The sequence below is a fragment of the Azospirillum tabaci genome (genome assembly GCF_014596085.1).
In the GTDB taxonomy this organism is placed as follows: domain Bacteria; phylum Pseudomonadota; class Alphaproteobacteria; order Azospirillales; family Azospirillaceae; genus Azospirillum; species Azospirillum tabaci.
In genome coordinates, this window is sequence record NZ_JACCJY010000027.1 from 1 (window position 1) to 56,284 (window position 56,284).

Annotated in this window: 53 protein-coding genes and 1 tRNA gene (1 of these 54 cut by a window edge); 23 read left to right on the forward strand and 31 right to left on the reverse strand. The window is 69.7% G+C overall.

Features of this window, described 5'->3' with window-relative positions; genetic code table 11:
* Positions 1-189: 189 nt before the first annotated feature.
* The 7 genes from H0B54_RS21825 to fliF are packed head-to-tail and all read right to left on the reverse strand — an operon-like array spanning position 190 to position 5,783.
* The gene (locus H0B54_RS21825; protein ID WP_246472681.1) at positions 190-819 is read right to left on the reverse strand and encodes a hypothetical protein; all 630 of its coding nucleotides are present in this window, start codon (positions 817-819) and stop codon (positions 190-192) included.
* A gap of 11 nt (positions 820-830) precedes the next feature.
* Entirely contained in the window at positions 831-1,859 is a 1,029-nt protein-coding gene (locus tag H0B54_RS21830; protein ID WP_094305797.1) for a flagellar motor switch protein FliG, read from the reverse strand.
* Between the two features lie 9 nt (positions 1,860-1,868).
* Entirely contained in the window at positions 1,869-2,192 is a 324-nt protein-coding gene (locus H0B54_RS21835; RefSeq protein WP_246472682.1) for a hypothetical protein, read from the reverse strand.
* A 4-nt stretch (positions 2,193-2,196) separates the two neighbouring features.
* Positions 2,197-2,979: a flagellar type III secretion system pore protein FliP gene (fliP, locus tag H0B54_RS21840; RefSeq protein ID WP_188262083.1), complete on the reverse strand. Its 783-nt coding sequence runs from the start codon at positions 2,977-2,979 to the stop codon at positions 2,197-2,199.
* 43 nt (positions 2,980-3,022) lie between these two features.
* Positions 3,023-3,364 (reverse strand): flagellar motor switch protein FliN, encoded by a 342-nt coding sequence (fliN, locus tag H0B54_RS21845; RefSeq protein WP_094305794.1) that lies wholly within the window; start codon positions 3,362-3,364, stop codon positions 3,023-3,025.
* The gene (locus H0B54_RS21850; RefSeq protein WP_188262084.1) at positions 3,352-4,083 is read right to left on the reverse strand and encodes a FliH/SctL family protein; all 732 of its coding nucleotides are present in this window, start codon (positions 4,081-4,083) and stop codon (positions 3,352-3,354) included. The genes fliN and H0B54_RS21850 overlap by 13 nt, the downstream gene beginning before the upstream one ends.
* Entirely contained in the window at positions 4,083-5,783 is a 1,701-nt protein-coding gene (gene fliF, locus H0B54_RS21855; RefSeq protein ID WP_188262085.1) for a flagellar basal-body MS-ring/collar protein FliF, read from the reverse strand. The genes H0B54_RS21850 and fliF overlap by 1 nt, the downstream gene beginning before the upstream one ends.
* 238 nt (positions 5,784-6,021) lie before the next feature.
* Between fliF and H0B54_RS21860 the strand changes: the two genes are divergently transcribed.
* From H0B54_RS21860 to H0B54_RS21885, 6 genes are read left to right on the forward strand one after another with little or no spacing between them, the layout of a single operon-like run.
* Positions 6,022-6,471, forward strand: coding sequence for a flagellar basal body-associated FliL family protein (locus H0B54_RS21860; protein ID WP_244947804.1), 450 nt, complete (start codon positions 6,022-6,024; stop codon positions 6,469-6,471).
* 17 nt (positions 6,472-6,488) lie between these two features.
* Positions 6,489-7,607: a flagellar motor switch protein FliM gene (gene fliM / locus H0B54_RS21865; RefSeq protein ID WP_188262086.1), complete on the forward strand. Its 1,119-nt coding sequence runs from the start codon at positions 6,489-6,491 to the stop codon at positions 7,605-7,607.
* A complete protein-coding gene (locus H0B54_RS21870) occupies positions 7,588-8,232 on the forward strand; it encodes a DUF6468 domain-containing protein (RefSeq protein ID WP_188262087.1) in 645 nt (214 codons plus the stop codon). Before fliM ends, H0B54_RS21870 begins: the two co-directional genes overlap by 20 nt.
* Before the next feature lie 3 nt (positions 8,233-8,235).
* Positions 8,236-8,973, forward strand: coding sequence for a MotE family protein (locus H0B54_RS21875; protein WP_188262088.1), 738 nt, complete (start codon positions 8,236-8,238; stop codon positions 8,971-8,973).
* Between the two features lie 47 nt (positions 8,974-9,020).
* Positions 9,021-10,325 (forward strand): flagellar hook-length control protein FliK, encoded by a 1,305-nt coding sequence (locus tag H0B54_RS21880; protein ID WP_188262089.1) that lies wholly within the window; start codon positions 9,021-9,023, stop codon positions 10,323-10,325.
* 15 nt (positions 10,326-10,340) lie between these two features.
* On the forward strand, positions 10,341-10,991 hold the full coding sequence (locus H0B54_RS21885) for a flagellar hook assembly protein FlgD (protein WP_188262090.1): 651 nt from the start codon (positions 10,341-10,343) through the stop codon (positions 10,989-10,991).
* A gap of 74 nt (positions 10,992-11,065) precedes the next feature.
* Here the strand turns inward: H0B54_RS21885 and H0B54_RS21890 are convergent, their stop codons facing one another.
* The 10 genes from H0B54_RS21890 to flgF form a co-directional block, all read right to left on the reverse strand.
* A complete protein-coding gene (locus tag H0B54_RS21890) occupies positions 11,066-11,686 on the reverse strand; it encodes a NapC/NirT family cytochrome c (protein WP_014200142.1) in 621 nt (206 codons plus the stop codon).
* The gene (locus H0B54_RS21895; RefSeq protein ID WP_035682930.1) at positions 11,683-12,165 is read right to left on the reverse strand and encodes a nitrate reductase cytochrome c-type subunit; all 483 of its coding nucleotides are present in this window, start codon (positions 12,163-12,165) and stop codon (positions 11,683-11,685) included. Before H0B54_RS21895 ends, H0B54_RS21890 begins: the two co-directional genes overlap by 4 nt.
* 11 nt (positions 12,166-12,176) lie before the next feature.
* A complete protein-coding gene (napA, locus tag H0B54_RS21900; RefSeq protein WP_188262091.1) occupies positions 12,177-14,687 on the reverse strand; it encodes a nitrate reductase catalytic subunit NapA in 2,511 nt (836 codons plus the stop codon).
* 43 nt (positions 14,688-14,730) lie between these two features.
* Positions 14,731-15,024 carry a chaperone NapD gene (locus H0B54_RS21905; protein ID WP_188262092.1) on the reverse strand — a complete coding sequence of 98 codons (294 nt, stop codon included), beginning with the start codon at positions 15,022-15,024 and terminating at the stop codon, positions 14,731-14,733.
* Positions 15,025-15,031: 7 nt separating this feature from the next.
* Entirely contained in the window at positions 15,032-15,208 is a 177-nt protein-coding gene (locus tag H0B54_RS21910) for a periplasmic nitrate reductase, NapE protein (RefSeq protein ID WP_188262093.1), read from the reverse strand.
* A 213-nt stretch (positions 15,209-15,421) separates the two neighbouring features.
* Positions 15,422-15,916 (reverse strand): hypothetical protein, encoded by a 495-nt coding sequence (locus H0B54_RS21915; RefSeq protein WP_188262094.1) that lies wholly within the window; start codon positions 15,914-15,916, stop codon positions 15,422-15,424.
* Positions 15,917-15,934: 18 nt separating this feature from the next.
* Positions 15,935-16,678 (reverse strand): flagellar basal body L-ring protein FlgH, encoded by a 744-nt coding sequence (gene flgH / locus H0B54_RS21920; protein ID WP_188262095.1) that lies wholly within the window; start codon positions 16,676-16,678, stop codon positions 15,935-15,937.
* A 37-nt stretch (positions 16,679-16,715) separates the two neighbouring features.
* Positions 16,716-17,447, reverse strand: coding sequence for a flagellar basal body P-ring formation chaperone FlgA (flgA, locus tag H0B54_RS21925; protein ID WP_211109488.1), 732 nt, complete (start codon positions 17,445-17,447; stop codon positions 16,716-16,718).
* A gap of 5 nt (positions 17,448-17,452) precedes the next feature.
* Positions 17,453-18,238, reverse strand: a complete 786-nt coding sequence (gene flgG / locus H0B54_RS21930; protein WP_094305780.1) for a flagellar basal-body rod protein FlgG — start codon at positions 18,236-18,238, stop codon at positions 17,453-17,455.
* A 17-nt stretch (positions 18,239-18,255) separates the two neighbouring features.
* The gene (gene flgF, locus H0B54_RS21935; protein ID WP_188262097.1) at positions 18,256-18,984 is read right to left on the reverse strand and encodes a flagellar basal-body rod protein FlgF; all 729 of its coding nucleotides are present in this window, start codon (positions 18,982-18,984) and stop codon (positions 18,256-18,258) included.
* Positions 18,985-19,127: 143 nt separating this feature from the next.
* Between flgF and H0B54_RS21940 the strand changes: the two genes are divergently transcribed.
* From H0B54_RS21940 to H0B54_RS21950, 3 genes are all read left to right on the forward strand, one after another.
* A complete protein-coding gene (locus tag H0B54_RS21940) occupies positions 19,128-21,530 on the forward strand; it encodes a hypothetical protein (RefSeq protein ID WP_246472683.1) in 2,403 nt (800 codons plus the stop codon).
* A gap of 70 nt (positions 21,531-21,600) precedes the next feature.
* Positions 21,601-22,488 (forward strand): flagellar motor stator protein MotA, encoded by an 888-nt coding sequence (gene motA / locus H0B54_RS21945; protein ID WP_109070357.1) that lies wholly within the window; start codon positions 21,601-21,603, stop codon positions 22,486-22,488.
* Positions 22,489-22,497: 9 nt separating this feature from the next.
* A complete protein-coding gene (locus H0B54_RS21950) occupies positions 22,498-23,448 on the forward strand; it encodes a flagellar motor protein MotB (RefSeq protein WP_188262098.1) in 951 nt (316 codons plus the stop codon).
* A gap of 1 nt (position 23,449) precedes the next feature.
* On the opposite strand, the gene H0B54_RS21955 is transcribed toward H0B54_RS21950, so the two are convergent.
* Positions 23,450-24,658: an arabinose transporter gene (locus H0B54_RS21955; protein WP_188262099.1), complete on the reverse strand. Its 1,209-nt coding sequence runs from the start codon at positions 24,656-24,658 to the stop codon at positions 23,450-23,452.
* A gap of 284 nt (positions 24,659-24,942) precedes the next feature.
* Complete coding sequence (locus H0B54_RS21960; RefSeq protein WP_094305775.1) at positions 24,943-25,629, reverse strand: YitT family protein; 687 nt, start codon at positions 25,627-25,629, stop codon at positions 24,943-24,945.
* Positions 25,630-26,079: 450 nt separating this feature from the next.
* Between H0B54_RS21960 and H0B54_RS21965 the strand changes: the two genes are divergently transcribed.
* The 11 genes from H0B54_RS21965 to H0B54_RS22015 all read left to right on the forward strand — a co-directional run bounded on the left by H0B54_RS21965 (position 26,080) and on the right by H0B54_RS22015 (position 35,443).
* Positions 26,080-26,370, forward strand: coding sequence for a RebB family R body protein (locus H0B54_RS21965; protein WP_014200159.1), 291 nt, complete (start codon positions 26,080-26,082; stop codon positions 26,368-26,370).
* 99 nt (positions 26,371-26,469) lie between these two features.
* Positions 26,470-26,739, forward strand: a complete 270-nt coding sequence (locus H0B54_RS21970) for a RebB family R body protein (RefSeq protein WP_014200160.1) — start codon at positions 26,470-26,472, stop codon at positions 26,737-26,739.
* Between the two features lie 91 nt (positions 26,740-26,830).
* Positions 26,831-27,097 carry a RebB family R body protein gene (locus H0B54_RS21975; protein WP_014200161.1) on the forward strand — a complete coding sequence of 89 codons (267 nt, stop codon included), beginning with the start codon at positions 26,831-26,833 and terminating at the stop codon, positions 27,095-27,097.
* 95 nt (positions 27,098-27,192) lie between these two features.
* Positions 27,193-27,465, forward strand: a complete 273-nt coding sequence (locus tag H0B54_RS21980) for a RebB family R body protein (RefSeq protein WP_094305774.1) — start codon at positions 27,193-27,195, stop codon at positions 27,463-27,465.
* A gap of 109 nt (positions 27,466-27,574) precedes the next feature.
* Positions 27,575-27,808 carry a RebB family R body protein gene (locus H0B54_RS21985; RefSeq protein ID WP_040138293.1) on the forward strand — a complete coding sequence of 78 codons (234 nt, stop codon included), beginning with the start codon at positions 27,575-27,577 and terminating at the stop codon, positions 27,806-27,808.
* Positions 27,805-28,314, forward strand: a complete 510-nt coding sequence (locus H0B54_RS21990) for a RebB family R body protein (protein WP_188262100.1) — start codon at positions 27,805-27,807, stop codon at positions 28,312-28,314. Before H0B54_RS21985 ends, H0B54_RS21990 begins: the two co-directional genes overlap by 4 nt.
* Positions 28,315-28,375: 61 nt before the next feature.
* Positions 28,376-28,726, forward strand: a complete 351-nt coding sequence (locus H0B54_RS21995) for a hypothetical protein (RefSeq protein ID WP_014200165.1) — start codon at positions 28,376-28,378, stop codon at positions 28,724-28,726.
* Between the two features lie 22 nt (positions 28,727-28,748).
* On the forward strand, positions 28,749-29,825 hold the full coding sequence (locus H0B54_RS22000) for a hypothetical protein (protein ID WP_188262101.1): 1,077 nt from the start codon (positions 28,749-28,751) through the stop codon (positions 29,823-29,825).
* A gap of 137 nt (positions 29,826-29,962) precedes the next feature.
* Positions 29,963-30,469, forward strand: a complete 507-nt coding sequence (locus tag H0B54_RS22005) for a hypothetical protein (protein ID WP_188262102.1) — start codon at positions 29,963-29,965, stop codon at positions 30,467-30,469.
* 151 nt (positions 30,470-30,620) lie between these two features.
* Complete coding sequence (locus tag H0B54_RS22010; protein ID WP_188262103.1) at positions 30,621-34,229, forward strand: hypothetical protein; 3,609 nt, start codon at positions 30,621-30,623, stop codon at positions 34,227-34,229.
* A complete protein-coding gene (locus H0B54_RS22015; RefSeq protein WP_188262104.1) occupies positions 34,205-35,443 on the forward strand; it encodes a hypothetical protein in 1,239 nt (412 codons plus the stop codon). Before H0B54_RS22010 ends, H0B54_RS22015 begins: the two co-directional genes overlap by 25 nt.
* A 56-nt stretch (positions 35,444-35,499) precedes the next feature.
* Here the strand turns inward: H0B54_RS22015 and H0B54_RS22020 are convergent, their stop codons facing one another.
* Both H0B54_RS22020 and adhE read right to left on the reverse strand, forming a co-directional pair.
* Positions 35,500-37,125: an AraC family transcriptional regulator gene (locus H0B54_RS22020; protein ID WP_188262105.1), complete on the reverse strand. Its 1,626-nt coding sequence runs from the start codon at positions 37,123-37,125 to the stop codon at positions 35,500-35,502.
* A 294-nt stretch (positions 37,126-37,419) separates the two neighbouring features.
* Positions 37,420-40,080, reverse strand: a complete 2,661-nt coding sequence (adhE, locus tag H0B54_RS22025; protein ID WP_188262106.1) for a bifunctional acetaldehyde-CoA/alcohol dehydrogenase — start codon at positions 40,078-40,080, stop codon at positions 37,420-37,422.
* A gap of 343 nt (positions 40,081-40,423) precedes the next feature.
* Here adhE and H0B54_RS22030 point away from each other — a divergent pair.
* The 3 genes from H0B54_RS22030 to H0B54_RS22040 all read left to right on the forward strand — a co-directional run bounded on the left by H0B54_RS22030 (position 40,424) and on the right by H0B54_RS22040 (position 42,583).
* Positions 40,424-40,499: transfer RNA gene (locus H0B54_RS22030), tRNA-Phe, on the forward strand.
* A gap of 292 nt (positions 40,500-40,791) precedes the next feature.
* Entirely contained in the window at positions 40,792-42,300 is a 1,509-nt protein-coding gene (locus tag H0B54_RS22035) for an FAD-binding oxidoreductase (RefSeq protein WP_188262107.1), read from the forward strand.
* Between the two features lie 118 nt (positions 42,301-42,418).
* Positions 42,419-42,583: a hypothetical protein gene (locus H0B54_RS22040; protein WP_014199676.1), complete on the forward strand. Its 165-nt coding sequence runs from the start codon at positions 42,419-42,421 to the stop codon at positions 42,581-42,583.
* On the opposite strand, the gene H0B54_RS22045 is transcribed toward H0B54_RS22040, so the two are convergent.
* From H0B54_RS22045 to H0B54_RS22090, 10 genes are all read right to left on the reverse strand, one after another.
* Positions 42,567-43,121 (reverse strand): histidine phosphatase family protein, encoded by a 555-nt coding sequence (locus tag H0B54_RS22045; RefSeq protein WP_188262108.1) that lies wholly within the window; start codon positions 43,119-43,121, stop codon positions 42,567-42,569. The two genes, H0B54_RS22040 and H0B54_RS22045, sit on opposite strands and share 17 nt — an antisense overlap.
* Positions 43,115-43,822 (reverse strand): phosphoglycolate phosphatase, encoded by a 708-nt coding sequence (gene gph / locus H0B54_RS22050; RefSeq protein WP_188262109.1) that lies wholly within the window; start codon positions 43,820-43,822, stop codon positions 43,115-43,117. The genes H0B54_RS22045 and gph overlap by 7 nt, the downstream gene beginning before the upstream one ends.
* A gap of 13 nt (positions 43,823-43,835) precedes the next feature.
* Entirely contained in the window at positions 43,836-44,951 is a 1,116-nt protein-coding gene (locus H0B54_RS22055; RefSeq protein ID WP_246472685.1) for an ABC transporter ATP-binding protein, read from the reverse strand.
* 14 nt (positions 44,952-44,965) lie between these two features.
* A complete protein-coding gene (locus tag H0B54_RS22060; protein WP_188262111.1) occupies positions 44,966-46,678 on the reverse strand; it encodes an ABC transporter permease in 1,713 nt (570 codons plus the stop codon).
* 75 nt (positions 46,679-46,753) lie between these two features.
* Positions 46,754-48,100: an ABC transporter substrate-binding protein gene (locus H0B54_RS22065; RefSeq protein ID WP_188262112.1), complete on the reverse strand. Its 1,347-nt coding sequence runs from the start codon at positions 48,098-48,100 to the stop codon at positions 46,754-46,756.
* A 206-nt stretch (positions 48,101-48,306) separates the two neighbouring features.
* On the reverse strand, positions 48,307-49,650 hold the full coding sequence (locus H0B54_RS22070; RefSeq protein WP_188262113.1) for a sigma-54-dependent transcriptional regulator: 1,344 nt from the start codon (positions 49,648-49,650) through the stop codon (positions 48,307-48,309).
* A gap of 10 nt (positions 49,651-49,660) precedes the next feature.
* Positions 49,661-52,081: an ATP-binding protein gene (locus tag H0B54_RS22075; RefSeq protein WP_188262114.1), complete on the reverse strand. Its 2,421-nt coding sequence runs from the start codon at positions 52,079-52,081 to the stop codon at positions 49,661-49,663.
* A complete protein-coding gene (locus H0B54_RS22080) occupies positions 52,078-53,469 on the reverse strand; it encodes an ABC transporter substrate-binding protein (RefSeq protein WP_188262115.1) in 1,392 nt (463 codons plus the stop codon). Before H0B54_RS22080 ends, H0B54_RS22075 begins: the two co-directional genes overlap by 4 nt.
* A gap of 102 nt (positions 53,470-53,571) precedes the next feature.
* The gene (locus tag H0B54_RS22085; RefSeq protein WP_188262116.1) at positions 53,572-55,956 is read right to left on the reverse strand and encodes an EAL domain-containing protein; all 2,385 of its coding nucleotides are present in this window, start codon (positions 55,954-55,956) and stop codon (positions 53,572-53,574) included.
* Between the two features lie 127 nt (positions 55,957-56,083).
* Positions 56,084-56,284, reverse strand: the 3' portion of a protein-coding gene (locus tag H0B54_RS22090) for a LysR family transcriptional regulator (protein WP_094305759.1). 693 nt of this gene lie beyond the right edge of the window; 201 of the gene's 894 nt are visible here — the last part of the coding sequence; the start codon falls outside the window, past its right edge — the gene reads right to left on this strand; it ends in the stop codon at positions 56,084-56,086.

Here is a 56,284-nt window from a genome sequence, read left to right on the forward strand (position 1 = left end):
ACCGGCGGCGCCCGCTACATCGAGACCGTCTACGGACGCGGCTACAAGTTCGAAGCCCCGCCCGAGCATGAGGACCCTGCCCCGGCCCTGCCGGCGCGCCGGGTGTTGCCGGGCTACGCGGCGTTCGGGCGCGGGGTTGGCGAGACGCGGCTGGCGGGGTGAGGGGGAAGGTGGGGGCCTGGCGCGCCCCTACCCCGACCAGTCCGCGCTGAGAGCCTCCTCTTCCAGGTCCAGCCAAGCCCCGGCCAGCGGCCCCACCGTCAGGTCGCCGCCCAGGCCCGCGTCGCCCATGGCGCCGGCGAATCCGTCCTGCATGTCGGCCAGCGCGGCGGAGGACAGGCCGCCGCCGGTCTGCAGCGTCACGTCGAACCGCCGCCCCTCCCCCGCCGCGACGAGTTGCACCGCCCCCAGCGCCGGCAGCCGCATCTGCAGGACCAGAGCGCTTCCCGTCTGGAGGTCCGCCCCGTCGGAAATGGCGCAGAGCAGACCGCGGCATCCGCCCGCCGCCGTGCCGTCCATCACCGGGATGCTCATCACCCGCCACTCCCGCCCGTCGGCGGTGCGGCGGTGGCGTGGCGCCAGCGCCATGTCGAGATCGTCCAGCAATGCACCGCCATCGAGCTGCTCCAGCAACCGGCAGCGCTTCGGCCCCAGCCACGCCCGCGCGCCGTTGGCGGTCGCCGCCAGGAAGAAGGCCAGACCGAGTCCGAAGGTGGAATCGCAGCGCGGCAGCCCGCCGCGCAGCTCCTGCGCCGCCCGCGGGTCCAGCGCCTCCACCACCGCCAGCAGATGGCCGACTTCGGCAACCGCGTCCGGCATGAGCATACCCATCAGTAAACGACGGCGTCCGATTCGTCCGATTGCGGAAGGACGATCGCCCCGTCGTCGGCCATGGCCTTGGCGACCTGCACGATCTCCGCCTGCGCCTCGTTCACATCGCGCATGCGCACCGGCCCCATGTTCTCGATCTCGTCCTGGAGGATCATGCGGGCGCGTTCGGACAGGACGGACAGGAAGTGGTCGCGCTGCAGCGCCTCCGCCCCCTTCAGCGCGATGGCGAGCTGGCCGGTGTCGCAGCGCCGGATCACCGCCTGCAGCGACACGCGGTCGAGCCGCAGCAGATCCTCGAAGGTGAACATGAGCTGGCGGATGCGGTGGGTCGAATCCGGCATCACCGCGTCCAGGTCGGTGAAGATCTCCGCCATGGTGTCGCGGTCGATGCGGTTGAAGATGTCGGCCATCCGCTCGTGCGTGTCGGCGCCGTGGGTGCGGGCGTAGTTGGCCATGAACTCGTTGTGCAAAATGGATTCGATGTCCAGCAGCACCTCGCGCTGCACGGATTCGATCTGGATCATCCGCTCGATCACCTCCAGCCGCAGCGCCGGGGCCAGCAGCGGCAGCACCTTGGCGGCGTGGTCGCTGCGCATGCGGGACAGGATGACCGCCGCCGTCTGCGGGTACTCACCCGCCAGATAGGTGGCGAGCACGCCCTCGTTCACGTTGGACATCTTCTCCCACATGGTGCGGCCGGCCGGGCCGCGGATCTCGCCCATGATCTCCGACACGCGGTCGTCGGGCAGGAAGCGGGACAGCATGCGCTCCGTGCTGTCGTAGGAGCCGACGACGGAACCGGTGTTGGCGAAGCGCTCCGTGAAGCTGCGCAGCAGCGCCTCGACGAGGTTGGAGGTGACGTTGCCCAGGCTGGCCATGGCGCGGCTGACCATGCGGATCTCGTCGTCGTCGAGCTTCTCCATCAGGCGGGAGCCGCGTTCCTCGCCCAGCGCCAGGAAGATCACCGCGGTCCTCTCCGACCCGCTCAGGCTCTTGAAATTGTCTCGGATCTTGATCGGCATGCCCATGCTGGCACCTCAGAAGAAGCGGTCGGCGGTCAGGGTGGGGTGGTCGGAGTCGTCATCCCGCTCCAGGGGGCGGTCGCCCTGCAGGCGGTCGTGACGGAAGACGTTCGCCAGGACGCTGCCGGCGACCAGCACCATGCGGTGCGGCACCAGCGGGTTCGGATCGAGCGCGTTCAGGAGGGTGACGACGGCCGTCTCGTCGTCCACCGTGACGCCGCGCCGCTTGGCGAAGGCGGTCACGCTGTCGGCCATCCCCGACGCCCCGGCGGGGGGTGCGGCGGGCGGCGCCGACAGGCCGGCGGAGGGAACGGCGGGCAGCAGCCGGGGCTCGGTCATCGCGTCAGGTTCCCCCATAGGAGCGGATCAGGCTGTTGGCGATCAGGAACCAGCCGTCGGTCAGCACGAAGAAGATGATCTTGAAGGGCAGCGCGATCATCACCGGCGGCAGCATCATCATGCCCATCGCCATCAGCACCGCCGCCACCACCATGTCGATCACCAGGAAGGGCAGGAAGATCAGGAAGCCGATCTCGAAGGCGCGGCGCAGTTCCGACAGCAGGAAGGCCGGGACCAGCACGCGCAGGTCGGCGGTGGCCGCCGTCTTCGGCTGCTCCGCCTCCGGCTTGCCGGAGAAGCCGGCGAAGGCCGACAGGTCCTTGTCCCGCACCTGGGAGGCCATGAAGTTGCGGAAGGGCTCGACCATCCGCTCCAGCCCCTGCTCCTGCGTCACCTGCTCGTTCAGCATGGGGCGCAGCCCGTCCTGCCACGCCGCGTCGAAGACCGGCCCCATGATGTGGAAGGTCAGGAACATGGCGAGGCTGATCAGCACCATGTTCGGCGGCGACTGCTGGAGCCCCAGCGCCGAGCGCAGAAGCGACAGCACGACGATGATCCGGGTGAAGGAGGTCGCCATGACCAGCAGGCCGGGCGCCACGCTGAGCACCGTCAGCAGGACGATGCCCTGGATGACGCGCCCGGACAGCGACCCGCTCTCCCCCGTGGCGCTGCCGAGCGCGCTGCCGATGGAGGACAGATCCAGCCCGCTGCCCTGCGCCCAGGCCGCCGCGGGAAGCAGCACGGCGAGGGCGAGAGCCAGGGCGGACGGAAGCAGGCGTCGAATCATGGCGGGAACCCAGTGGATGCGGTGCCGAGGGGTCAACGCCGGATCAATCGATGGCCAGATCGGTGCGCACGATCTCGGTCAGCGTGACGCCCAGCCGCTGGTCCTCCACGATCACCACCTCGCCACGGGCGACCAGACGGTGGTTCACCAGGACCTCCACCGGCTCGTCCACCTTGCGCTCCAGCTCCACCACGGCGCCGCGGCCGAGCTTCAGGAGCTGCGCCACCAGCATGCTGGTGCGGCCGAGCACGACCTGCACGTCCACCGGGACGTTGTAGATGGCGTTCATCGAGCCACCGGCGACCGCTGCGGCGGGGATGCCGGCGGCGTCCTTCTCGGCGGGCTTGGCGTCGTCTTCCAGGACGTCGAGGTTCAGTGGGGCCATGATGCGGTGCTTTCCGTGTCGGTGAAGAGGTCATGTTCGGTGGACAGGGCGGCCAGCGCGCGGTCGCACAGGCCGTCGACGGCGCGCTCCACCGCGGCGGGGTCGTAGCGCAGGCCCCCGGCTTCCCAGGCGGCGTCGAGCCCGCCGGGCGGCAGGGACGGGTCGGCGACGACCTCCAGCGCGCCCTTGAAGCCAAGGGAGTCCGGGTCGGCCAGCCGGGCGCGGACGGGCTCCGCCAGATCGGGATGGACACGCAGCCGCAATCGCGGCGACCCGCCGGCCAGCCGCAGGGCGTCCGCGGCGAGCCGTTCGGTCTCCGCCGCCCCAATCCGCTCCAGCAGCGCCGGGGCGAGGCGGCGGACGAGCGCCAGCATCACCGCCGACCCCTGCGCCTCCACCCCGCGCAGGGCGTCGGCGAAGCGGTCGTCCAGGGCGGCCAGCTGCTCGTCGAGGTGGGAAAGCGCCTGCGCCAGAGCGGCGTCGGTGCGCGCTGCGGCCTCCGCCGCGCCCTCGCGCCGGCCCTGCTCCACCCCCTCGGCGAAGGCGCGGACTTCGGCGCCGTAGACGGCGGCCTGGAGATGGCGTTCGGAATGGACGATCTCGTCGAGTGGGTCGGTGGGCTCCGGCTCTGGAGCAACGCCGAACTCCGCCGCCGCCTGCGCTGCGGCCTGGGCCGTGCTGTCGAAGCGCAGGTCGAAGCGGTAGCGCGGGTAGCCCATCAGACCGCCTCCTCGTAGAGCCAGGAGCGCAGGATGTCGATTGCCTCATCGGGATACTGGTCGACGATGTCGCCCAGCCGGCGGATGGAGGAGGCGCGCACGCGGCCCTCCACCGTGCGCAGCTCGATGAGTTGGTCCATCGTCTCCTCGATGCCCGGCAGGGCCGCGGTTACCGGCTCGCCCGCGTCGGTGAGCTGGGCCGCCTGCATGGCGGGATCGCCGCCCATGGCCGGACCGGTGAGCTGCGGCATCGCCGCTCCCGCGGCCAGCGCCGGGGCGGCGGCTTCCGCCGCCACCGGCTCCGGCGCCGGAAAGACGCGGCGGATCAGCGGGCGCAGCCCCAGCACGATCAGCAGCCCGCAGAGCACCAGCAGGATCACCCACTGGATCAGCGTCATCACGTTGCGGCTGAGCGTGTCGACGATCTCCGCCATCGGCTCGCGGGCGCCCAGTTCGGGGGCGAGGTTGACGAACTCCAGGTTGTCGACGGTGACCCGGTCGCCGCGCGCCTCGCTGAAGCCCATGGCGGAGCGCACCAGCTCGGTGATCCGCTGCAGCTCCTCGGGCGAGCGGGCCTCGTAGCTGCGCGTGCCGTCCTGCGCCGTCGCCCAGGTGCCGTTGACCAGCACGGCGACGCTGACCCGGCGGATGTCGCCCGGCTCGATCACCGTTTCGCGGGCGACGTTGGAAATCTCGTAATTGACCGTCTCCTCCTGGCGCTTGGAGTCGGAGGAGGAACGGTTGTTCTGGGACTGGGCGCGGACCTCGCGCTGCGGCAGGTTCTGCTCGGCGGTGACCGGCGGCTCGCCCGTGCTGTCCAGGCTGCGGTCCTGCTCCTGCACCGTCTGGGTGGAGCGGACGACCTGGCTGTTCGGGTCGAAGCTCTGGCTGCGCACGACCTCGCGCTTGGTTTCGACGTCGACAGCAACCTGAACGCGAACATTACCCTGCCCCAGCCGCGCCACCAGCATCTGCTCGATGGCGCGGGAGATGCGCGTCTCGTGCCCGGCGCGCAGCCCGTCCACCTTCGCCGAGGAGCGGGCGTCGCCGTCCTCCTCGGTCAGCAGCACCTCGCCGGAGGCGTCGAGCACGGTGACGGCGCTCGGCTTCAGATTGGGCACGGCGGCGGAGACGAGGTGGCGGATCGACAACGCCTGCCGCCGCTCCAGCGGCGCCCGCCCCCGCATGCGCACCACGATGGAGGCGGTCGGGGTGGGGGCGGCGCGCGAGAACTCCTCGCGGTCGGGAAGCACGATGTGGACGCGCGCCGCCTCGATGCCGGACAGCGTCTCGATGGTGCGGGCCAGTTCGCCTTCCATGGCGCGCAGCCGGTTCATCCGCTGCATGAAGCTGGTGATGCCCAGCGGCTTGTCGGTGTCGAACAGCTCGTAGCCGATGCCGCCGCGCGACGGCAGGCCCTTCTCGGCCAGCAGCATGCGCAGCCGCGGCACCTCGGCCTCCGGCACCTGGACGGCGGTGCCGTCGAAGGCGGCGGACACCGGCACGCCCATGGCCTCCACCGCCTTGACGATGCGCCCGGCCTCCGCCGGCTCCAGCCCGGTGTAGAGCGGCGTCATGTGCGGCCGCGACAGCAGAACCGCCATGGTGGCGACCGCCAGGACGATGCCGACACCCGTGCCGGCCAGCACCAGAAGGCGCGTGCGCCCAAGCGTCCGCAGATTGTCGATCAGTCCCGTCACGACACCCGCACCTTTAAAGTTTCCGAAAAGCGGGGACCGTAATGTTCACCCCGTGAGCCTTCACAACCTACCGGGATGACTTTTAAGCGGAGTAAAAGCCGCGAAGATTGACCGGAAGGAAGTCGCTAAAACTTGATCGTTTAAAACAGTATCTCAAATTTTCGGTATTTTGGAGGCGCCGGCCGCGATGAATACAGATGCTGGAAAGGCAAGGACGGGAACGCCGGGCCGGCAGCGGATGTACGTCATCGTGCTGCCGCTGGCCCGGCTGGCGATCGGCGCGGCCGCCCTGTGCGGCGTCGCCGCGGCCGGGTTCGGCGGCTACTGGATGGCCGTCGGGCCGGACGGGGTGGCGCGGCTCTTCGAAGGCACGCCCATCGCCGAGCCGGCCCAGGCGACGCTCGACATGCCGGAGCTGCTGGTGAACCTGCGCCCCGATACGCCGTCGCGCTTCATGAAGATCGGGGTGACGCTGGCGCTGGCGCCCAAGGACCGCGGGCGGGTGGAGCAGGCGATGCCCCATCTCGTCAACGCCCAGCAGGAGTTCCTGCGCAACATCGACCAGCACGACCTGCGCGGCTCCGCCGGTCTGCTGCGGCTGCGCGGGGAGTTGCGCCGCCGCTTCAACCTGATCCTCGGCCCGGACACGGTGTCCGACGTCCTGCTGCGCAGCCTTCTCACCCAATAGCCGACCCAGAGGAACGGATGAGCACTCCCATCGACACGGACGACGACGGCGAGCATGGCGGCGGCCATGGCGACGGTTCCGGGGACGATCTGGACTGGGGCCTGGACGGCGATTCCGGCGGGTCCGAGACCGCCACCCTGATGGCCGACACCAAGGAGCTGAGCCAGGAGGAAATCGACCGCCTGCTGAACTTCGCGGTCGGGCCGCAGACGGAATCCGCCGGGCAGACCCGCGCCATCGAGCGGCTGATCAGCACGACGACGGTCAACAAGGACCGGCTGCCGATGCTGGACGTGGTCTTCGACCGCATGGTCCGGCTGCTGAACACGTCGCTGCGCCAGTTCTCCTCGACCAGCGTGGAGGCCAGCCTGCTGCGCATCGACTGGCTGCGCTACAACGAGTTCCTCGACACCATCGAGCTTCCGGCCCTGGTCGGCGTCGCGCGGGCGGAGCAGTGGGACAACCACATCGTCGTGTCGGTCGACAGCGCACTGATCTACTGCATGATGGACGTGCTGCTGGGCGGACGGCGCAGCCGCGCCCGGCGCATCGACGGGCGCACCTACACCTCCATTGAGCGCAAGATCACCGAGCGGCTCATCCGGGTCATCCTCCAGGACCTCAGCCAGTCCTTCGACCCGATCACGCCCATCGACTTCACCTTCGACCGGCTGGAGACGAACCCGCAATTTGCCACCATCACCCGCGCCACCAACGCGGTGATCCGCGTGCGCATCGCGGTGGAGGTGGAGCGCCGCGTCGGCCACGCCGAGGTGGTCATCCCCTACGCCACGCTGGAGCCGGTGCGCGGCAAGCTCGTGCAGACCTTCATGGGCGAGAAGTTCGGCCACGACACGGTGTGGGAAAGCCACCTGAAGGCCGAGCTGATGCGGGCCAAGCTGGACCTCGTCGCGGTGCTGCAGCAGACGCAGGTCTCGCTGGGCGAGGTGCTGAACTGGGAAAAGGGCACCTCGCTGAAGCTGCGCATCGACCCCGACGCGCCGGTGGTGCTGCAAAGCAAGACCACCCCCCTCTTCGCCGGCCACATGGGCCAGCGCAACGGCAACATCTCCGTCAAGATCGACACCGACCTGGAGACCAAGCAGGAGCTGATCGATGGTCTCATTCCTCATTGACGCCGTTCTGGCGATCATGCTCGTCACCGCCACGGTGTTCCTGGTGATCGTCAACAAGCGGCTGAAGGTGATGCGCTCCAGCCAGGCCGAGATCGGCGCGCTGATCGGCACCTTCTCCAAGACCATCGACGAGACGGAGGCCTCGGTGCAGCGGCTGGTCGCCGCCGCGACGGAGGCCTCGGCCAAGCTGTCCGACGGACTCGACCGCGCCAAGGGCGTGACCGAGGAGGCGGCCCTGGTGCTCGGCTCCTGCGAGCGGGCGTCCAAGCGCATCGAGGCGTCGGTGCAGGAGGCCCGCGCCCTGGTCCGCCGGCTGGAGGACGGCCCGGCGCCGCGCCCGCGGCCCCGCCCGGTCCCGCCGCTCGCCACCGTCACGGATCCGGTGCCCGCCCCCGCGAACGCCGCTCCCACGCCGGACATCGACGCGCCTGATGACGAGGACGGCTTCCGCCCGATGCGCGTCGCCGCGCTGGCCGGAGCCGCCGCACGCCCGGCGGAGGAGCCGCCGCACGCCCCGGAGGCCGCCACTGAGACCGCCGAGTCTGCCGTGGAAACCGGAGGCGCGCGGCAGCAGGCCGCCAACGCCTTCTACGCCCGGCTGCGGGCCATCGGACCGGAGCGCTGAGCCATGCTGCGCGTACTTCCCATCACGCTGGTGGCGATCCTGATGGTGCTGCCGCTCAAGCTCGGCTCGCTGATGGAAGGGCTTCCGGTGGTCGCCCAGCAGTTCGACCGCGAGTTCGGCAAGCATGAGCGCCCCTGGGCCAAGGATCTGAAGGGCGGCGCGGAGTCCTCCTCCGGGGAAACCCCGGCTGCCCCGACGCCCGCCCCGGCAGGCCCGGCGATGGCGGCGCTGCCGATGACGCCGGCGGCCCCGCCCGCGGACGCCGCCCTGCCCGCGGCGAGCTGCACCGACCCGGCCCTGCGCGCCGCCATCGCGGAGCAGAAGGCCGACGTGACCGCCCGCACCCGCCATCTCGGCGAGGCGGAAGCGGTGCTGGCCGCCGCCGAGACCCGTGCGACCGCCCAGATCCAGAAGCTGAGCGCCATCAAGCGCGACGTGGAAGCGCTGATGCAGCAGCGCTCCAACCTCCAGCAGGAGGATCTGAAGCGCATGGTGACGATCTACGAGACGATGAAGCCGCGCGACGCCGCGCGCATCTTCAACGACCTGGAAACCGACATCATCATCGACGTGCTGGACCGCATGGCCGAGCGCCGCTCCGCCCCCATCATCGCGGAGCTGGAGGATGCCAAGGCGCGCGAGGTCACCCGCCTCGTCCTGCAACGGCGCGCCCTGCCCGGCGACCGCCCGCCGCCGCCCGCCCCGCTGCCCGTCCGCCTGATGCAGACGCCGACGAACTGAACCCGGCCCCGGCTGCCAGACACGCGGTTCTCTCACCAAGAGACATCATGCCCAGCCTTCCCGACGTCATCGCCGCCCCGCCGCCCCGCCCCACTCGTCCCGCGGAGGGAACGGCGGCGCCGTCTCCCGGCGCGCCGGGCGAGCGCGAGGCGCCCGGCACGCCCTTCGCCGACCTGCTGGACGACGCGGCGGGGCAAGGCGACGCCAATGCGGACGGTGAGCAAGCGGACTCCTCCGCCCAGACCGGTGGCGCGCCGGCCGGCGCCGACGCCGCCCTGGCGGCGCTCCTGCCGCTGTTGACCGCTCCGCCGCCCGCCACAGCGCCGGGCATCGCGGCGGACGGGGCCTTGCCGGAGTCCGTGCCTTCGACCAGCGGCATGCCCGTGGTGCCACCCGTCACGGCTCCCCCGGCGGAAACCGCCGCAGCACCCCAGCCGCCGGTTCCAGCCCAACCCGGTCCGCCGCAACCGGCCGCGTCGCTGCCCACGGCGCCCACCGCCGCGGCGCCCCCGGACGCCAAGCCGGACGGGACGCCACCGCAGGCCGTATCCGACTCCGCGGCACCCGCCGTCCCGTCCATTCCTCTGCCGGCTTCCGGCCCCAAACCGGACTCGGCCCCGCTGTTCCAAACCAAGGATCCCGCGACGCCCGCCAAGGGCGACGCGACGCAGGCTCCCTCCCCCCAGCTTCAGCAGGCGATGGCCCAGGCGGGCGGCAACGCCGCGTCCAACGGCGGCACCGGCCAGAATCCGGGCCAGGGACAGGGGCAAGGCCGCGGCAACCCTCCCGGACCGGAAGCCTTGTCGGCGCTCTCGTCAACGACCGACCCCGTCGGCGCGGCGCCGCTGCCCTCCGCCCTCGCCCCGCCGGCGGCGCACGCGGCGGCCCATTACGCGGCGCATCCCGGCGAGAGCGCCGCGGCGCGGCTGCCCGCCGCCCAGGTGGCGGGCCAGCTGGTGCGCGTCGTCGAGGCGGGCGGCGGCGAGTTCCACATCGACCTGAAGCCGGAGGAGCTTGGCCCCGTCCGCGTCGTCGCCGAGCTGAGCGGTGCCCGCGTCGCCCTGCATGTCCAGGCCGAAAGCCCGGAGACGCTGGCCCTGCTGCGCCGGGACATCCATCATCTGGAGCGCGCCCTGTCCGACGCCGGGTTCGAGCTGGACGGCGGCACCCTGAACTTCTCGCTGCGCGGCGACGGCGAGCCGCGCGGCTTCGCCTTCTCCGGCCAGGGCGACGGGACGGGCGGACGCCAGGACGGCCCCGGACGGGCGATCCGCCTCGCCGAATCCTCCGGCGCCCTGCCACCCGAACGCGCCGCCCGCCCCATCGACGGCCTCGTCGACATCTCCGTCTAGCCGCAAGGACCCGCCATGACCACGACCGCGGCCACCAACACGGCCACCACACCTCCCTCCGCCGCCGCGAAGAAGCAGACGGTGGATTACGAAGCGTTCCTGAAGCTGCTGACCGCGCAGCTGCGCAACCAGGACCCGCTGTCGCCCATGGACGCCACCCAGTTCATGACACAGCTCGCCCAGCTCTCCACCGTGGAGCAGGGCGTGCGGACGAACGAGACGCTGGGGCAGGTGCTGGACACGCTGAAGAACAGCGGCATGCGGCTGGACATGGCTTATCTGGGCCGCAAGGTGGAGGCTGCCTCGGACCGCATCAGCCTGTCGGAGGGCAAGGCGGAAATGGCCTACGCCATCGACGGCGCCGCCGCGTCGGTGAAGATCGAGGTGGTGAACGACGCCGGGCAGGTGATCTACAGCGCCCCCGGCAGTTCGAAGACCGGCCGGCAGACCTTCACCTGGGACGGCAAGCGCAGCGACGGCGCCACCGCCGCGGACGGCACCTACCTCGTGCGCGTGACGGCGAAGGACAAGGCGGGCAAGTCCCTGACCACCGCCACTGTGACGACCGACACGGTGAAGGAGGTGCGCAGTGTCAACGGCGAGACGGAGTTCGTCCTGAAGGGCGGTGCCGTCGTGAAGGGCACGGACATCCTGTCCGCGTCGTAAAATCCGTCTTCAACAAACGAAAAGCCCCTTCTTCCGGTCTTGGAAGAAGGGGCTTTTCGTTGTGAACCGACGTTTCACTTCGCCGACACGGTTCCGGTCCAGCCGGGCTCGACGCCCTTCATGTCGGGAAGCCGGTGGGCGATGCCCTTGTGGCAGTCGATGCAGGTCCGCTCGCCGGTGAACAGGTAGGTCTCGTGCATCTTGGCCGCCCGCGGGTTCTGGCGGGTGATGTCCATGGATTCCGCGCTGTGGCAGTTGCGGCATTCCAGGGAGTTGTTGGATTTCAGCCGGTCCCATTCGTGGGTGGCCAGCTCCAACCGCTTGTCGAGGAACTTCTCGCGGGTGTCGATGGTGCCGAAGATCTTGCCCCAGACCTCCTTCGACGCCTGCATCTTGCGGCCGATCTTGTGCGTCCAGTCGTGCGGGACGTGGCAGTCCGGGCAAGTGGCGCGCACGCCGGAGCGGTTGGTGAAGTGGATGGTCTGTTTCAGCTCCTCATAGGGGTTGTTCTTCATCTCGTGGCAGGAGATGCAGAAGGCCTCCTTGTTGGTGACCTCCAGGGCGGTGTTGAAGCCGCCCCAGAACATCACGCCGGCTAGGAAGCCGCCCAGCGTCAGGAAGCCCAGGCTGAAATGCACGCTGGGCCGCGAGAAGACGCGCCAGAAGCGTCCGGCGAAGCTCAGAAGGCCCTTCATTTGGCGCCTTCCTTTCCACCGGCCAGAATGCTGTCGATATCGCGGAAGCGGTTGCCGGTGATCGGCTGGGCGTCGGTCTGCGGCACGTGGCACTGCGTGCAGAAGTAGCGCCGCGGGCTGACCGCGCCCAGCGTCTGGCCGTCGCGATCCTGGAAGTGGGTGACCGAGATCATCGGGGCCTGAGAGCCCTCGGTGTTCTTGCGGTCATGGCAGGTCATGCACTTGTTGATGTTCAGGTCGATTTGGTAGTCGCGGATCGCGTGCGGGATCAGCGGCGGCTGGTCGGCGTAGTTCCGCGCCCGCTTGTGATCGTCGGTGATCTCCTTCGCCATCGGGTCGGCGGGGATCTCCTGGGTGATCGGGTGCGGGCCGGAGGGAACCTTCGCAGGGGCGGCCCCGTCCGCGGCGAACACGCCGGACACCAGGAGCGGCATGGCCGCGGCCAGCGCGAGGGCGGCAAAGGTGATGCGGGTCTTCATGGACGGGCTCCTCACGCGACAGGAATGATCTTGACCGCGCATTTCTTGAAGTCGGTCTGCTTGCTCAGCGGGTCGGTGGCGTCCAGCGTCACCTTGTTGATGAGCACCGTGTGGTCGAAGAAGGGGACGAAGACGAGGCCCCGCGGCGGCTTGTTGCGGCCCCGCGTCTCGACCCGCACCCGCACCTCGCCACGGCGGGAGGCGATGCGCACCTCCTGCCCGCGCCGCAGGTTCAGGTCCTTGGCGTCGTCGGGATGGATGAAGACGACGGCGTTGGGGAAGGCCTTGCGCAGCTCCGGAACGCGCAGCGTCATGGAGCCGGAGTGCCAATGCTCGACCACGCGGCCGGTGCAGAGCCAGAACGGATAGTCCTTGTCGGGCGATTCCGCCGCCGGCTCATAGGGCAGCGCGAAGATGTTCGCCTTGCCGTCCTTGTTGCCGTAGAAGCGCACGCCCTCGCCCGCCGGGACGTAGGGATCGAAGCCCTCGCGGTAGCGCCACTTCGTCTCCTTGCCGTTCACCACCGGCCAGCGCAGGCCGCGCTCCTGGTGGTACAGGTCGTAGGGAGCGAGGTCGTGGCCGTGGCCGCGCCCGAAGGCGGCGTATTCCTCGAACAGGCCCTTCTGGACGTAGAAGCCGAAGGCCTGCGACTCGCGGTTCTCATAGGCCGGGTCGCAATCGGACAGCGGGAAGGCGTTGACCTGGCCGTTGCAGTACAGCACGTCGTACAGGGTCTTGCCGCGGACCTCCGGCTTCTTGGCGATCAGCTCCTCCGGCCACACCTCCTCGATCTTGAAGCGCTTGGAGAACTCGATGATCTGCCAGAGGTCGGAGCGCGCCTCGCCGGGCGCGCCGACGAGCTGGTGCCAGACCTGGGTGCGGCGTTCGGCGTTGCCGTAGCCGCCTTCCTTCTCCACCCACATGGCGGTCGGCAGGATCAGGTCGGCGGCGAGCGCCGTCACCGTCGGGTAGGCGTCCGACACGACGATGAAATTTTCCGGGTTCCGGTAGCCCTGGTAGGTCTCGTTCGCCGTGTTCGGCGCCGTCTGCATGTTGTTGTTGCACTGGACCCAGTAGGCGTTGAGCTTACCGTCCTTCAGCATGCGGTCCTGCTGGACGGCGTGGTAGCCGACCTTGTCCGGGATCGTGCCGTCCGGCAGCTTCCAGATTTCCTCGGCGTGGTGCCGGTGCTCCGGGTTGGTGACCACCATGTCGGCGGGCAGCCGGTGGGCGAAGGTGCCGACCTCGCGCGCCGTGCCGCAAGCCGACGGCTGGCCGGTCAGCGAGAAGGGGCCGCAGCCCGGCTGGCTGATCTTCCCGGTCAGCAGATGGATGTTGTAGACGAGGTTGTTGGCCCAGACGCCGCGGGTGTGCTGGTTGAAGCCCATGGTCCAGAAGGACATGACCTTCACCTTCGGGTCGGCGTACAGCTCGGCCAGCGCCTCCAGCCGATTCTTCGGCACGCCCGACAGCTCGTGCGCCTTCTCCAGCGTGTAGGGCTCGACGAACTTGGCGAACTCCTCGAAGGAGATCGGGTCGGACTCGTTGGCCTTGGCGACGTTCTTCGCCTTCTGCTCCAGCGGATGCTCGGGCCGCAGGCCGTAGCCGATGTCGTCGCGGCCGCGCTTGAAGTTGACGTGCTTGGCGATGAACTCCTGGTTCACCCGGCCCGTCTTGATGATGTGGTTGGCGATGTAGTTGAGGATCGCCAGATCGGACTGCGGCGTGAAGACCAGACCGATGTCGGCGAGGTCGAAGCTGCGGTGCTCGTAGGTGGACAGGACGGCGACCTTGCAGCCCTCATGGGTCAGCCGGCGGTCGGTGACGCGGGTCCACAGGATGGGGTGCATCTCCGCCATGTTGGAGCCCCACAGCACGAAGGCGTCGGCCTGCTCCATGTCGTCGTAGCAGCCCATCGGCTCGTCCATGCCGAAGGTGCGCATGAAGCCGACCACCGCCGACGCCATGCAGTGGCGGGCGTTGGGGTCCAGGTTGTTGGAGCGCAGGCCCGCCTTCATGAACTTGGAGGCGGCGTAGCCTTCCATGATCGTCCACTGGCCGGAGCCGAACATGCCCACCGCGGTCGGACCCTTCTTCTTCAGGGTCTCCTTCCACTTGGTGGCCATGATGTCGAAGGCCTGGTCCCAGCTGATCGGGGTGAATTCGCCTTCCTTGTGGAACTGGCCGTCCTTCATGCGCAGCAGCGGCTGGGTCAGCCGGTCCTCGCCGTACATGATCTTGGACAGGAAATAGCCCTTCACGCAGTTCAGGCCGCGGTTGACCTCGGCCTTCACATCGCCGTGGGTGGCGACGATGCGCCCCTCCTTCACGCCGACCATGACGCCGCAGCCGGTGCCGCAGAAGCGGCAGGGAGCCTTCGACCAGGTGAGCTTGGCGTCGGCGCCGGCCGTCAGGGTGCCGGCCTCGGCGGGCTGGATGACGGACGGCAGGCTCACACCGGCCGCCGCCGCCGCGGTCACGGCGGCTTGGACCTTCAGATAATCACGGCGGGTCAGGGACATAGGGGGTGCCTCCTGGGGCGGGTCGTCTTTTCTTGGACGGACGTCAATGGGCGTGGGGGACGAGGGCGGTGTCGGCGGGCATCGGCTCCGCGCAGCGCTCGGCGTCTTCGTAGTGGTGGTAGACCAGCGTGGTGGTGTGGACGCCCGCCATGGCGTTGATGTCGGCGATGCGGTCCAGGACCTCGGCCTCCGTCGCGGTTTCCAGCGTGACGATGGCCTTGCCGTTCTCCGACGCGTGCCAATCGGCGCCGGCGAGCCCGCGGACGACCTCCTTCAGGGCGGCGGTGCGGTCGGGCGCGTGCTGGATGACGAGGCTGGAAATGTGCAGTTCGGGCATGGCCGCCTCACATCCCGCCGGAGTGGGACAGGATCTGGTACATCCAGACGGAGAAGCCGTAGGCCCCGACCATGCCGATCGCCAGGAACGGCCAGATCAGGATGGAGAGAGCGAAGAAGACCAGCCCCTCGAAGCGGCGGGTCGGGGCGGCGGTGTCGGCGGTGCGGGCGGGCGGCGCGTTCATGGCGATCCCATGGATTGATCGAACGGTATCGCCGCGGAGCTTCATCCTTTCGCATCATGAGTGGCTTGACCGAGGTCAAGTGCCGGTACTGACTCAGTTCCTAAGTACCGGTACTTTCGTCGTTCTGGACGTTTTGCCGCACGTCAACGCAAAACCCCTCCCCCGCCGGGCGCGGGGGAGGGGTTTTGCGGAAACGAACCGGGATTGGGAGGGTTACAGCCGGGTGTTTTCCTGGCGCATCAGGCGGTCGATCAGCACGCCGCGCACGAGGTCGGGGCCGAGCTGTTCGGCGGCGGCCTGCTTCAGGGATTTGGCGACGGTGGCGGGATCGACCGACGGGCCGTCGAAGGCGCCCGCTCCCGCCATGCCGAACAGGGCCTGAAGCAGGGCGTTGCGGGCGTGGGGCAGATGGCGGCGCAGCAGGTTGGCCTGATCGATGCTGCCGGTCTGCAAGGTGATCTGGGTCAGGATGAAGGCGTTGGTGCGGCCTTCTACCAGCACCGGCACCATCAATTGCCCGACCTCCACGTAGAAGGGGCCGGGGCCGTCGGTGGGCAGGTCCGGCCCGGCGCCGGCCGTCTGCTCCACGGCCTTCTCCTCGACGCCGAGCGTCAGCTGCAGGCGCCCGATGCCGTAGCCCACCGCCGCCGCCAGGGCGGCGCAGAGCACGAAGACCGAGTATCGGCTGGGTCCGGGGCGGTCCGCCATGGTCGCGTCTCCCCCCGCTCAGAAGGGCATGATGATGTCGAAGACCTGCTGCCCGTAGCGCGGCTGCTGGACGTCGGTGATCTGGCCGCGCCCGCCGTAGGTGATCCGCGCCTCGGCGATCTTGTCGTAGTCGATGGTGTTCACGTTGGTGATGTCCTCGGGCCGGATGACCCCGGCGATGCGCATCTCGCGCAGTTCGTAGTTCACCCGCACCTCCTGCCGACCGGCGATCACGAAATTGCCGTTGGGCAGCACCTCGGTCACCACCGCCGCAGCGCGCATGGCGATGCGCTCGTTGCGCTGGATGGTCCCGGTGCCGGAGGAGGAGGAGGAGCTGTCCATGTCGACGAGGCTGGACGGATCCACCGCGTCGGGCAGCACGGCGGGCAGCCGCGACTCCAGCCCGAAAAAGTTCGGCAAGCCCGCCGACTCGGCGTTGGAGCGCTGGCGCTGCGTCTGGTTCTGCAGCTGCGCCTGGTCGGCGATGTTGATGATGACGGTCAGCAGATCGCCCACCTGCTTGGCCCGCGGGTCGCGGAAGAAGTCGCGGGACCCGGTGCGCCACAGCGAACTCGGCACCTGCTCGTTGGTGTTGGGGCGTGGCATCGGCATGGAGATGACGCGCGCCTCCGGCGCCATGGCGGGGTTGGAGATCTCCGACAGGCGCGGCGCCTGCCCCACGTCGGCCAGCCGCCCGCAGCCGGCGAGCGCCACCGTCAGGGCGAGGAACGGAACCAAGGTGCGGGGCGGGAGGGTGCGCATGGCGGTGGTGTCCTTGACTGGACTCGGGTGACTGGACTCAGAATTTTGCGGGAGCCGCATTGGCCGGCATGGCGTCCGGCGGCCCTGTGACGGTGACGGTCTGCGGACCGGTGATGGTGCCGGTGACGACGATGTTGCTGGCGACGTTCATCACCCGCACCAGCTCCCCCACCCCTCCGTCCTGCAGGGCGCGGCCGCGCGCCATCAATTGCAGCGGCCCGTCCTCGTAGAGGAGGCTGACCGGCTTGTTGCGCTGGACCACCAGCGGGGCGCCGACCGCCGAGGTCTGGATCAGCCGCCCGGCGGAGAGTTGGCGGCGGCTGGCCAGCCCGGCCAAGCTGTCGCGCGAGGTGACGACGGCGCCGTTCAGCCGCTCCAGCGGCATCGGGATGGTGGTCAGGTCGCTGTCGGCGATCACCTCGCCGGGCAGGATGCGGCGCGTCGGCACCGGCACCTCGACCATGATCTCGGCCTTGGCCTTGATCTCCAGAATGCGCCCGTCGCTGCTGACCAGCGCGCGGATCAGGCCGCCGCGCGGGTCGTAGGACAAGTCGCGCACCGCCTCCACCGGGCCGGAGAAGGGCACGGTCAACACCACCGACACCCGCGCGTCCGGCGGCACCGCCGGGCCGAGCGAGGCCGCCAGCTCCTGCGCCAGCAGCGCCTCCACGGCGCCCTCGCCGTCGGAGAGATAGGCCGCCTGGGCGGGCGCGCAGAGCAGGTGCAGAGCCAGCGCGAGGCCGGTGAGACGCCGAACGGAACGCCGCATGGCGGTCACCGCATGTTGGAGAGGGTGGAGGCCATCTGGTCGCCGGCCTCGACCACCTTCGCGTTCATCTCGTAGGCGCGCTGGGCGGAGATGAGTTCGGTGATCTCCTGGACGACGTTGACGTTGGAGGATTCCAGGTACTTCTGCCGGATGGTGCCGAAGCCCGCCTGCCCGCCGGTGCCGTCCTGCGGCTCGCCCGAGGCGGGGGTGGCGCGGTAGAGGTTGTCGCCCATCGCCTCCAGCCCGGATTCGTTGACGAAGACAGTCATCACGAGCTGGCCCAGCACGCGTGGGCGGGTCTGCCCGTCGACGAAGGCCTGCACCTCGCCCGACGCGTTCACGGCGATCTCCCGCGTGCCCTGCGGCACGGTGACCTCCGGCAGCACCGGGTGGCCGTCGCTGGTCACGATGGTCCCTTCCGGCGACAGCTTGAAGCCTCCGGCGCGGGTGTAGGCGGTCTCGCCCGCCGGCATGCGGATGTTGAAGTAGCCGCGCCCCTCGATGGCGAGGTCCAGTTCGTTCCCGGTGGAGGTCAGGTTGCCGGTCGTGTTGATGCGGTTGACCGCCCCCGGACGCACGCCGAGGCCGACCTCGATGCCGGTCGGGATGATGGTGCCGGCGTCGGTGGACTGGCTGCCCTGGCGCCGTTCCGACTGGTACATCAGGTCCTGGAACTCGGCGCGCCCGCGCTTGAAGGCGGTGGTGTTGATGTTGGCGATGTTGTTGGAGATGACCTCGACGTTCAACTGCTGGGCCATCATGCCGGTCGAAGCGATGCTGAGCACGCGCATGGACGCAATCTCCTGAATTAAGCGGATTTGCCGAGGCGGTTAATGGCGGAGCGCAGCAGGTCCTGCCCGTCGTCCATCATGCGGGTGACCGACTGGTAGTCGCGCGTCAGCTCCATCATCCGCGACATCTCGGCGATGGACTGGACGTTGGACTGCTCCAGCTTGCCCTGGACGATCCGGGCGTCGGGGGCCGGCAGAGGCTGGGCGTCCCCGGCGTCGAACAGCACGTCGCCGGTCTGGGCCAGCGCCTGCGGGCTCTCGAAGCGGACGACGCGCAGCCGGGCGATCATCTCGTTGTCGGCGGAGACCAGCCCGTCGGTGCCGATCTCCATCCGGCTGCGGTCGGCCGGGATGACGATGGGCTGCTGGTTGTCGTCCAGATACGGGAAGCCGCTGGCGTTCACGAGCTGCCCGTCCACGTCGCGCCGCATCCGCCCGTCGCGGGTGTAGCGCGGGCCATCCGGCGTCTGCACCTGGAGCCAGCCGTCGCCGTCCAGCGCCACGTCGTAGGGGTTGTCGGTCGGCTTCAGGCTGCCGGCAGTGAAGTCGGTGTAGGTGGCGCGGTCGATGGTGAAGGCGATCTTGTCGGACGGCTTCATGCCGCCGCGCTCCATTGCCGCTTCGAACAGCATGCGTTCGCCACGGAACCCCGCAGTGTTCATGTTGGCGATGTTGTTCGCCACGACATCGAGTTGCCGGCGCAACGCCACTTGCCTCGACAATCCGATGTAAAGGGGGTTCTCCATCGCCGGACACCTTCCGTTTGAACGCCGCCTTAACCTAGGTGATGCAGTTTAAAGCCGGGTTTCAACCTGAGGCGCCGCGACGGGAACTGATCGGTGTCTTGGGGGATTTGACTCCGATTTAGATAAAATTTGGGGCAGTCGCGATGCATCCCTGCCGGACCCTGTCCATCTCCCTGGCTCTGCTGTCGGTCACCACCGCCCTGACGGCGCCCCCCGCCGCGGCGGAGGCACCGGCACCGATCACCGTGCAGACGGGCGACCATGCTGATTTCTCGCGTCTGGCGCTGGTCAACGCGCAGGGCGCCCCGGCGGTCGATGTGGGAAGCTGCGGCGGACGCGTTGCCTTTTCGCAGGCGGTCCCCTGGCCGCTGGAAGCGCTGAACGGCACCTATTCGCGGCGGCTGACCGGCTTCCAGACCGGGGAGGAGGGGCGCAGCCTGACCATGGACTGGCCCTGCGGCGCCCGCGTCACCGTACGCCGGGAGCGGCGGATCACCTTCATCGACGTGGCCGACCCGCCGCGCCCGGCGCGCAAGCCCGGCGCCCCGGTCCCGGCATCCGAAGGCGTCCTGCTGGCCGAGGCACCCGGCGCGTCGGTGTTTCCGGTGATCGCGCCACCGCCGGCTCCCGAACCGGCGCCCGCCCAAGCTGCGCCCATCAGCCTCGCCGAACGGCTGAACCCGGTCGCCAGCGCCCAGGCGCAGCCGGTCGTACAGGCGCAGCCAGCCATACAAGCTCCGCCCGCGGCACAGGCACCGCCACCGGTTCAGCCACAACCGGTTGCCAAGGCTCCGCCACCGCCGAAGCCGGAGCCCGTCCGGACGGTGGCCGCCGTGCCGCCGTCAGCTGTACCGCCGGTCACAGCCCCCGCCGTCCAGACCGACCCGCCGATCCGCGCCTTCGACCTGGACGCCTGGGCCGGCGACGACTACCCGGCGCGCAAGCAGCATCTGGAGCAGCGCATCGCCGAGAGCCAGGGCCGCGCGCGGGTGGACGCGCTGCTCGCCATGGCCCGCTTCACGCTGGCCCGCGCCCTGCCGGAGGAGGGCCGCGCCGCGCTGGACGCCGCGGAGAGCCTGACGCCGGGGCCGGACCAGCGCTACGAGCTGCGCCTGCTGCGCGACGCCTTCCGCGCGCTGGACGGCACCGCCGATCCCGACGACAGCCAGTTCGTCCGCGCCCAGCCCACCCCCGCCGCTGCCGACCACCATGTCTGGCGCAGCGCCACCCTGGCCCCCAGCCGCTGGACCGCGGCGAAAGCGAGCCTGCCCATCGCGCTGAAGCGGTTGCTGTCCTACCCCGCCGACCTGCGCGGCCGCCTGCTCACCCTGCTGGCCGAATCGGCGGGCGAGGCGGCGGACGGCGCGGCGCTGAACCTGATTGTGCTGGAGATGATCACGCTGGACGGCATCGGCTCCACCGACGGGCGGCTCGACTTCTTCCGCGGCCGTCTGGCGGAGCTGCACAACGAGACGGCCGAGGCGCTGACCCACTACAAGCGGGCCGCCGCCCTGCCCAACCTCTACGGCCACCGCGCCCAGGTCCGCTCCATCGAGCTGCGGCTGGCCAGCGGCGCGCTGGACGATCCCGGTGCCATCGCGGAGCTGGAAAGCCTGCGCTACGCCTGGCGCGGCGGCGACGTGGAGACGGATGCGCTGGCCGCGCTGGGCGCCGCCTACACCCGCGCCGGGCGGATCGACGCGGCGCTCGACATCTTCGGCCTGCTGGGCCGCCGCTTCGGCGCAACGGCGCGCGGGCGGGCGGCGCTGACCACCGGGCGCGGGCTTCTCGACGCGGTGATCGGCCATCTGGAGACGACCCCAGGCAGCGCGCTCGACGCGTTGTCCCTCCAGGTGCGCTACGGCCGCACGGTGGCGCTGACCGACGACGATGCCGGAACGCGGCAGCGCCGGCTCGCCCGGCTGCTGGCCCGCGGCGGCTTCACGCTGGAGGCCGCGCGCCTGCTCCACACCGTCGCCGAGGCCACGCGCGGCGCCGAACGCGCGGCGGTCGGTCTGGAGCTGGCCCGCGTGCTGCTGGACGCCGGGCGCGGGTCGGAGGCGCTGGCCGTGTTGGACCATACCGCCGGCCCAGCGCCGGACGCCGCCGCCGCCGAACGCCGCGCCCTGCTGCGCGCCGAGGCCTTCGCCACCGAGGGCGAGGCGATGCGCGCCTTCGACGCGCTGCGCGGTCTGACCGGCCCCGACGCGGCGCGCATCCGGGCGGACAGCCTGTTCCGGGCCGGCGAGTGGCCGGCGGCCCGCGCCGCCTACGCCGAGCTGCTGGGCGGGCCGGGCGCGCCCCTGCCGGACGACATCGCCTTCCACGCGCTGGCCGCCTTCCGGGCGGGCGACGACGCGGCGGTCACCGCCGCCGCGGAGCGCCACGGCAAGGCGCTGGCCGGGACCCGCTGGGCCGGGCTGCTCGACGCCCTGGCCATCCCGGCCGACACGCCGGGCAAGCCGCTGTCCAGCGCCACCGTCAGCGGCCAGCTCGCCGCCGCCGAGGCGCTGGCCGGCATGGTGCGCCGGTGGAAGACGCCCTGAAAGCTCCCGCCTTACACGACGGCTCCCTGAGCCCGATCCCCCTTTTCGGCCGAGCCGGAGGACTCACATCATGCGTTTGCTGTTCGGAATCGTCGCGGTCTTCCTGAGCGTGCTGGGCGGCTTCGCCGCCATGGGCGGGCGGATGGGCGTGCTGTGGCAGCCCGTGGAGATCGTCATCATCGTCGGCGCCGGCATCGGCGGCTACGTCATCGCCAACTCCATGGCGGTGCTGCGCGCCACCGTGCGCACCATCGGGGCGGTGGCCCGCGGTCGGCACACCAGCAAGGACGAGTATCTGGACCTCATCTCGCTGCTCTACGCCCTGCTGCGGCAGGCCAAGTCCAAGGGCGTGTCGAACATCGAGAGCGACATCGACAAGCCGGACGACAGCCCGATCTTCGCCCAGTACCCCTCGGTCTTCCGCCAGCCGCGCTGCGTCACCTTCCTGTGCGACTACATGCGCCTGATCGCTCTGGGCCAGGACAACCCGCATGACCTGGAAGCCCTGATGAACGAGGAGATCGAGACCATCGGGCGCGAGCTGAACCAGGTGCCGAAGGCGCTGCAGAATCTGGCCGACGCGCTGCCGGCGCTGGGCATCGTCGCCGCCGTCCTGGGCGTCATCAACGCCATGAGCGCGATCAGCGAGCCGCCGGAGGTGCTTGGCCACATGATCGGCGGGGCGCTGACCGGCACCTTCCTCGGCGTGTTGCTGTCCTACGGCCTGGTCGGCCCGATCGCCGCCGCCGCCCGCCATCGCCGCGAGGCGGAGCTGACGCTGTTCATCTGCGTGCGCGCCGCGCTCGGCGCCTATCTGCGCGGCAGCCCCCCGCAGGTCTGCGCGGAGTTCGCCCGCAAGGTGCTGTTCGCCGACACGCAGCCGAGCCTTGCCGAGGTCGAGGTCGCCACCACCCTCTCCTCGCAGGCGAAGGCCCGCGAGGCGAGCCAGCCCGCCTGAGGCCCCGCTATGCCCCGCAAGCGCATCGAGCCGACGATCATCATCAAGCGCCGTTACGGCGAGGAGGAGGAGGAGCACAACAGCGCCTGGAAGCTGGCCTACGCCGACTTCGTGACGGCGATGATGACCTTCTTCCTCATCATGTGGCTGATGAACATCACCACGGTGGAGCAGCGCAAGGGCATCGCCGACTATTTCAACCCGGTAGCCCTGTCGCAGTCCAATTCGGGCGCCGACGGCATGCTCGCCGGGCGGGCGGTGGACAAGACGGGGGCGTTGTCCACCCCCAACGCGCCGGGGGAGCACAGCGTGCCGGTGGCCGCGCCGCCCGTCGTCGCCTCGCTGGGCGAGAGCGACCGCGAGCCCGCCGGCCGCAAGGACCCCATGCCCCACCCGCCCGGCGGCCGGAGCCAGCCGGACCGCGACGCGCGGGCGGAGCTGGAGGCCCTGCTCGACCGCCAGACCGCGGCGCTGAGCGAACAGCAGGGTTTGGAGAAGGCCGAGCGCGACCTGCGCACGGCGCTGGAGACGATGCCGGAGCTGGGGGCGCTCGCCGGCAGCGTGGTCATCGAGCAGACGTCCGTCGGCCTGCGCGTGCAGCTCACCGATCAGGCGAAGGTGTCGATGTACAACGTCGGCTCCGCCCAGATGAACGAGCAGGGGCGGCGCCTGATGCGGCTGGTCGCCGGCGCCGTCGCGTCGTCGCCCAACCGCCTCAGCATCACCGGCCACACCGACGCGCTGGGCTATGCGGACGGGGCGAAATACGGCAACTGGGAACTGTCCAGCGACCGCGCCAACGCCGCCCGCCGCGAGCTGATCGCCGCCGGCGTGCCGGCCCGGCGGATCGTCCGGGTGGAGGGCCGCGCCGATCTCGACCATCTCGACGCCGCCAACCCGCTGGCCCCGCAGAACCGGCGGATCAGCATCACCCTCCTGAAGGCCGCGGCGGGGGACTAGCTCAGGTCGGGCTGGTCCGCGCGGCCGGGCGCGCGCGGAGCAGTTGGACGGTGGTCAGGAAACCCAGCACGGCGGCGGCGCTCCCCAGCAGGAAGACGCCGCCGTAGCCCACCCGGTCGGCGAGCAGCCCGGCCAGCGGTCCGGTCAGGCCGTAGGCCACGTCCTGGAACGCCGCGAAGGCGCCGAGCGCGGTGCCGCGGAGCTGCGGCTCGACGAGATGGACGACCTCCCGCCCCATGGCGGGGAAGACCAGCGAGCAGCCCAGCCCGGTCAGAAAGGCGCCGGCCAGCGCGGTGACGGGATCGCCCGCGGTCCACAGCAGCGCCTGCCCGACCGCCTCCACCGCCAGCGACCCCATCGCCACGCGCAGCCCGCCGAAGCGGTCGGGCAGATGGCCCAGCGCGAAGCGGACGAGCACGAAGCCGAGGCCGAAGGCGGTCAGGCCGAGCCCGGCGTGGGGCCAGCCCTCGCGAACGAAGTGCAGCGAGAAGAAGGCGCCGATGGCGGCAAAGCCGATGCCCTGGAGGCTGACGATGGCGCCTTGCCGCCAGATCCGCCCCAGCACGCTGCGGAAGGGTGGGCGTTCGGCGTCGGGATGGGCCGGGATCCCTTCCATGCGCCGGATTGCGAGAAGTCCGACGGCGGGCAGCAGCGCGCTGACCGCCATGACGCCGGAAACGCCGAACCGGTCGAGCAGCGCCAGCCCCAACGGTCCGCCCGCCGCGAAGGCGCCGTAGAGCGCCGCCCCGATCAACGCCAGCACGCGGCCCGAGCGCTGCGGCCCGACGATGCCGATCCCCCAGGCGACCACTCCGACCCCGACGAGGCTTTCGCCGATGCCGATGAGCAGGCGACCCGCCACCAGCACGGAAAAAGCCGCCCATGGCGAGAACGATAGAGGACCAGCGGCCATCGAGACCAGCCCGCCGGCCACATAGAAGGCCAGCCCCCGCCCGACCGCGCGCTTGGCACCTTGGCGGTCGGAAAAAGTTCCGGCGAAGCCGCGGCTGAGGATGGTGGCGAGGAAGGCGCTTCCCACGCCCAGCCCGGCCCAGACATTGCCCATCCCCAGATCTCCGGCCACGAACAGCGGTACGACGGGAAGGGATAGGGCGACACAGAGGTAGGAGACGAACAGGACGGCGGTCAGGACGATCAGGCGACCCTGCGCCGGATCGCGCGCCGACGCCGGCCTTTGATGGGGACCCATGGTGTGCTCCACACTGGTCCCCGCCGATGGCCGTCCGTCCGAACACGCGAACGCACTCCGATCGGCGAGGATCGTTGAGTGCGTTGGTTGACGTTGAACGCTTACGGCCAGCATGGCTGGCGATGCGGGACAGGGTACCAATCCCGCGGAGAAATGCAACAGGCCGCGGCGGTCGCGACGGATCGCATTTCATATCCCCTCTCCCCTCTGGGGAGAGGGTTAGGGTGAGGGGGGTGCGCTTGTGCCGAACGCAACACCCTGGCGGGCCCCCCCTCACCGGCCTCTCAGCGGGCCACGTACCAGTCCGTCCGGTGGTTGAAGGCGACGAAGGCGTTCAGCACCGCCGCCCCCAGCATCGACGCCAGCACCGCCTTCCCGTCGATCACGAAGACCGCCATGGAGAAGATCACCACGTCGAACATGGCCTGGAGCCAGCCGGCGCGGAAGCCCGTCTTCTCCTGGATGTAGAAGGCGAGGATGCCCACCCCGCCGCCGCTGGAGCCGTGGCGGAACAGGCCGATGACCCCGATGCCGATGCAGAAGCCCGCCAGAACCGCCGCCACATAGGGGTGCAGCACGTCGTAGCGGATCGCCTGCGGCGCCAGCGTGGTCAGCACCGAGATGCTCGTGACCGCCAGAAGCGACTTTGCGGTGAAGCGCCAGCCGATGCGCGCCAGCGCCAGCGCGTAGAAAGGCAGGTTCACCACGAAGAACACCGGGCCGAAATCCAGCCCCGTGGCGTAGGCGATGACGAAGGACAGCCCCGCCGCCTGCCCGGTGATCAATCCGGCGGCATGCAGTATGGAAATTCCGAACGCGGTCATGATGATGCCGAACAGCTGCCCCTGCGCATTATCAAATGCGCTGTGCGAGGCCCTTTTGGCTTCATTTGTTGCAGCGGCAGTGTTTACGGCTACGGATACTGCATTTTTCTTGAGCACGCTGGGCACCTTCCAGACTTCATTCCCCATCGACAGTATCATCAAAGACCAGACCAAGAATAGAGCGGCGCAAGTTCGTTCGTCACCCCCGCAATCCGTGGGGCGACGCCGCTTCGCGCTCCCGTCGTCCATCCCCTCGCCGTCGATTCCGCCGGATGGCGCCGGTTTTCCGCGCGGGGGCGCGGGCGGTCGGACGCGGAATTGCACGGCCTTGCGTCCATCGTTGCGCCCGCCGCGCAAGAATCGGTCGCGCCGACACCGCACGCTTTCCCCGCATCGATCGCCAAAGCGCAACCCAGGCGCACAAAACTCACGCGGTCCGCCGGATTCTTTCGCCGGATAGACCAATCGCGCGACAAGCCACCTCTCTACAGTCGCACCGTCCGCCGTTCGCGCATCCCGTGGTCGCATGAGGCTGCGCGAATGATCGACGCCACCAGCGGCCGTCTTTGAAACCGGCCCCACCAGTGAGGAAAGACAATGGCATTTCCGACCGCCGTGAACGACCAGATCACCGATTCCGTCACCCAGGCCAACACCAAGGTCCTGGGCGACGCTCCGGCGATCGCCATGGGCAACCTGTTCCAGGCCACGGCCCAGGCGCTGGCCAACGCGGCCCACAACGCCACCAACGCCCAGCAGCAGTCCTACGTGACCGCGCAGGCCGCCACCACCCAGGGCGTGGCCACGCTCTACTCGATCGACACCGCCTCCACCGGCGTGGCGACGAAGAGCATCCTCAGCACCGGCGTCAAGGGCCTCGGCTCGTAAGCCGGACCCGCACCGCCATCGACGTTTCACCCACCTGCGCCACCCCGCCTGCCATGACGGACGGCGGGCGGGCGCCAGGCAACCGAAGAGGACGAACAAATGGCTTTCCCGACCGCCGTGAACGACCAGATCACCGATTCCGTCACCCAGGCCAACACGAAGGTCCTGGGCGACGCTCCGGCGATCGCCATGGGCAACCTGTTCCAGGCCACGGCCCAGGCGCTGGCCAACGCGGCGCACAACGCGACCAACAACCAGCAGCAGTCCTACGTGACCATGCAGGCCGCCACCACCATGGGCGTCGCCACGCTCTATTCGATCGACACCGCCTCCACCGGCGTCGCCACCAAGTCGATCCTGGGGAGCTGATGAGCCGACCGGCCAGGACCGGGCGCCTGCGGGCATCCGGAACGGGCCATCGGCCATCCATCCCGAACCATTCGCCAAGGAATAACGTCAGATGGCTTTCCCGACGGCAGTCAACAGCCAGATCACCGATTCCGTAGCCCAGAGCAACGTCCAGGTCGTTGGCAGCTCGCCGGCGATCGCCATGGGCAACCTGTACCAGGCCACCGCCCAGGCGTTGGCCAACGCGGCCCACAACGCGACCCTGGCGCAGCAGCAGATGTACGTCACGGCGCAGGCCGCCACGACGACGGGCGTCGCGATGCTCTACTCCATCGACACCGCGACCACCGGCGCCGCCACGTCGAAGCTCCTCGGCTGACCGGACGGCGGACGCGGCACCCGCCGCCGTCCGCCGCCCGCCACCGGCGCTTTGGCCTCAAACCAACGCAACATCCGATGTAAGGAGCAAACACGATGGCTTTCCCGACCGCCCTGAACAACCAGATCACGGACTCGGTCTCCCAGGTCAACACCAAGGTCCTGGGCGACGCCCCGGCCGTCGCGATGGGCAACCTGTTCGTCGCCACCAGCCAGGCGCTGTCGAACGCGGCCCACAACGCCACGAACAACCAGCAGCAGTCCTACGTGGTGATGCAGGCGGCGACCACGCAGGGCCTGTCGACCCTGTACTCGGTGGACACGGCCTCGACCGGCGTCGCCACCACCCAGATCCTGGGTCTCTCCTAAGGAGAGCGGGCGGGCCGCCCTCGGGACACCGGGGGCGGCCTCCGCCGCAGGTTGAAGCGCCCGGTCACGCATAAGCCTGTGGCGGGAGTCTGAAGGCTGGAGTGTGCGAATGCCGGATGGAAGCTCCGCCAGCCTTGCCGGATCGGTCGCGGCGAACACGGCGATACCGCTTGGCCTGACCCCATCCCTGGCGATGGACATGACCTACGTCGCCATGGCCGACAGCCTCGGCCTGGCCATGCAGAACGCCGTCGCCAACCAGCAGCGCGCCCAGGTCATCACCGAAGCCGCGCTCGCCCAGGTCCTCACGCTGATCATCACCAAGGGAACCGCAAAATCATGAGCGACGAAGGCACCGTGAACACCCAGGTGATCGACGCGACGTCGGACATCGTCACGCTTCTGACGGGACAGTCCCCCGCGCAGTCGTTCGCCATGCTCGACGCCGTGATGGTCGAGACGCTCGGCATGGCGATGCACAACGCCGTGCACCGCCAGCAGAACGCCGGCATGGTCAATTCCGCCGCGGTCACCGCCGCCTGCGCCAAGATGCTGGCCGTGCCCTTCCCCACCACGCCCCCGCCGCCCCCCTCGGGCTCGTCCACGTCGGGGGGCAACGCGTCGCCGCTGCAGCCGCTGACGCCGCTGCTGACGACCTCGCTCACCACCCTGCCCTCCACCGTCGCCGGCGGTACTGGAAACAGCACCGTCGCCGGCGGAACCGGCAATGGCACCGTCAGCGGCGGCACCGTCAGCGGCGGCGCCGGCAACAGCACCGTCGCCGGCGGAAACGGAAATAGCACCATCGCCGGAGCGGCCGGCAACGGCACCATCAGCGGCGGGTCGTGATTGACCCAGCGCCCATCCCCCAGCGGCCGGCCTTCCAGGCCACAACGAGCAAGGAGCCTTCATGTCGGAGCCCACGAAGGTCAATGCGCAGATCATTGACGTCATAAACCAGACGCAGACGGCGACCATGAGCCAGCAGGTCGTCACCACCAGCGGCGCGGGGAAAGCCTATCAGGCGGTCGCCCAGTCCACGGCCATGGCCGTGCAGGACGCGACGGACACGCTGCGCAACGTCTCGACCATCGCCACCACGGCGATCGGTGTCGCGATGGCGCAGCTTCTGGCGACGGGCGACCCGAAATACGTCACCGCCCTGACCCAGGCCCAGGGAATGATGACGAGCGCCGCCAACGACTTCACCAGCATCGGTACCGCGGCCTCCACGGTCCTGAATAGCTTCCCGTCGAGCTGACCCTTACGCAGGTGTCCCCACCATGACCGTCTCTGTCGCCAACAAGATGATCCAGAACCGCGCCGGGCTCACCGACCTGGGGCGGCTTGCGCTCGCCTTCATCGATGGCGGGTCGGAGTGGCTCGACTGGGCCATCAGCAACGCCGGTCCGCGCTACGATTTCCCGGACGAGAGCACGCTCGTGGAGCAGGTCCAGCAGGGTCTTCACGCGACGCGGCTGGCCCTGTTGCCCACCATGAAGCTGATGGTCAGCCCGGTGAAGCTGATGACGCTGGGAGTGGACAGCCTGCGCACGCTGGCCGACGCCGAATCCGGCGACACCAGCGCCACGGTGTCGGCCCAGGTCAAGCGCATCCTCGCCGACCACAATCTCCTGACGCAGGACGACTTCGCCGCCGGCGCGTCCTTCCTCGCCGGGCTGGGAGTCTCCGGGGCTCCGGTCTTCCAGTTCATGGGCTTCGACGAGCAGCTGGCGGTGCAGGAGTTGCTCTACCGCAAGGAAAGCCAGGGAACGGCGAACCCCGAGCTTCAGAAGGAGGCGGCCGCCTTCGCGGTGGATCAGGCGCGCACCGTGCAGGAATTCGCGGACTACTATCAGTTCTATCTGATCTACGTGAACCGGCTGGGCTCCCTGACCGCGACGCCGGACGACCGGAAGAAGCGGGCCGGCGGTGCGCTGGAAACCATCCTGCCGCAGCTCTTCGGCTTTCTGGAATGCCCGCAGGTCGGCCCGCTGGCCGCTCCGGCGGAGGTGGCGCGGGCCGTCTCCAGCTGGCAGAAGCGCGGCCGGCCGATCGGCTTCGCCCGCCTGTCGGACGGGGCGCTGCAGATCGTCCGCGACACCGCCTTCCGGGACGAGACCGGCGACGCGGTGCGGGTTCTGGTCGCCGGCTATCTGGCCGGGGCGCAGGCGCTGCTGTCGGCGACGCCGCCGCAGCGCGGCATCATGGGCCAGGACGGCGCGTCCTGCCTGTTTCCCGTCTTCGGCAAAGGCAATCAGGCAGAAATCCAGATGGGGTCCGCGGGGGTGATCTCGCTGCGCTGCTTTCGCCCCGATCCCCCCGCCGCCACCACGGCAACCACCACCGCCGCCGCCTGACTCGCGTCAACAGGCTGTGACCGAGGCGGCCCCGTCTGCACCGCCTTCTGCGCCATCCACGCCGACCCCAGCAGCGGAAACTTTGGCGCCGGCGGCACGCGCGCCACAAAACCAAACCGGACGAAGGAGATCGAAGGATGGGCGTTTCCCAGCCCCCCAGCAGCCCGAACCCTGAGGCGCCGGACACGTCGGCTCCGGCCGCGCCCGCGGCGAGCGGGCCGCCGGCCGACGCGGCGCCCGATACGGCGCCGTTCGAGGCGGGCGCCAAGACGCCCGCCGAGATCGCCAGCGCGCTGCTCGACCACGCGGTCAAGAGCGTGAACGCCGCCGCCGAGCAGGCGCTGGCCGCCGTCGAACAGGCCATCCAGCTCGCCGGCCACGCGGTGGAGGCGATCCCCGGCCTGACCGCGCACCCCGGCGGTCACGCCGACGAACAGGGCGCGATGTCCCAGGCGAGCGAGGCGATGTCGCAGGCGCTCCAGGCCGCCAGCGGAGCCGGCGCCGGGGGGCAGGCGATGCAGCAGGCCAGCGAGCAGCAGCAGAAGGCCGTCGCCGCGGCCAACGAGGCGGCGCAGCAGGCCATGGCCGCGGCCAGCGCCCAGATCGCCCGGGCGATGAACAGCAAGGGCGACCCGGCCCTTTAGTCCGCCGCCACCGACCTGCCGCCCCGGAGTGACCGCGACGCGGCACGGTCTGCCGGCGCGCGCGGGACGGAGGCGTTTCCGCCCGTCTGCGAACCTGGGCGCAAACACCGCTCCCAAACCGAGCCACAAACCGAGACGAAGGACATCCCGCATGCCGTCCCGCACGCGCCGGAGATTGATCGTTGTCGCGCCCGGAACCCCGCCGTCCACCCCGGTGGAGGCGAGCATGGACGCGTTGGCCGCCGCCGCGACGCAGGCGCTGGGTTTGCCAATCGTTCCGGCAACCCAGCGCGACGCCACGCGCGGCTGGACCGCAGCCGCCGTCCACCCGCTCCAGCCGTCCCAAACCGCATGGCTGCGGATGGTGCGCGGGGCGTCCTTCGGGATCGGGGCGCCCGGCGAGCGCGCCGCCGTCGAGACCGCCGCTATGGAGCGGCTGTTCGTCGCGGGCGAGGACACACCGGCCCTGCTGGGCGTGCCGCCCGGAGCGGTCTATGAAGGCGAAGGCTATCCCCTTCCCGACGACCGGCTGAACGGCGCCCGGCGGATGCTGAAGCAGGCGCTGCGCACCATCGGCGAGGCGAAGGACGGCCTGCCCATCGAGGGGGACGGCATTTCGCGCCGGCTGCGCGCCGTCCGCGACATTCTGCTGCCGCTGGCCGAGGCGTTGGCCGGACCAGCGGAGGCCGGCGGTGTCGCCCCCTTCGCCGAGGAACGGCGCCAGCTTATCGGCCTCGACCAGGACATGGCGGCGGCGCGGAACTGGGACGCGGTGGAAGCCATCGCGGCGGGACTCGCTCTGGTCGCCGACACGCTGGGCGACGCCGCGCAGGCCGCCGCGGGCGTCCAGCTGTCCTACGCCGCCGAAGCCGCCTGCCGCCTCCGGCTCGCCGTCCGGTTCAAGGTCCGGTACGACGTCCGCCTTCCCGCGGACCGTCTGGCCGCCGCCGACCGCGCTCTGACGCGCCTTCTCAACGGCGGCTATCCCCAACTGGCCGGCTGGCTGCGCGACCGGATGCGGGCGCTGGCGCAGCGGGTGGCGGAGATCGACCCGTCCGGCAACAGCCGTTTCGTCGTGCTGGAGGACGGAAGCGACGGTGCCCGCGGCTGGACCGCCCGGCTTCTCATCAACCCCGGTCTGCCGGCGCCGGCCTGGTTCGCCCTGTTCCAGCGCCTGCACAACGTCTTTCTCATGGCGCTGTTCGCGCTCAAACTGGAACTGTACGGGCTGCTGCACCGGCTGGCCGGGGCGCCACCCGCGGCAGACCCGGCGGCGGATGGGGCCGCCGGGGGCCTGGAGAAGGCCGACGGCCGGGAACCGGCGGAGTATGGACGCAACGGCTGCGCCGCCGTGCTGGTCGACGTGGGCATTCCCCGCCACGGCACGCTGGCCCTCCAGCAGCAATGGCGGCGTTTCACCGGCGACGTCCGGGTCGAGGACGGCCTGCCGCGTCCCGGAATGGCCTACCGCATCACCTCGGCCCTGCGGGCGGTCAACGCCCTGTGCCAGTCCACGACCCCGCCGCAGAACGCCGCGCCGGCGCTGATCGCGCGGCTGCAAGGCCTGCTGGCCAATCGGGACCAGGCCACGGCGGACGGCATCGCGGCGATCCGCGCCCGCATCCGGGAGGGTGTCGTCCCCCTGTCCCTGAAGGCCATCGACGGGCTTGGCGACGCCGCGGTGCAGCGGCTTCTCGTCGTGATGCTGGAGCAGGTCTGCCAGGGCTACGGGCTTGCCACGGACTCGGCGCTGGCGGCGGCCTTCGACGGCTGGTTCGCCGCCAAGGTCCCCGGCTACGCGACTCTGACCGCCCTTCCCGCCGAGGTTGCCGACTCCATCACGGCGGCCAAGGACCGGGGCGCGTGGAGCGACGGGGCCGCGGCCATCGCGGACGCGGTGGGCTTCGGCCTGTGGGTGTCGATGACCATGGAAAGCCATCTGGCGAAACGCGCGTCCTTCCTGGGCGCGTGCTTCGGCGACACGGACAGGCTGCTGCGCCGCCTCACCGCCCAGCCCTCCTCGGCGGGGGCGCTGCCGGACCCGGCGATCCAGCCGGTGATCGAGGGTCCCTGGGCGGCGGCGCTGCATCTCGACCATTGCTGGCCGCGCGAGGGCTATGGCGAATCGGCCGCCCCCGTCGACATCCTTCTCCGGGACGGCAAGGCCGGGCGCCAGCCCAACGAGATCCTCACCGCCGTCGCCTCCCTCGTCGAGGATTGGTTGGCCACCCAACGCAGCGGTTTCGCGCTGAGGCGTGACGGTGGTGGGCTGGCCATCGTCTGGAACGCCGAGACGGAGCTCGCCCCTTTCCGCTACCGCCCGGTCGCGGCCACGGTGTCCGTGACGGCCGCGGCGCAAGGCGGACCGCCCCCGTCGCTGGTCAACGGGCTGCCCGTCGCCGCCCTGTCCGAGACGATCCGGTCGGTCCGCGAGAGCGTGGCGCGGACGGACGATTACGCCGTCCACAGCCGGCTGGCCGGAACGCTGAACGCCCTGACCGCCGCCAGCCTGCGCGACGGCGCGCCGGAGGGCGCCGACCCGTCGGTGAAGGCGCTGCGTCAGGGCCGGTGCCGCCATCTGATGCTGTGCAGCGCGGAGCTGGCGCAGGGCGCCACCGCCGACTACCCGCGGAGCTATTACCCCGACGACGCCTTCCGGATCGTGCTCGGCGCCAATCCGGTGGAGGTCGGGCACTGGCTCTCCCTGCCCATTGGGAAGGCTGCGGACCGCACCCTGGATCTGCTGGTCGTCAATCAAGGAAGCGGCGGCATCGACCGTCTGTCGCCGGGGCCTTGGACGGTGGAGGCGATGGTCCGCAACATCGTGGCGCCGCTGAAGCGGTCGGGAGTGGACGTCCGCACCATCCTGCTGGATCACCCCATGTCAGCGGCGATGATCCCGGCCTTCCAGCCGCTGTGCGCACCGGACGGCCGGATCATCGGGACGCTGTACGGGGCCGGCGTCCCCGTTATGGACCGCGCCCTGTGGGAGGCCGGCCGGCCGGCGCTTTCCGAAGGGGACGCGAAAGCCCTCGACCGCTTGATCGACGAGCAAATCGGGCGGCTGAGCGCGGGCCTGACGGGGCGGATCCATCTGAACGATTTCCTCGCCGCGTCCGACGCGATGATCCATGCCCATCTGGCCGAGCATCCGGACGGACAGGGGGCCGTGTCCCTGCTGCGCTGCCTGAAGCCGATCGGCGACACGCTGAGCGACCCCGATGCGCCGCTCGACCGCATCGAAGCCATGGTGCGGACGCTGCGCGGCAATTCCCTGTCCCGGTCCCTTCCCTGGACCGATTTCGCCGACGCCGACAAGGCCGTGCTGGAGGGCTTCCCGACGGAAGCCGGGAGCATGACCGCGGACTCGCTGGGGCAACTTCGCGACCGGCTGCGCCGCCGCGTGACGGAGGTCCTCACCGATCCCGCCTGGAAGATCGCCCTCGACCCGGCGGCGCTGGAGGCCCTGCCCCTGTTCGGGTCGCCGGACAGCCTGTGGGGCCGGATCGGCAGCCGCTGGGCCAATCTGCTGGCCCTCGATCCCGGCCTGTCGCGCTGCCCGTCCAGCGTCGCTCTCTACGACGCGCGGACCGGCCAGCTCCGCCTCGACGCCGCGTTCAACGCCTTCGACGGCAAGCTGGAGGAAACGCTCCGCCGGGCGGCGCCGGGCGCGGACCGGGAAGCCGCCGAATGCGTGGCCGACCTGCGCTACGGCCAGGACTCCATCCCCCTTCAGTGGGTCGAGAGCTGCTGGCAGTAGTCACGCCCTTGGCGGTGTGCGGCGGGCTCCATCCGCGCCGCATACGCTGGCCGCCGATCCTTCCCCTTGCGGACAACACCCGCCGCCACGGTGCCGGCGATCCACCCGACCTGGGCGACAGGCCGGAGCGGGCACAGAATGGAGAAATTATCATGATAAGCTCTGACGATTTCAGCAGACTGAAAGAAAACTCGGAATTTCGCGATGATCTGTTCAGCTTCCTCGATCAGTTCAAAAGAACGATCATCAGCGTAGAGCAACTTGATAGAAACACCGCCGAGCAAATATACGACGCCATGAAGGCGGTTGCCGAACTGGCGGAATTGTACAATCTTATCGCCCAGCACTTGGCAAAAGGCAACGGGCAGATACTGCAAACGCAGTCTCTCGAAAAATTCGCGGGATCGTTCGAGGCGAAGGCCAGGGGCATCGCGTCCGTCGTACGCGGCACCCGCTTGGAATGGCAGAAGACCGCGCAAAATTTGAATAAAGGAAGGTTCATCGGCATTGACCTGGACAAAGACAATGACCCGGATATGCGGGTTCATTATCCAAATTCGAATGACAAGGCAAAAGTCATCGAATTCAAGTCGACATCGGGGACCGAAAACACAATAAACGAGAACATCAAAAGCCAACTGAACTCGGCGATATTCCAACTGTGCAAACGCTCCGTTGATTACAACGGCGTGCAATTCGTTCACAGAAAACTGAATGCCGTCGTCGAAATAAATTACAGCCAGGACATGTTAAAAAATATGATTATGAACAACGGCGCGTTCGGCCAAGACAATATTTACGATTACTTTTCAAACATAATATCATCCTCATGGAGCAGGGGAAAGATTGGAAAGGAAGAAATATTTCCTATGGTTGAGAACAACAAGCTTGGGTGGAAAAGAAACGTCCCACCAAAAATCGTTCAACTCCCCGACCACCCAGCGCAATTCATTGACGAGGCCTGGGACTCAATGTTCCAAATCGACTTTACATTCAAACCATACCTTAAAGTCAAGGTGAACAGGGATGAAATGACCTGGAACTCCTTCGGTAGAGAAGCAAAATTTCTTGTATATTTCTGCGATGATAATGGCACAAAAACGATTGCCCTGCACAGGGTGATGATGATGAAAAGCAGCTTCGAGTTGAACGGCCAATTTTACTACAATCTTTATGATTCTGGGCGAGAGATGGCACTTCGAACATTTCCATGAATGGAACGGGCCCGCCGGAAGTGAAGCCGACGGGCCCGTTTTCGTAACACCGACGATCACCCACGCCGCTCGGCTCCAGGCAGATTGCGCCGATGTTCCCGCGGGCTTTCCCCGACGAGGCGGCGGAAGCTCTTCTCGAAATGGCTGAGGTCGCCGTACCCCACGCTCATCGCCACCTCGGTGATGGGGAGGCGCCGGTCGGCGGCCAGAAGCTCGCGCGCCTTGTGGATGCGGATGCGGCCGAGCAGCCCCTTGAAGGAGGTCTGAAGCTCCGTCCGGAACAGGTAGCTGAGGTGGGAGGGGCTGACATGGGCCTGCCGCGACAGCTCGTCCAGCGTGATCGGATCGGCGAAGCGCTCGCCCAGGAAGACCAGCGCCTTGCGCAGACCGCCGTGCAGCCGGGCCAAAGCGTCCTGGTCGCGGGTCAGCGCGCAGTGCACCCAATGGTCGGCGGGCGCCGGGGCCGGTGGGGGAACCGGTGCCGCCTCCGGATGGGCCACCGGATGAGCGGCGGACTCCGGGTCCGCCGGCATGGCGCCGCCGACCATCCAGGGGGCGTGGCGGCGCACGTCGCCGTGGCGGATCGGCCTGCCCCCGGTCATCACCGCCAGCCGGGCGATCACCCGCTCCAGCTCGAACAGGTTCTCCGGCCAGGAGTGGGCCTTGCACAGGGCGATCAGTTCGTCGGTCCGCGTCTCCTCGGCGCGTCCGCCGTGACGGTCCAGGGCGGCGAGGACCAGCGGCTCGATGTCCGCCGGCCGATCGCGCAACGGCGGTACGGTGGCGCACAGGAAATCCAGCTCGGCCAGCAGCGGGCGGGAGAAGCGCCCCTCCTCCGCCAGCCGCCGCAGGTCGGCGGTGGTCGAGGCGATGACCCGCGGTCCCCCGGTCCCATTGGCCGCCCCGTTGGAGGACAGCGTCCAGCCGCCCGGCGCGTCGAGCCATTGGCCGAGCTGGGAGGGCATGTGCTGGACGATCTGCCCCTGAAGGGCCGGCGTCATCTCGTCCACGCCGCTGAGGAACAGGGTGCCCCCGGCGGCCCGCGCGAACCAATCGGTGGGCGTCCCCATCGGGTCCGCCCCGTTGACCTGGATGAAGGGACCGTCGCGCCGCGGCCCACAGCCGTGGATCGCCGCGGCCAGCTGCGCCTTCTCCGTTCCGAACTCCCCGGTCAGCAGGACGGGCAGCGCGCTGTGGGCGGCCTGCTCCAGGAAGGCGTCCAGCTCGCGCAGCGCTTGGCTCATGCCGACCATCATCAGGGGCCGCCCGAACCGCCGCTCCGCCCAGCGCCGCACCTCGTAGCGCTTCGCCAGATAACCGCACTGGCGGGCGACGTCCTGCAGGATCGGGGCCTCGGGCGCGGCGCCGTCCGGCGCGCGGTCCAGCACCAGCCGCATCTCGCCGACCGGCGTGTCGGCGTAGGTGATGGGCACCACCACCGCCTCCGGATCGGCCGCGGCGTCGTTGGGGTCGCCGTCCGCCGTCCAGCACAGGCGGCCGCCCGCCCGGTCCTGGGCGAGCACCAGCGTGCCCATGTCCTGGAGCCACAGCGCCCCGCCGCGCAGCGGCGCGCGGTCGGCCAGCCGGCCCATCAGCCCGCCGATCAGGTCCGGCAGGCTGCGGAAATCGGTCGAGGCCGGGTGCAGGATCTCGTCGAGCGTGCCACAGGCCGACACAGTCATCGCGCCGCCTCCTTGTTAAAGCCGTGCCGCGTCTTCCGCGAGCGCCGGACCTTGAAGACGAACGCATGCATCGCGGAGCCGCGATGGCGATAATCGGATTGATAAGATCGAATCATGACCGGAATCACCTGCCGCCGTTTCAGACAATGGGTTCACAGCCAATCGACGCTTCATGGCGTCAGGGCGTGAAGTCTTCGGCAGACCGGCTTTTTTTCCCGGACAAATGAATGGCCCGCCCGGCATCCGGTTTCCCGGCGCCGGGCGGGCCGTCAGGCCTAAATCAGTGTGAAGGGATCACCGCGAACGGACCAGCGCCACCGGCTTGCGCTCCGCCCCGGCTTCCAGCGCACGCTCCGCCCCTTCGGCGTAGGCGCGGCCGTAATAGCTGTCGAGCAGAAGCTGCCGGATCTCCGCGACCAGCGGGAAGCGCGGGTTGGCGCCGGTGCACTGGTCGTCGAAGGCGGCCTCGGCGATGGCGTCGAGCCGGGCCAGGAACTCCGCCTCCGGCACCCCTGCCGCCTGGATCGAGGCCGGAATAGCCAGCGTGCGCTTCAACTCCTCCACCCAGTCGACCAGCTTTTCCACCCGCTCATGGTCGCGGCTGCCGCCGAGGCCGAGGTGCCGGGCGATCTCGGCGTAGCGGGCGACGCCCTTGGGCCGGTCGTACTGGCTGAAGGCGGTCTGCTTGGTCGGGATGTCGGCGGCGTTGTAGCGGATGACGTTGGCGATCAGCAGCGCGTTGGCGACGCCGTGCGGCAGGTGGAACTCCGCCCCCAGCTTGTGCGCCATCGAATGGCAGACGCCGAGGAAGGCGTTGGCGAAGGCGATGCCGGCCAGCGTGGCGGCGCTGTGCACCTGCTCCCGCGCCTTGGGGTCCCTGGCGCCGTTGGCGTAGGCGGAGGGCAGATGCTCCTTCAGCAGCTTCAGCGCCTGGAGCGCCTGCCCGTCGGTGTATTCGTTCGCCAGGACGGAGACATAGGCCTCCAGCGCGTGGGTGACCGCGTCGATCCCCCCGGCAGCGGTCAGGCCCTTCGGCATGTCCATCACCAGATTGGCGTCGATGATCGCCATGTTCGGCGTCAGTTCATAATCCGCGATCGGGTACTTGATGCCGGTGCGCTCGTCGGTCACCACGGCGAAGGGAGTCACCTCCGACCCGGTGCCGGACGTGGTCGGGACGGCGACGAACTGCGCCTTCACCCCCAGCTTGGGGAAGGTGTAGATGCGCTTGCGGATGTCCATGAAGCGCAGGGCCAGATCCTCGAAGGCGACGTCCGGCGCCTCGTACATCACCCACATGATCTTGGCCGCGTCCATGGGCGAGCCGCCGCCCAGCGCCAGGATGACGTCCGGCTGGAAGGCGTTGGCGAGCGCCAGCCCGCGCCGCACCACCGCCAGGGTGGGGTCGGCGGCGACCTCGAAGAACGTTTCCACCGCAAGGCCCAGACCTTTGAGGATGCGCACGGTCTCGTCGACGTGGCCATTCTCGAACAGGAAGCGGTCGGTGACGATCAGGCAGCGCTTCTTCCCGCGCAGTTCCTCCAGCGCGAAGGGCAGGCAGCCGCGGCGGAAATAGATGGATTTCGGCAGCTTGTGCCAGAGCATGTTCTCGGCCCGCTTCGCTACGGTCTTGCGGTTGATGAGGTGCTGCGGCCCGACATTCTCGGAGATCGAGTTGCCGCCCCAGGAGCCGCAGCCGAGCGTCAGCGACGGCGCCAGCCGGAAATTGTAGAGGTCGCCGATGCCGCCCTGCGACGACGGCGTGTTGATCAGGATGCGCGCCGTCTTCATCGCTTGGCCGAAATGGCGGATGCGCTCCGGCTGCTGGTCCTGGTCGGTGTAGAGGGCGGAGGTGTGGCCGATGCCGCCCAGCGCGACCAGCGCCGCCGCCTTGTCGCAGGCCTCCATGAAATCGCGGGCACGGTAGAGCGCCAGGGTCGGCGACAGCTTCTCGTGGGCGAAGGGCTCGTCCTCGGTCACCGCCTCGACCTCGGCGATCAGCACCTTGGTGTGGGCGGGAACGCTCACCCCGGCCATGGCGGCGATGGCGCCGGCCGACTGGCCGACGATGTCGGCATTCAGCGCGCCGTTCTTCAGCAGCACCTTGCGCACCGCGTCGGCCTCGGTGGCCGACAGGATGTGACCGCCATGGTGGGCGAAGCGGTCGCGCACCGCGTCATACACGGCGTCCACGACGATGGCCGACTGCTCCGACGCGCAGACCACGCCGTTGTCGAAGGTCTTGGACATCAGGATGGAGGCGACGGCCCGCTTGATGTCGGCGAGCTCGTCGATCACCGCCGGGGTGTTGCCGGCGCCAACGCCGATGGCCGGCTTGCCCGAGGAATAGGCTGCCTTGACCATGCCCGGCCCGCCGGTCGCCAGGATCAGGTTGATGTCGGGGTGGTGCATCACCGCGTTCGACAGCTCCACCGAGGGCTCGTCGATCCAGCCGATGATGTCCGGCGGCGCGCCGGCCTCCACCGCCGCCTGAAGCACGATCCGCGCGGCCTCGCAGGTCGCCTTGCGGGCGCGGGGGTGCGGCGAGAAGACGATGCCGTTGCGCGTCTTCAGGCTGATCAGCGCCTTGAAGATGGCGGTGGAGGTCGGGTTGGTGGTCGGCACGATGGCGCAGATCAGCCCCACCGGCTCGGCGATCGTCATGATGCCGTATTCCGGGTCCTCTTCGAGGATGCCGCAGGTCTTCTCGTCCTTGTACTTGTTGTAGATGTACTCGGAGGCGAAGTGGTTCTTGACGACCTTGTCCTCCATCACGCCCATGCGCGTCTCGGCGACCGCCAGCTTCGCCAGCGGGATGCGCGCGTTGGCCGCGGCCAGCGCGGCGCTGCGGAAGATGCGGTCCACGGTCTCCTGCGGGAAGCCGGCGTAGACTTTCTGCGCCTCGCGGACGCGAAGGACGAGGTCGTTGAGGTCTGCAAGCGTGGTGACGGGCATATCGTGTCGCCTCTGCGGTTGGCGCGCCGCCGGCCCCTTCGGGCCGGTCCTGGACAGCGGATGCGGGCGGGTTGAAGCCCTTCAGACAACGGCATCCGGGGCACGCACGGAAAATCGGTCATGGCCGGGCGGCGCTTGTCTCTGGTCCGCGCGGCAGGGAAACTATCCCTCCGACCATGGGGGAAGGACCATGACCCATGTCAAAACTGGTATGACCACTTTCGGGGTAGCGCCACCCTTGCCCCGCCCGGCCCGGCCTGGAAAAATCTCTTCCGAACGGGTGACGAATTGCGCTGGACAAGCGCTCCGGTTCTTCTTATAAGACGCCCCCGCACGCAGCGGCGCCCAGGTAGCTCAGTTGGTAGAGCAGGGGACTGAAAATCCCCGTGTCGGCGGTTCGACTCCGTCCCTGGGCACCATTTTCTCAAGGTCCGGTTCGAGGAAATGGTGCTCCGGCCGCATTGGCCGAACACGGACGCTGCGCGCCATTATCCCAATTCTATGATTTGATCCGGCGTTCCGATGGCACGCTGGTGCCGTCTTTTGCGGAAGCGAGACGCGGCCGGTTCAAGCGGGCACACACGGAGCTTCGGCCCCGCCGTCCGGACCGCCGGCCTTTCCCGACCTGATCGCCGTGAAAGAGCAGACACCTTCCCGGCCCTCCCGAAAAGTTGTATATAATTCGGTGAAAATCCGCGGGAGGGGAATCCAATGTTCAACGTCGCTCAGCCGAGCCGCCGTACGTTCCTGGTCGGGGCGGGCCGGTTCGCCGCCGCGTCGGCGCTCACCAGCGTCGCCCCCTTTCCCGCATTCGCGGAGTCCGGCAACCGCCGGATCGCCGCCTCGGCGCTCAAGGATCTGGCCGGGGCGGTTCAGGGCGGCGTCGTGCTGCCCGACGACCCGTTCTTCGACGATTATGCCCGCCCGAACAACCTGCGTTTCCGGACACTTCCGACCGCCATCGCACGCTGCGCGAGCGAGACGGACGTGCAGGCCTGCGTCGCCTGGGTGAGGAAGCACGGCGCCCGGTTCGCCGTGCGCAGCGGCGGGCACAACTACGCGGGCTTCTCCACCACCCCGGGCCTGCTCATCGACATGACGCCGCTCAGCACGATCACCCCCCTGCCCGGCGGGGACGGTCTGGTCAAGGTGGGCGGCGGCGCCCTGAACGGCATGGTCTATCAGGCGCTCGAACGGCTGAACCGCACCGTCACCCACGGGCGCTGCACCACGGTGGGGGCGGCGGGCTTCCTGCTGGGCGGCGGCATCGGCTTCAACATGCGCATGTTCGGCATGGGGTCGGACCTGCTCCAGGCCACGAGCATCGTCACGGCAGACGGCGCGCTGCATGCCGACATCCAGGAGAGCGGCGACGGCAGTGACCTGTTCTGGGCCTGCCGCGGCGGTGCCGGCGGGAATTTCGGGATCAACACGTCCTTCACCCTGCGCACCTTCCCGGTGGAGACGGTCACCGTCTTCGACATCACCTGGACCACGGATGTGGACGAGGTGCTGCACACCCTGCTGACGCGTCTGGCGGACGCTCCGCCGGAGTTCGGCAGCAAGATCAGTGTCACCAAGCCGGCGCGCGGCAGCGGCGATCCGCGGCTCACCGTCTCCATCCTCGGCCAGCTGCACACATGCGGCACGACGGTCGAGGCGGTCATCGGCCCCGTTTTGGAGAAGGCGTCGAAGACAAGGATCGACCGCGACATGGCCTATTGGCCGGCGCAGGACCTGCTGAGCGAATTCACCTACCCCTACTTCTATCAGGAGAAATCCTCCTACATGAGGGCGGCGGACATCACGCCCGAGTCCGTCGCCACCATGATCCGGCTCGCCGAGCGCATGCCGGGCACCAGCATGGCCAACGCCTTCAAGTTCTTCCAGGTCGGCGGCCGGGTCAACGCCACGGCGGCGGACGCGACCGCCTACGTCCACCGCGGCTACGACTGGCTGTTCTCCTCCGAAGTGAACTGGTGGAACCGGAAGGACCCGAAGTCCCTGGTGGACGAAAATCTGGCTTGGCAGGAACGGTTCTACGCCACCGTCAACACAGCCACCAAGGCGGTGGGCGCCTTCCAAAATTTCCCCGACCCGTCCTTGAAGGACTGGTCGAGCGCCTATTACGGCGGCAACTACGCCCGGCTGCGGCGGGTGAAGACCGAATACGACAAAACCGATCTGTTCACCTACCGGCAGGGCATCAAGCCTTTGTGAAGGCGCCGTCGATGGACCTTCGGCACCGGCACCCGTCCTTTGGCGGAGAATCCCGGCGCCAAAGCCCCCGCCCGCCTGTTATCGTAGCGGGAAGCCTCTCGCGCCACGGGGTCCGGGCATGGAAGAAAAGCTGATCGCCTACATCGGCCGCTTGAAGGAGCAGATCGCCACCCTGCGCTCCGCCGACTTCACCACCCCGGAGGAACGGGTGTCCTGCGAGGCAGTGGCCGACAGCCTGGAGCTGGTCGTGCGCGAGTTGACGGACCTCATCGAGATCCGCTGACCCGCATCGCACCGCTCTCGGTGAATCCGGCGCGCTCCAGCGTGACGGGCATCGCGTTGGGCGGCCAGAGCGTGTCCGGAGCGAGGCCCAGCCAGCGGCACAGGGCGTGCCACGTGCCGGCGTGCGCCACCACCAGCGGCGGGCGCCTGTCCGCCGGAACGGGCAAGCCGTCCAGCGCGGCGGCGACGCGGGCCTGGAAGGCGGTGAGGCTTTCGCCGCCCGGCACCTCCTCCCGCAGGAGATCCCCCGGCACGGCGCCTCCTTCCAGATCGCCCCAGCGCCGCTCCTCCAGGCCGGGAACGACGGCCACCGGGAGACCCAGCGCCGCGCCGATGATTCCGGCGGTTTCCAGCGCGCGCCGCTGCGGGCTGGAATGAATGGCGGCGACCGGGCTCCCCTGGGCGGCCAGCGCCGCGGCGGCGGCGTGGGCCTGCGCCCGCCCGCGGTCGGTCAGCGACACGTCGCGCGACCCGGCCAGCCAGCCGCCGACGTTGCTCTCCGTCTCGCCATGCCGGCAGAAGACGAGACGGTTCAACATGCCGAGGCCGCGGACAGCGCCCCCGTCAGGTCGCCGAAGCGCTCCAGGATGCCGTCGTGCGGAAGGCTGTCGAGCGGCACCCGCGCGTAGCCGTAGCGCAGCACCAGCACCCCTGCCACGGCGGCGGCGCGGGCGGCGGCGACGTCATGCTCGTTGTCGCCGACGAAGACGGTCTCCTCGGGCCGGACATCCATCAGGGCGAGCAGGCCGAGCACCGGCTCCGGCGAGGGCTTGCGGCTGGGGAAGCTGTCCCCGCCGACCACCGCCGTGAAACGGTCCGCGATGCCTAGATCGGCCAGCAGCCGCCGGGTCGCCGCCATCGGCTTGTTGGTGCAAACACCCAGCCTCAGCCCAGCCTCGGACAGCGCCGTCAGCGTCTCCGCCACGCCGGGATAAAGCGCGCTGTGGGCGCTGGGGTCGGCCTCGTAAATGGCGAGGAAGCGGCGGGTATGGGCCGCCGTCTCCTCCGGTCCGGGCAGGCCGCCGGTGGCGGACAGGACCCGCTCCACCAGCTTGGCCACCCCGTCGCCGATGAAGGAGCGCACCGCCGGCAGATCGACCGGCGGGCGGCCCAGCTCGGCCAGAAGGACGTTGGAGGCGTGCATCAGGTCGGCGGCGCTGTCCACCAGCGTGCCGTCGAGATCGAAGGCGACAGCACGAATGGGGGCGCGCAAAGAAGCGCGGTTGGGAAGGCTGGTCACCGGGGTGCGACTCCTATCGGCGCAGGAAGCGGGCCTTGTCGGCCGCGAGGTCGAGGGTGATCGGGGTGTCGGTCGGCAGCAGCGCGTCGCCGGCCTGGTGCGGGGCGTCAACCTGAACCTGCTGCCCGCCGATGTCCACCGCGTAGCGGATCGAGGCGCCCAGGAACTCGCGATGCCGCACCACGCCCATCAGCCGGACATGGCCCGCGCGCGGCGGCCCGCCATCCTGGCGGATAAACAGGTTTTGCGGCCGGAACATCAGCTTGCCCTCGGCCCCCGGCTCCACGCCGTGCGGCAGCGGGATCGGCACGCCGCCGCCCATGACGAAGGCCGTGCCGCCGTCCACGGCGCGCACCTGCCCCTCCAGCACGTTGGCGGTGCCGAGGAAGCCGGCGACGAACAGGTTGGCCGGGTGGTCGTACAGCTCCTGCGGGGTGCCCACCTGCTGGACAATGCCGTCCTCCATCACCGCGATGCGGTCGCAGATGGTGTTGGCCTCCTCCTGGTCGTGGGTGACGAAGATGGTGGTCAGCCCCAGCTTGCGCTGAAGGCTCAGCAACTCCTGGCGCATCTGCACGCGCAGCTTGGCGTCGAGGTTCGACAGCGGCTCGTCCAGGAGCAGCACCTTCGGCTTGATCACGATGGTCCGGGCCAGCGCGACGCGCTGCTGCTGGCCGCCCGAAAGCTGCGACGGACGGCGGTCGGCCAGATGCTTCAGCCCGACGAGGTCGAGCGCCGCGTCCACCCGCCGCTCGATCTCCGCGCGCGGCACGCGCCGCTCCTCCAGCCCGAAGGCGACGTTGCGGCGCACCGTCATGTGCGGCCACAGCGCGTAGCTCTGGAACACCATGCCGACGTCGCGCTTGTGCGCCGGCAGGCCCGAGATGTCGCGCCCGCCGATCGTCACCGCCCCGCGCTGCGCCGTGTTGAAGCCGGCGATCAGCCGCAGCAGCGTGGTCTTGCCGCAGCCCGACGGGCCGAGGAAGGCGAAGAACTCGCCCGGCTTGATGTCGAGATGGATGTCCTTCAGCACGCGGTGGCTGCCGTAGGAGAGGTCCACGCCGTCGATGCGGACGCCGACGCTCTGCATCCCGGCGGCCAGGGAGGTGGGGGAGAATTGATGGTTCATGGTGGCGGTTCCCCTCAATGGTCCTGGCCGCGCTCGCGTCGGCCCCGCTCGATGATGACGTGCGACAGGTAGGTGCCCAGCCCGACGATGACGACGGCGAAGACGCCCAGCGCCGCCCCCGGACCGCGCCCGGCCGCCGACTGCATGTAGACGTAGAGGCCGTAGGCGAGCGGCGCGTCGCTCTGCGAATGGACCAGCATGATGGTCGCCGACAGCTCGACCGCCGCCGTGGCGAAGCTGGTGACGAAGCCGGCCAGGATGCCGCCGGACATCAGCGGCACGACCACCCGGCTGATGGTGCGCAGCTTGGTGGCGCCCAGATTCTCCGCCGCCTCCTCCAGCGAGTTGCTGACCTGCTGCAGGGCCGCGGTGCAGGCGCGCAGCGCGTAGGGCAGACGGCGGATCGCCAGCGCGAAGACCAGGATCAGCCAGAAGCCCGACAGCGGCTGCCCGGTGAAGGGCATGGGCACGTCGTAGAAGCTGCGCAGATAGCCGATGCCCAGCACCACGCCCGGCACCGCCAGCGCCGCCATGGCGACATAGTCCAGCCACTGCCGGCCGGGCAGCTTGGTGCGCAGCACCAGATAGGCGATGGCCGTGCCGATCACCACGTCGAGCAGCGCGGCCAGCGAGGCGTAGAGCAGCGTGTTGGTGATGTACTGGCCGCTTTCCAGGAAGACGGTCCCGTAATGCTTCATCGTGAAGGCGTCGGGGAACGGGCTGAAGGACCAGATCGTCGCGAAGGACAGCAGCGTTAGGCCGATGTGCGGCGCCAGCACCAGAACCAGGATCAGCAGCACGACGGCGTAGGCCGCGACCAGCTCCAGCGGCTTCATGCGCCGCCGCGCTAGACCGCCGCCGCCGCGCTGGACGGTCGCGTAGTCCTTGCCCTTCATCGCCAGCGCCGACACCCAGAGGGCGAGCAGTGAGCAGACGATCAGCACCACCGAGATCACGTAGCCCATCGGGTCGGCGATGCCGATGGAGGAGATGCGCAGGTAGGCCTGCGGCGCCAGCATGTCGTTGACGTTGAGCAGCAGCGGTGTGCCGAGGTCGTCGAACACCTTGATGAAGACCAGCGACGCGCCGGCGACGTAGCCCGGCATGGCCAGCGGGAAGACGATGCGGCGGAACAGCCGGAAGCCATGGCAGCCGAGGTTCTGCGCCGATTCCTCCATCGCCCGGTCGATGTTCTTCAGGCTGGCCGACAGGTTGATGAGGATGAACGGGAAATAGTGGATGCTCTGAACGAAGATGACGCCGTTCAGCCCCTCCATGAAGGGGATCGAGATGCCGAAATGATCGCGCAGCAGCAGGTTGACCGTGCCGTTGCGCCCGAACAGGAGCTGCATCGCGACAGCACCGATGAAGGGCGGCATGATCAGCGGGATGATGCCCAGGCTCTGGATCAGCACGGCACCGCGAAACTCGAACCGCGTCGTCAGATAGGCCAGCGGCAGGGCCAGCGCGCTCGCCACCACCACCGACATGGCGGAGACGTAGAAGGAGTTCCAGAAGGACCGCATGAACAGGTCGTTGCGGAAGAAGTCGGCGAAGTTGATCAGGGTGAAGGATCCGGTCGTCTTGTCCTGGAAGGCGACGAAGATGACCTGGACGACCGGCACGACGAGGAACAGCAGCAGGAACAGCGCGATCAGCACAGCCGCCACCGCCGGCCCCGGCCGCACGCGCGCGATGCTTTCGCGCGTGAGCGCAAGAGACGTCATGGTTCAGCCCAATGGTATCGGGGGAGAAGGCGAGGCGGGGCGCCCGCGCGGGGCGCCCCTTCCGTCACGCTCGGGTCAGCGGGCCAGCGCCAGGGCCTCTTCGGCCTTCTTGCGGGCGGCGGCGTAGTTGTCCTTGGCGAAGGCGGCCCACTTCTGCTCCACCTGCGCCTGACGCTCCGGCACGGCGTCGGTGGCGCTCTTGCGCTCCACCGTGAAGGCGCCGGCGAGCTGCGGGTCGGCGGCCTCCTGGGCGGTCACCGGCATGGCGGCGACGAGGTCGCGCGCCTCGGCCAGCAGCGCCTTGCCCTTGTCGTTGGGCTTCTTGGCCAGCGCGGCGTCGGCCTGATGGATGGCGCGGGTCGCCGCCTTCAGCCCGTCGAGCTGGAAGGTGATGAGCTGGTCGAACAGCGCGTCCACCACGTTGTAGCGGGCCTGCGACACCTCGACGTCGAAGTTCACCTGCGAGCCCAGCGAGGTGTCCTTGAACGGGTTCGGGTAGTCGGCCGGCGCCTTGGCGTAGGTGGCCGGGTTGACCGGCAGGCGGCGGATCGCCGGCTGCAGCAGCACCTCCTGGCCCTCCGGCGACAGGATGAAGTCGACGAAGGTCTCGGCGGCGACCTTGTTGGGGGCGTTCTTCACGATGCCGATGTTGGCCGGCACGATGGTGGTGACCGTCGGATAGACGAACTCCACCGGGAAACCCGAGGCCTGGGACGACAGCGCGAAGAAGTCGATCACGATGCCGACGCCGAAGCTGCCGGAATTCACGCCGTCCGGCACGCCGAAGCTGCGCTCGGTGATGGTGCGGTAGTTGCCGGCGATCTCCTTGTTGGTCCGCCAGCCCTTCTCCCAGCCCTCGCCCTGGAGGATGGTCTCGATGGTCAGGTGCGTCGTGCCGGAGCGCGACGGGGCGGAGATGGCGACGTGGTCGTAATAGACCGGCTTGGCGAGGTCCGACCACTCCTTGGGGGCCGGCAGGTCGTTGGCCTTCATGTAGCGGCTGTTCCACATGATGCCGTAGCCCGAAGCGGCGAAGCCGGCGTACATGCCTTCCGGGTCATTGATCGGGTAGGCGCCGACCTTGTCTGGAATGCCCTCGACCTTCGGCTTGTAAGCTTGCAGCAGGTTGGCGCCCTTCAGAACCTCGAAGGCGTCGGGGGCGGAGGCCCAGAACAGGTCGGTGCCGTTGTTCGAGGCCGTCTCCTGGAGATACTTCACGCCCGCGTTGGTGTTGCGGTTCAGAACCTCCAACGTGACCTTCGGATAAGCCTTCTGGAAGGCCTGCTGGAAGGCGCTGGTCAGGTCCTTCGGAAAGGAGGTGACGACCACCAGCTTGCCCGACGGGTCCTGGGCGAAGGCGGCGGTGCTGGAAGCGAGCATGACGGCCAGGGCGGCCGCGACGCCGTGCAGCGTGCGAGACATAGGATGGTTCCTCCCGGTGTTTTTTCTGCGCGTCCTATCAGCAATCCGCATGCCAGACCGTTCGCAGGCGAATTCACTGGGGCCGCGCCGGAAGGATGGGTAACCCCGGTAACATCGGGCCTGTGCGATGGGTAACGGCGGGAACGGGGCGGCGCATCACCCCTCCCCTTTCAGCCCCTCTTCCATCAAGGGAGGGGGACGTTGCGTCACTCTTCGGCAAAGTCGCCGCGGTGGAGGCCGTGGTGACGCATCTTCAGATACAGGGTCTTGCGGGTGATGCCCAGCTTGTCCGCCGTCTCACCGACCCGCCCGCCGCAGCGGGCCAGCGCGTCCTCGATGAGCTGCCTCTCGATGCGATCCAGGTGCTCGGCCAGGGGTTCGATCCCACCGCCCGCCGTTCCGGCCACCGGTCCGCCCGCCAAGCCGTCACCCAAACCCAGGGCCATGCGCTCGGCGACGTTGCGCAATTCGCGGACGTTGCCCGGCCAGCCGTGAGCGGCCAGACGGGCCAGCACCGCCGCGTCCACCGGCGGTGCCGGGCGGCGGGCGCGGGCCGCGGCGGCTTCGAGGAAATGGCGCAGCAGGAGCGGCACATCCTCCCGCCGCTCGCGCAGGGGCGGAAGCGGCACGGTGACCACGTTCAGGCGGTAGTACAAATCCTCGCGGAACTTGCCGTCCCCCGCCAGCCGCAGCAGATCGACCTTGGTGGCGGCAACCACGCGCAGGTCCAGCGGAATGGGCCGGTTGCCGCCGACGCGCTCGATCACCCGCTCCTGCAGCACGCGCAGCAGCTTGACCTGGAGGTGCATCGGCATGCTCTCGATCTCGTCGAGGAACAGCGTGCCGCCGTCGGCGTGCTCCAGCTTGCCGATGCGCCGCCCCTGGGCGCCGGTGAAGGCGCCGGCCTCGTGGCCGAACAGCTCGCTCTCGATGATGGTGTCGGGCAGCGCGCCGCAGTTCAGGGCGACGAAGTTGCCGGCCCGGCGCCGCCCGGCGTCGTGCAGGCTGCGGGCGACCAGTTCCTTGCCGGTTCCGGTCTCGCCGAACAGCAGGACGTCCACCTCCGCATCGGCCAGCCCGGCCACGGCGGCGCGCAGCCGTTCGATGGCGGCCGACCGGCCGATGATGCGCGCCTCCAGCGAGCCGCCGCCGGCCAGCAGCGCCCGCAGGCTGCGGTTCTCCAGCACCAGCCGCCGGTGCTCCAGCGCGCGGCGCACCACCTCCACCAGATGACCGGGCTCCGCCGGTTTCTCGATGAAGTCGTAGGCGCCGCCGCGCACCGCCCGCATCGCCATGGCGATGTCGCCGTGCCCGGTCACCAGCACCACCGGCACCTCCGGATCGGCGGCGCGCACCCGCTCCAGCAGGGCGAAGCCGTCCAGTCCGGGCATGCGCACGTCGGTCACCACCACGCCCGGCCAGGACGGGCCGAGGCGGTCCAGAGCGTCTTCGGGCCGGGTCGTCGCCTCCACCGCGAAGCCTTCCAGCTCCAGTGTCTGGCGGCTGGCGTCCAGCACCTCGTGGTCGTCGTCGATCAGAAGAACGGTCATGCGATGTCGCTCAGGCACGGGTCAGGGTCAGCAGGAAGGCGGTTCCGCCGGGGCCGCTCTCGGCCACCGACAGGGCGCCGCCGAAGTCCCGCACGATGTTGTAGGAGATGGAGAGGCCGAGGCCGAGCCCGGCGCCCACCGGCTTGGTCGTGAAGAAGGGGTCGAACACCTGCCCGGCCACCGCGTCGGGAATGCCGGGACCGCTGTCCCGCACCGTGATCCGCACGGTTCCCTCCGCCGCCTCCGCGGTGATGGCGATGCGGCGCAGCGGGGCGCCGGCCACGGCGTCCAGCGCGTTGCTCAGCAGATTGACCAGCACCTGCTCCAGCCGCACCTCCTCGGCGCGGACGCGCAGCGGCTTGCCGGGCCGGTCCTCCGGCAGATCCACCGCCAGCTCCACGGCCTCCTCGCGCAGCCGGTCGCCGAACAGCGAGAGAGCGCCCTGCACCACCGGCGCCAGCTCCACCGCCCCCAGCCGGGTGTCGGGGCGGCGGGCGAAGCGCTTCAGATGGTTGGTGATGTTGGCCATGCGGGCGGTCAGGTCGGCGATCTTGCCGAGGTTGCCCTCCGCTTCCGCGATCCGCCCGAGCGCGATCAGCTTGCGCCCGTTGTGGGCGTAGGAGCGGATGGCCGACAGCGGCTGGTTCAGCTCGTGCCCCACCCCGGCGGCGAGCTGGCCCAGCGCCGCCAGCTTGCCGGCCTGCACCAGCTCCGCCTGGGCGTCGCGCAGGTCGCGCTCGGCGCGTTGGTGCTCGGCGATGGCTTGCTCCAGCCGCGCGTTGGTGGTGCGCAGGTCAGCGGTGCGCTCCGCCACCGTGCGTTCCAGGATGTGCTGCGCCTCCACCCGCTCGGTCATGTCGGTCAGGGTGACGATGAAGCGTTGCTGCTGGCGCCGCCGAAAGGGCCGGATGCCCACCTGGACCGGCACCGGACGGCCGTCCGGCCGTCGCCCGGCGGTCAGAAGGGACAGGGAGGGTGCCGACTCGTCCGGGGCCTCGCGAGCCTCGCGGAAGAAATCCTCCACCCGCCGCGCGCCATCGGACTCCAGCCGGTCCGCCAGCCGCCCGTCCGCGATTCCGTCCGGGGCGGCGATCAGGGCGGCGGCCAGCGGGTTGACGAACTCGATCGCCCCGTCGGCGTCCGTGGTCGCCAGCCCGGCCTGGGCGTTGTCGATGATGGCTTGGGCGTTGGCCTCCTCCACCGCGATGGCGGTGTCACGGAAGACCAGCAGGGCCGCGGCCATCTGCGACAGCTCGTCGTTGCCGCCCAGCGGGATGTCCGCCTTCAGGTTGCCGGCGGCGATCTCGTGCGCCGCGCGGCCCAGCCGCGTCAGGCGGGAAATGATGCTGCGGTTGACGTACAGCCAGGCCACCAGCACCGCCACCAGCAGGCTGACCAGCGCGCTGGCCAGCAGGGCCGAGCGGCCTTCGGCGATGGCCTGGGCCGACCGCGCCGCGGCGGCGCGCGAGGTGGTTTCCACCGACTGCACCTGCTGGGCGATCAGACCGTTCAGCCGGGCCACCAGCGTCCGGTTCTCGGCCAGCAGGCCCTGCCCCTGGTCGGCCGCGGCCAGTTCCGCACGGCGCAGCTCCGGGACGCTGCCCTCGCCCCGGGCCAGCTCCAGCAGGCGGGCGACCAGCTGCGCCAGCGACACGCCGTCCGCCCAGTCCTCCAGCGTGGCAAGGTCGCGTTGCAGCCGGTCGGCCGTCTCCTCCAGGAATCCCGCGTTGTCGTCCAGCGCCTCGGTGGTGGCGAGAGTCGCGGCCCGCGCGATCAGCCCGACCGTAAGGTTGCCGTTCGCCCCGATCTGCAGCACCGCCTCGCTGCGCCGGCTCTCCGCGCGCAGGGTGCGGACCGCCTCGGCGGAGCGGGTGCCGGCCTCGACGAGGCCCAGCGCGCTTTGGATGTTGAAGCGGGCGTCGGTGACCAGCGGCTCGATCTCGTCGAGGAAGTCGGCGTGCAGCCAGCGCAGCCGCTCGATGCCCTCCTGGTTGCGGCGGGCCAGCGCCAACCGGTGCCGCACGGTGGCGTCGAGGTCGGTCAGGTTGCGGCCGAGCGCGTCCACCATCGGGCGCAGCCCGGGGACGCCGCGCTCCCCTTCCGCCGCCAGCGCGCGGAGCGCGGCGAGCCGACGGCCCAGCGCATCGCGGATGGCCCCCAGTTCCTGCTCCGTCTGGGCGTTGGCGAGGATCGGCGCGGTGGCAATGATGCTGCCGCCCTCCTCCGCCAGACGCGCGGCAAGGCCCAGGGCGGGCAGATGACTCTCCGCGAACTCGTCCAGCGTGCCGCCCAGCCGGTCGTAGGACAGCCAGCCCAGCCCACAGGCGACCACCGATAAGGCCGCCACCGCGACGAAGGCCAGCAGCAGCCGTGCCCGGATGCCGAACCGCACGGGACCGGGAGCCCGCCCGGCAACGGCCTCCGCGGTCACGGCCAGACCCCCTCGCCGCCGGCCACGCGCAGGATGATCAGCGCGCGCTCCGCCAGGGCCAGCGCCTCGTCCAGCCGCTGCTGGGAGAAGGCCCGCCACGCGGCTTCCAGCTCCGCCTGCCGGCTGGACACGGGAAGCCCGCGCGCCGGCCGGCGCAGCGCCATGGAGAAGGCGGGGTCGGCGGCCTCCGCCGCGGAGACCGGGACCGCGGTGGCCGCCGCCCGCGCAGCGCGCAGCAGGTCCGCCGCGACCGGCTCGTGGCTGACGGAACCGTAAAGCGCGGACAGACGCGCCTCCCCCTCGTGAATCAGTTGCCAGACCCGGTTCAGCGTCTTGACCCGGAAGGTCACCAGCTCGTCGAACAGCAGGTTCACCAGCTCGTAGCGGGCGCCGGACAGGGAGCGGTCGAACAGGAACAGGTCGTCCCCGGTCTCCGTCCGGTAGGGGTCGGGATAGCCGGCGGGGGCCGCCGCGTAGGCGTCGGGCCGCACCGGCAGGCGCTGGATGTCCGGGCGGACCAGCAGTGCCTGACCGGCCGGGGACAGCAGGAAGTCGATGAAGGCCCCGGCCCCGTCCGGGTTCGGCGCGCCGCGCAGCAGCGCCACGCTGGCGGGAAGGAACAGGCTGTCGGCGGGATAGGCAAAGCGCAGATCCTCCTCCTCCGATCCGGCGGACTGCCCGAGGAAGTCGATGCTCAGGCCGACGCCGAAGCGCCCTTTGGCGACTCCGTCCACCACGCCGTAGCTGCGCGCCGTCACGGTGGCGAGGTTGCCGGCGATCTCCAGCCACGTCGCCCAGCCGCGCTCCCATCCCTGCATCTGCAGCACGGTCTCGACCATCAGATGCATGGTGCCGGAGCGCGACGGAGCGGTGATGCCGAGATGCCGGGCGTAGACGGGGCGGCGGAGATCCTCCCACCGCCTGGGCGTCGGCAGGCCGTGGCGGTCCAGGTAGCGCTGGTTCCACAGCAGCCCGTAACCCGACAGCGCGAAACCGAGATAGGCGCCGTCCGGATCGTTGATCGGCTGGTTCCCGACCGTCGGCGGCGCCCCCGTCGGGCGCGGGGCGAGCGGCTGCAGGCGCTTGGCCGCCTTCAGCACCTCGAAGGCGTCGGGGGCGGACGCCCAGAAGACGTCGACGCCGTCGTCCGCCCGCTCCTGCAACTGGCTGATCGCGGCGGTGGTCTTGGTGTTGACGATGCGCAGGCGCCAGTCCGGGTGCGCCGCCTCGAACGCCTCCCGCACCGGTTCGTAGAAGCCGGCGGGAAAGGACGTCAGCACCGTGACGGCGGTGCGGGTCTCCCGTCCGGCCGCGATCTCCGGCGGCAGGAAGGGGAGCAGCAGAAGAGCGGCGACGAGACGCTCGGCGAAGGCACGCAATCCGGTCATGGCGGGCGCCACTGTGCGGTGGCCTTCGTCCGTTTGTCCAACGGTTCCGTCACGCAGGCCCGCGCCAAGCCCACCCCTGCCGCAGGGGCGGCCGGCCCTCCCTCACGCCGGCTCGTAGAAGCGCGCCAGCTCGGACGCCGGGGCCGGGCGCCCGATCAGATAGCCCTGGAGTTGGTTGCAGGACTCGTTCTTCAGCAGGATCCGCTGCTCCTCCGTCTCCACGCCCTCCGCCGTGACGGCGATGTCGAGGCTCTTGGCGAGCGCCAGGATGGTGCGGATGATCGACAGGGACTCGCGGTTCTCCGCCATCAGCTGGACGAAGGAGCGGTCGATCTTCAGCTTGTCGAAGGTGAATTTCTGAAGATAGCTGAGGCTGGAATAGCCCGTGCCGAAATCGTCCAGGGCGATGCGCACCCCGGCGGCCTTCAGAGCGGTCAGCGCCGCCAGGGCCCGCTCGGTGTCGTCGATCATCACCCCCTCGGTCACCTCGATCTCCAGCCGGTGCGGCGGCAGCCCCTCCTCCTCCAGGATGCCGAGGATGGTGCCCGGGAGGTCGGAATGGCGGAACTGGACCGGCGACAGGTTCACCGCCACCTTGACCGGATCGGGCCAAGTCCGGGCGTCCCGGCAGGCGGTGCGCAGCACGAACTCGCCGAGTTGCATGACCAGCCCGCTCTCCTCGGCCAGCGGCACAAACTCCGCCGGCGGGATCATGCCGCGCTCCGGATGCTTCCAGCGCACCAGCGCCTCGAAGCCCAGGACGCTGTGCGTCCGGCAATCCTCCAACGGCTGGTAATGGACGCAGAGCACGCCGTCGCTCAGCGCTTGGCGCAGGTCGCGCTCCAGACCACGGCGGGCTTGCAGCCGCTCGTTCATCGCCGCTTCGAAGAAGCGGAAGGTGCCCCGCCCTTCCGACTTGGCGCGGTAGAGCGCGGTGTCGGCGTGCTGGAGAAGCGTTTCCGCCCCGCTGCCGTCCTGCGGGAACAGGGCGATGCCGACGCTCGTCCCGACCACCATGCGCTGGCCGTCCAGCTCGGCCGGGGCGCCCAGCGCCTTGACCAGCCGGTCGGCCAGGGCCAGCGCCTCGCCCGGCTGGGCGATGCGGTGCAGAACCGCGAACTCGTCGCCGCTCAGCCGCGCCACCGTGTCGTGGCTGGGCACCGCCTCCAGCATGCGGCGCGCCATCTCCTGCAGCAGCCGGTCGCCGGCGGGGTGGCCCAGCAGGTCGTTCACCGCCTTGAAGCGGTCGAGATCCAGATAGAGCACCGCCACCCCGGTCCGCGTCCGCCCCGCGCTGGTCAGCGCGCCGTTCAGCCGGTCGAGGAACAGGGAGCGGTTCGGCAACCCGGTCAGCAGGTCGTGGTTCGCCATGTGGCGGATGCGCTCCTCCGCCCGCTTGCGCTCGCGGATGTCGCGGACGGCGACGACGCGGGCGGGCCGGCCCTCGTGCGTGATGTCCTGCCCGTGCGCCTCCACCATCACCAGCGTGCCGTCGTCGTGCAGAAGGTCCAGTTCCACCCGCTCGGAGGTCGGTTGGGCCAGCTTGCGCTCGATGTCGGAGCGGCGGCTTTGCACCACGAAGCGCAGCATGGACTGGCCGATGAACTGGGCCTGCGGCTTGCCCAGCAGCTCCGCCATGGCGCGGTTGACGTCGAGGACCACGCCGTCGCGGTGGATCACGATGCCTTCCGTGGTGGCGTCGGCGAGTTGGCGGAACCGCTCCTCGCTGGCGCGCAGCCGGGCCGCCTCGTGCGCCGCCCTGGCGGCCAGCCTCTGGTCCACGATGGCCCCGGCGAGGCCCAGCGCCATCACCACCGTGGCCGTCACCGCGATGGCCATCGCCAGCAGACCCGGTTCCATGATCTGGTCGGACATGTCGTGCAGTGGATCGGGGATCAGCGTGACGCCGGCCATGCCGGTGAAATGCAGCCCGCAGATGCCCAGCGCCAGCAGGGCGGCACCGGTCGCCAGCCCCTTCAGCGATCCGATCCGCAGGGCGGCGGTGAAGCCCGCCCCGCCCAGCAGGACGCCCAACCCCAGCGACACCGCGACGTAAGCCGGGTCGTAATGCAGGTTGGCCGGCACCTGGAGCGCCGCCATGCCGGTGAAATGCATGGCCGTCGCCGCGGCCCCGGCGATGGCGCCGCCCAGCGGAGCGGCCAGCCGCCCGCCACCGATGGCGCGGCGGATGCCCACCGCGGCGCCGCCGATGGCGATCAGGCTCGACAGAACCGTCAGGCCGATGTCGTAGCCCATGGGCAGGCTGGTCCGGAAAGCCAGCATGGCGATGAAGTGGGTCGCCCACACGCCGCCGCCGGTCGCCGTCGCGGCACCGGCCAGCCAGCCCCAGCGCGCCCGCCCCACCGCCGCCGCCGCGCGGCGGGCGAGGTTCAGGGACACCCAGGCACCGAATCCACAGACCGCCCCCGCCAGCAGCACGAGCCACAAATCGTGCTGCTGGGTTATGCAGGCATACACACGCATCATCCGGCGTTCATCCCGTTCCGGCGGCTCGGCGCCGCTTGATCCGATTACCTTATTCTTTTGGTACGTTAATAATCCTTTTTCGGATCCGCTCGGAGCGCGGAATCGACATGCGTAAGTTGCACGGTTGCTACAGTCGGTAGCGAAGCGCGTCGACCAGCGCGGCCAGGGCCGGTGGAACCTGCCGACGGCTGGGGTAGTAGAGGTAGTAGCCGGGGAAGGGCTTGCACCAGTCGTCCAGCACGCGGATCAGCCGCCCGGCGGCGATGTGCTCCGCCACCTCGTCCTCGAAGATGTAGGCCAGCCCCCGCCCGTCCAGGACGGCGGCCAT

Bases quoted from the DNA above. Each gene is read 5' to 3' on its own strand.
- H0B54_RS22070 (WP_188262113.1), bottom strand. From the start codon at position 49,650: ATGACCGTTCTTCTGATCGACGACGACCACGAGGTGCTGGACGCCAGC.
- H0B54_RS21990 (WP_188262100.1), top strand. From the start codon at position 27,805: ATGAGCGACGAAGGCACCGTGAACACCCAGGTGATCGACGCGACGTCG.
- H0B54_RS21895 (WP_035682930.1), bottom strand. From the start codon at position 12,165: ATGAAGACCCGCATCACCTTTGCCGCCCTCGCGCTGGCCGCGGCCATG.
- H0B54_RS22020 (WP_188262105.1), bottom strand. From the start codon at position 37,125: ATGACTGTGTCGGCCTGTGGCACGCTCGACGAGATCCTGCACCCGGCC.
- H0B54_RS22060 (WP_188262111.1), bottom strand. From the start codon at position 46,678: ATGACGTCTCTTGCGCTCACGCGCGAAAGCATCGCGCGCGTGCGGCCG.
- H0B54_RS22045 (WP_188262108.1), bottom strand. From the start codon at position 43,121: ATGTTGAACCGTCTCGTCTTCTGCCGGCATGGCGAGACGGAGAGCAAC.
- H0B54_RS21890 (WP_014200142.1), bottom strand. From the start codon at position 11,686: ATGAAGGGCCTTCTGAGCTTCGCCGGACGCTTCTGGCGCGTCTTCTCG.
- H0B54_RS21955 (WP_188262099.1), bottom strand. From the start codon at position 24,658: ATGGGTCCCCATCAAAGGCCGGCGTCGGCGCGCGATCCGGCGCAGGGT.
- adhE (WP_188262106.1), bottom strand. From the start codon at position 40,080: ATGCCCGTCACCACGCTTGCAGACCTCAACGACCTCGTCCTTCGCGTC.
- H0B54_RS21960 (WP_094305775.1), bottom strand. From the start codon at position 25,629: ATGGGGAATGAAGTCTGGAAGGTGCCCAGCGTGCTCAAGAAAAATGCA.
- H0B54_RS21980 (WP_094305774.1), top strand. From the start codon at position 27,193: ATGGCTTTCCCGACCGCCCTGAACAACCAGATCACGGACTCGGTCTCC.
- H0B54_RS21985 (WP_040138293.1), top strand. From the start codon at position 27,575: ATGCCGGATGGAAGCTCCGCCAGCCTTGCCGGATCGGTCGCGGCGAAC.
- H0B54_RS21950 (WP_188262098.1), top strand. From the start codon at position 22,498: ATGCCCCGCAAGCGCATCGAGCCGACGATCATCATCAAGCGCCGTTAC.
- H0B54_RS21880 (WP_188262089.1), top strand. From the start codon at position 9,021: ATGCCCAGCCTTCCCGACGTCATCGCCGCCCCGCCGCCCCGCCCCACT.
- H0B54_RS21830 (WP_094305797.1), bottom strand. From the start codon at position 1,859: ATGGGCATGCCGATCAAGATCCGAGACAATTTCAAGAGCCTGAGCGGG.
- H0B54_RS21970 (WP_014200160.1), top strand. From the start codon at position 26,470: ATGGCTTTCCCGACCGCCGTGAACGACCAGATCACCGATTCCGTCACC.
- flgG (WP_094305780.1), bottom strand. From the start codon at position 18,238: ATGCGCGTGCTCAGCATCGCTTCGACCGGCATGATGGCCCAGCAGTTG.
- H0B54_RS22040 (WP_014199676.1), top strand. From the start codon at position 42,419: ATGGAAGAAAAGCTGATCGCCTACATCGGCCGCTTGAAGGAGCAGATC.
- H0B54_RS21905 (WP_188262092.1), bottom strand. From the start codon at position 15,024: ATGCCCGAACTGCACATTTCCAGCCTCGTCATCCAGCACGCGCCCGAC.
- H0B54_RS21995 (WP_014200165.1), top strand. From the start codon at position 28,376: ATGTCGGAGCCCACGAAGGTCAATGCGCAGATCATTGACGTCATAAAC.
- flgH (WP_188262095.1), bottom strand. From the start codon at position 16,678: ATGCGCACCCTCCCGCCCCGCACCTTGGTTCCGTTCCTCGCCCTGACG.
- H0B54_RS21940 (WP_246472683.1), top strand. From the start codon at position 19,128: ATGCATCCCTGCCGGACCCTGTCCATCTCCCTGGCTCTGCTGTCGGTC.
- fliP (WP_188262083.1), bottom strand. From the start codon at position 2,979: ATGATTCGACGCCTGCTTCCGTCCGCCCTGGCTCTCGCCCTCGCCGTG.
- H0B54_RS21860 (WP_244947804.1), top strand. From the start codon at position 6,022: ATGTACGTCATCGTGCTGCCGCTGGCCCGGCTGGCGATCGGCGCGGCC.
- H0B54_RS21965 (WP_014200159.1), top strand. From the start codon at position 26,080: ATGGCATTTCCGACCGCCGTGAACGACCAGATCACCGATTCCGTCACC.
- fliM (WP_188262086.1), top strand. From the start codon at position 6,489: ATGAGCACTCCCATCGACACGGACGACGACGGCGAGCATGGCGGCGGC.
- flgA (WP_211109488.1), bottom strand. From the start codon at position 17,447: ATGCGGCGTTCCGTTCGGCGTCTCACCGGCCTCGCGCTGGCTCTGCAC.
- H0B54_RS21825 (WP_246472681.1), bottom strand. From the start codon at position 819: ATGCCGGACGCGGTTGCCGAAGTCGGCCATCTGCTGGCGGTGGTGGAG.
- H0B54_RS21910 (WP_188262093.1), bottom strand. From the start codon at position 15,208: ATGAACGCGCCGCCCGCCCGCACCGCCGACACCGCCGCCCCGACCCGC.
- H0B54_RS22055 (WP_246472685.1), bottom strand. From the start codon at position 44,951: ATGAACCATCAATTCTCCCCCACCTCCCTGGCCGCCGGGATGCAGAGC.
- fliN (WP_094305794.1), bottom strand. From the start codon at position 3,364: ATGGCCCCACTGAACCTCGACGTCCTGGAAGACGACGCCAAGCCCGCC.
- H0B54_RS21885 (WP_188262090.1), top strand. From the start codon at position 10,341: ATGACCACGACCGCGGCCACCAACACGGCCACCACACCTCCCTCCGCC.
- H0B54_RS21875 (WP_188262088.1), top strand. From the start codon at position 8,236: ATGCTGCGCGTACTTCCCATCACGCTGGTGGCGATCCTGATGGTGCTG.
- flgF (WP_188262097.1), bottom strand. From the start codon at position 18,984: ATGGAGAACCCCCTTTACATCGGATTGTCGAGGCAAGTGGCGTTGCGC.
- H0B54_RS22010 (WP_188262103.1), top strand. From the start codon at position 30,621: ATGCCGTCCCGCACGCGCCGGAGATTGATCGTTGTCGCGCCCGGAACC.
- H0B54_RS21975 (WP_014200161.1), top strand. From the start codon at position 26,831: ATGGCTTTCCCGACGGCAGTCAACAGCCAGATCACCGATTCCGTAGCC.
- H0B54_RS21915 (WP_188262094.1), bottom strand. From the start codon at position 15,916: ATGGCGGACCGCCCCGGACCCAGCCGATACTCGGTCTTCGTGCTCTGC.
- H0B54_RS22085 (WP_188262116.1), bottom strand. From the start codon at position 55,956: ATGATGCGTGTGTATGCCTGCATAACCCAGCAGCACGATTTGTGGCTC.
- H0B54_RS21870 (WP_188262087.1), top strand. From the start codon at position 7,588: ATGGTCTCATTCCTCATTGACGCCGTTCTGGCGATCATGCTCGTCACC.
- H0B54_RS22035 (WP_188262107.1), top strand. From the start codon at position 40,792: ATGTTCAACGTCGCTCAGCCGAGCCGCCGTACGTTCCTGGTCGGGGCG.
- napA (WP_188262091.1), bottom strand. From the start codon at position 14,687: ATGTCCCTGACCCGCCGTGATTATCTGAAGGTCCAAGCCGCCGTGACC.
- H0B54_RS22080 (WP_188262115.1), bottom strand. From the start codon at position 53,469: ATGACCGGATTGCGTGCCTTCGCCGAGCGTCTCGTCGCCGCTCTTCTG.
- H0B54_RS21835 (WP_246472682.1), bottom strand. From the start codon at position 2,192: ATGACCGAGCCCCGGCTGCTGCCCGCCGTTCCCTCCGCCGGCCTGTCG.
- H0B54_RS22005 (WP_188262102.1), top strand. From the start codon at position 29,963: ATGGGCGTTTCCCAGCCCCCCAGCAGCCCGAACCCTGAGGCGCCGGAC.
- H0B54_RS21850 (WP_188262084.1), bottom strand. From the start codon at position 4,083: ATGGGCTACCCGCGCTACCGCTTCGACCTGCGCTTCGACAGCACGGCC.
- H0B54_RS22065 (WP_188262112.1), bottom strand. From the start codon at position 48,100: ATGTCTCGCACGCTGCACGGCGTCGCGGCCGCCCTGGCCGTCATGCTC.
- H0B54_RS22000 (WP_188262101.1), top strand. From the start codon at position 28,749: ATGACCGTCTCTGTCGCCAACAAGATGATCCAGAACCGCGCCGGGCTC.
- motA (WP_109070357.1), top strand. From the start codon at position 21,601: ATGCGTTTGCTGTTCGGAATCGTCGCGGTCTTCCTGAGCGTGCTGGGC.